The sequence below is a fragment of the Nostoc favosum CHAB5714 genome (genome assembly GCF_020829495.1).
Taxonomy (GTDB): domain Bacteria; phylum Cyanobacteriota; class Cyanobacteriia; order Cyanobacteriales; family Nostocaceae; genus Nostoc; species Nostoc favosum.
The window spans coordinates 1-41,590 of record NZ_JAIVFQ010000061.1 but is presented as its reverse complement, the minus strand read 5'-3'; the positions used below and the strand labels follow the sequence as shown (position 1 = coordinate 41,590).

General features: G+C 41.6%; 48 protein-coding genes and 1 pseudogene. 34 read left to right on the top strand and 15 right to left on the bottom strand.

The features are described 5' to 3' along the window. Window positions 1-838: 838 nt before the first annotated feature. On the bottom strand, window positions 839-1,003 hold the full coding sequence (locus LC586_RS27750; protein ID WP_229488438.1) for a hypothetical protein: 165 nt from the start codon (window positions 1,001-1,003) through the stop codon (window positions 839-841). A 289-nt stretch (window positions 1,004-1,292) separates the two neighbouring features. On the opposite strand from LC586_RS27750, the gene LC586_RS27745 reads away from it, so the two are divergent. After that, window positions 1,293-1,514, top strand: a complete 222-nt coding sequence (locus LC586_RS27745; protein ID WP_309143406.1) for a BrnT family toxin — start codon at window positions 1,293-1,295, stop codon at window positions 1,512-1,514. Continuing rightward, window positions 1,483-1,731 (top strand): CopG family antitoxin, encoded by a 249-nt coding sequence (locus LC586_RS27740; RefSeq protein ID WP_229488437.1) that lies wholly within the window; start codon window positions 1,483-1,485, stop codon window positions 1,729-1,731. Before LC586_RS27745 ends, LC586_RS27740 begins: the two co-directional genes overlap by 32 nt. Window positions 1,732-1,980: 249 nt before the next feature. On the opposite strand, the gene LC586_RS27735 is transcribed toward LC586_RS27740, so the two are convergent. Further along, window positions 1,981-2,397, bottom strand: coding sequence for a helix-turn-helix domain-containing protein (locus LC586_RS27735; RefSeq protein ID WP_229488436.1), 417 nt, complete (start codon window positions 2,395-2,397; stop codon window positions 1,981-1,983). Continuing rightward, window positions 2,378-2,680, bottom strand: coding sequence for a type II toxin-antitoxin system HigB family toxin (locus LC586_RS27730; protein WP_229488435.1), 303 nt, complete (start codon window positions 2,678-2,680; stop codon window positions 2,378-2,380). The genes LC586_RS27735 and LC586_RS27730 overlap by 20 nt, the downstream gene beginning before the upstream one ends. Window positions 2,681-3,031: 351 nt before the next feature. Here LC586_RS27730 and LC586_RS27725 point away from each other — a divergent pair, with 351 nt between their 5' ends. Further along, a complete protein-coding gene (locus LC586_RS27725) occupies window positions 3,032-3,403 on the top strand; it encodes a DUF2237 family protein (RefSeq protein WP_229488434.1) in 372 nt (123 codons plus the stop codon). 186 nt (window positions 3,404-3,589) lie between these two features. On the opposite strand, the gene LC586_RS27720 is transcribed toward LC586_RS27725, so the two are convergent. Together LC586_RS27720 and LC586_RS27715 are read right to left on the bottom strand one after the other, a co-directional pair. Continuing rightward, a complete protein-coding gene (locus tag LC586_RS27720; protein WP_229488433.1) occupies window positions 3,590-5,635 on the bottom strand; it encodes a hybrid sensor histidine kinase/response regulator in 2,046 nt (681 codons plus the stop codon). 16 nt (window positions 5,636-5,651) lie between these two features. Continuing rightward, window positions 5,652-6,212: a chemotaxis protein CheB gene (locus LC586_RS27715; RefSeq protein WP_229488441.1), complete on the bottom strand. Its 561-nt coding sequence runs from the start codon at window positions 6,210-6,212 to the stop codon at window positions 5,652-5,654. 704 nt (window positions 6,213-6,916) lie between these two features. On the opposite strand from LC586_RS27715, the gene LC586_RS27710 reads away from it, so the two are divergent. The 5 genes from LC586_RS27710 (at window position 6,917) to LC586_RS27690 (ending at window position 11,508) form a co-directional block, all read left to right on the top strand. Further along, on the top strand, window positions 6,917-7,417 hold the full coding sequence (locus LC586_RS27710; protein ID WP_229488432.1) for a DUF2231 domain-containing protein: 501 nt from the start codon (window positions 6,917-6,919) through the stop codon (window positions 7,415-7,417). Then, a complete protein-coding gene (locus LC586_RS27705; RefSeq protein ID WP_229488431.1) occupies window positions 7,414-8,031 on the top strand; it encodes a DUF2231 domain-containing protein in 618 nt (205 codons plus the stop codon). Before LC586_RS27710 ends, LC586_RS27705 begins: the two co-directional genes overlap by 4 nt. 151 nt (window positions 8,032-8,182) lie before the next feature. Then, window positions 8,183-9,109 carry a cytochrome c oxidase subunit II gene (locus tag LC586_RS27700; RefSeq protein WP_229488440.1) on the top strand — a complete coding sequence of 309 codons (927 nt, stop codon included), beginning with the start codon at window positions 8,183-8,185 and terminating at the stop codon, window positions 9,107-9,109. A 13-nt stretch (window positions 9,110-9,122) separates the two neighbouring features. Further along, window positions 9,123-10,784 (top strand): cytochrome c oxidase subunit I, encoded by a 1,662-nt coding sequence (gene ctaD, locus LC586_RS27695; RefSeq protein ID WP_229488430.1) that lies wholly within the window; start codon window positions 9,123-9,125, stop codon window positions 10,782-10,784. Between the two features lie 121 nt (window positions 10,785-10,905). Beyond that, on the top strand, window positions 10,906-11,508 hold the full coding sequence (locus LC586_RS27690) for a cytochrome c oxidase subunit 3 (protein WP_229488429.1): 603 nt from the start codon (window positions 10,906-10,908) through the stop codon (window positions 11,506-11,508). Between the two features lie 41 nt (window positions 11,509-11,549). Here the strand turns inward: LC586_RS27690 and LC586_RS27685 are convergent, their stop codons facing one another. The 4 genes and pseudogenes from LC586_RS27685 to LC586_RS27670 all read right to left on the bottom strand — a co-directional run bounded on the left by LC586_RS27685 (window position 11,550) and on the right by LC586_RS27670 (window position 15,700). Beyond that, window positions 11,550-12,329 carry a hypothetical protein gene (locus tag LC586_RS27685; protein WP_229488428.1) on the bottom strand — a complete coding sequence of 260 codons (780 nt, stop codon included), beginning with the start codon at window positions 12,327-12,329 and terminating at the stop codon, window positions 11,550-11,552. A gap of 405 nt (window positions 12,330-12,734) precedes the next feature. Continuing rightward, window positions 12,735-13,956 (bottom strand): annotated as a pseudogene (locus LC586_RS27680) (ISAs1 family transposase). Between the two features lie 143 nt (window positions 13,957-14,099). Continuing rightward, window positions 14,100-14,936 carry a CheR family methyltransferase gene (locus LC586_RS27675; protein ID WP_229488439.1) on the bottom strand — a complete coding sequence of 279 codons (837 nt, stop codon included), beginning with the start codon at window positions 14,934-14,936 and terminating at the stop codon, window positions 14,100-14,102. A 227-nt stretch (window positions 14,937-15,163) separates the two neighbouring features. Continuing rightward, the gene (locus tag LC586_RS27670; RefSeq protein WP_229488427.1) at window positions 15,164-15,700 is read right to left on the bottom strand and encodes a hypothetical protein; all 537 of its coding nucleotides are present in this window, start codon (window positions 15,698-15,700) and stop codon (window positions 15,164-15,166) included. A 670-nt stretch (window positions 15,701-16,370) separates the two neighbouring features. On the opposite strand from LC586_RS27670, the gene LC586_RS27660 reads away from it, so the two are divergent. The 5 genes from LC586_RS27660 (at window position 16,371) to LC586_RS27640 (ending at window position 19,292) form a co-directional block, all read left to right on the top strand. After that, window positions 16,371-16,946: a Uma2 family endonuclease gene (locus LC586_RS27660; RefSeq protein ID WP_229488426.1), complete on the top strand. Its 576-nt coding sequence runs from the start codon at window positions 16,371-16,373 to the stop codon at window positions 16,944-16,946. Window positions 16,947-17,254: 308 nt separating this feature from the next. Then, window positions 17,255-17,995 carry an LmeA family phospholipid-binding protein gene (locus LC586_RS27655; protein WP_229488425.1) on the top strand — a complete coding sequence of 247 codons (741 nt, stop codon included), beginning with the start codon at window positions 17,255-17,257 and terminating at the stop codon, window positions 17,993-17,995. A gap of 33 nt (window positions 17,996-18,028) precedes the next feature. Further along, on the top strand, window positions 18,029-18,580 hold the full coding sequence (locus LC586_RS27650) for a DUF2231 domain-containing protein (protein WP_229488424.1): 552 nt from the start codon (window positions 18,029-18,031) through the stop codon (window positions 18,578-18,580). Window positions 18,581-18,688: 108 nt separating this feature from the next. Next, window positions 18,689-19,105, top strand: a complete 417-nt coding sequence (locus LC586_RS27645; RefSeq protein ID WP_229488423.1) for a ribosomal maturation YjgA family protein — start codon at window positions 18,689-18,691, stop codon at window positions 19,103-19,105. Next, the gene (locus LC586_RS27640) at window positions 19,083-19,292 is read left to right on the top strand and encodes a DUF167 domain-containing protein (protein ID WP_229488422.1); all 210 of its coding nucleotides are present in this window, start codon (window positions 19,083-19,085) and stop codon (window positions 19,290-19,292) included. The genes LC586_RS27645 and LC586_RS27640 overlap by 23 nt, the downstream gene beginning before the upstream one ends. Window positions 19,293-19,434: 142 nt before the next feature. Here the strand turns inward: LC586_RS27640 and LC586_RS27635 are convergent, their stop codons facing one another. Further along, window positions 19,435-20,046 carry a glutathione S-transferase family protein gene (locus tag LC586_RS27635; RefSeq protein ID WP_229488421.1) on the bottom strand — a complete coding sequence of 204 codons (612 nt, stop codon included), beginning with the start codon at window positions 20,044-20,046 and terminating at the stop codon, window positions 19,435-19,437. Between the two features lie 197 nt (window positions 20,047-20,243). On the opposite strand from LC586_RS27635, the gene LC586_RS27630 reads away from it, so the two are divergent. The 6 genes from LC586_RS27630 to LC586_RS27605 all read left to right on the top strand — a co-directional run bounded on the left by LC586_RS27630 (window position 20,244) and on the right by LC586_RS27605 (window position 24,369). Further along, window positions 20,244-20,945, top strand: a complete 702-nt coding sequence (locus LC586_RS27630; protein ID WP_229488420.1) for an SOS response-associated peptidase — start codon at window positions 20,244-20,246, stop codon at window positions 20,943-20,945. A 3-nt stretch (window positions 20,946-20,948) separates the two neighbouring features. Continuing rightward, window positions 20,949-21,113, top strand: a complete 165-nt coding sequence (locus tag LC586_RS27625) for a histidine kinase (RefSeq protein WP_229488419.1) — start codon at window positions 20,949-20,951, stop codon at window positions 21,111-21,113. Further along, window positions 21,088-21,609, top strand: coding sequence for a photosystem I assembly protein Ycf3 (locus tag LC586_RS27620; RefSeq protein ID WP_229488418.1), 522 nt, complete (start codon window positions 21,088-21,090; stop codon window positions 21,607-21,609). Before LC586_RS27625 ends, LC586_RS27620 begins: the two co-directional genes overlap by 26 nt. A gap of 91 nt (window positions 21,610-21,700) precedes the next feature. Then, on the top strand, window positions 21,701-21,991 hold the full coding sequence (gene gatC / locus LC586_RS27615; RefSeq protein ID WP_229488417.1) for an Asp-tRNA(Asn)/Glu-tRNA(Gln) amidotransferase subunit GatC: 291 nt from the start codon (window positions 21,701-21,703) through the stop codon (window positions 21,989-21,991). A gap of 63 nt (window positions 21,992-22,054) precedes the next feature. Beyond that, window positions 22,055-23,023, top strand: a complete 969-nt coding sequence (locus LC586_RS27610; RefSeq protein WP_229488416.1) for a glutathione S-transferase family protein — start codon at window positions 22,055-22,057, stop codon at window positions 23,021-23,023. Between the two features lie 833 nt (window positions 23,024-23,856). After that, on the top strand, window positions 23,857-24,369 hold the full coding sequence (locus tag LC586_RS27605) for a hypothetical protein (RefSeq protein ID WP_100898999.1): 513 nt from the start codon (window positions 23,857-23,859) through the stop codon (window positions 24,367-24,369). Between the two features lie 122 nt (window positions 24,370-24,491). Here the strand turns inward: LC586_RS27605 and LC586_RS27600 are convergent, their stop codons facing one another. Both LC586_RS27600 and LC586_RS27595 read right to left on the bottom strand, forming a co-directional pair. Beyond that, entirely contained in the window at window positions 24,492-25,073 is a 582-nt protein-coding gene (locus LC586_RS27600) for a thioredoxin family protein (RefSeq protein ID WP_229488415.1), read from the bottom strand. Between the two features lie 142 nt (window positions 25,074-25,215). Further along, window positions 25,216-25,431, bottom strand: a complete 216-nt coding sequence (locus LC586_RS27595; RefSeq protein WP_190912609.1) for a CAB/ELIP/HLIP family chlorophyll-binding protein — start codon at window positions 25,429-25,431, stop codon at window positions 25,216-25,218. A 195-nt stretch (window positions 25,432-25,626) separates the two neighbouring features. Between LC586_RS27595 and thyX the strand changes: the two genes are divergently transcribed. From thyX to LC586_RS27560, 7 genes are all read left to right on the top strand, one after another. Next, on the top strand, window positions 25,627-26,349 hold the full coding sequence (gene thyX, locus LC586_RS27590) for an FAD-dependent thymidylate synthase (RefSeq protein WP_229488414.1): 723 nt from the start codon (window positions 25,627-25,629) through the stop codon (window positions 26,347-26,349). Window positions 26,350-26,571: 222 nt separating this feature from the next. Then, window positions 26,572-27,420, top strand: a complete 849-nt coding sequence (locus tag LC586_RS27585; RefSeq protein WP_229488413.1) for an Rpn family recombination-promoting nuclease/putative transposase — start codon at window positions 26,572-26,574, stop codon at window positions 27,418-27,420. Between the two features lie 36 nt (window positions 27,421-27,456). Then, window positions 27,457-27,708 (top strand): DUF433 domain-containing protein, encoded by a 252-nt coding sequence (locus tag LC586_RS27580; protein WP_229488412.1) that lies wholly within the window; start codon window positions 27,457-27,459, stop codon window positions 27,706-27,708. Window positions 27,709-27,875: 167 nt separating this feature from the next. Continuing rightward, the gene (locus LC586_RS27575; protein WP_229488411.1) at window positions 27,876-29,369 is read left to right on the top strand and encodes a thymidylate synthase; all 1,494 of its coding nucleotides are present in this window, start codon (window positions 27,876-27,878) and stop codon (window positions 29,367-29,369) included. 243 nt (window positions 29,370-29,612) lie between these two features. Further along, window positions 29,613-30,461 carry a dCTP deaminase/dUTPase family protein gene (locus tag LC586_RS27570; RefSeq protein WP_229488410.1) on the top strand — a complete coding sequence of 283 codons (849 nt, stop codon included), beginning with the start codon at window positions 29,613-29,615 and terminating at the stop codon, window positions 30,459-30,461. Window positions 30,462-30,585: 124 nt separating this feature from the next. After that, window positions 30,586-31,044 (top strand): TIR domain-containing protein, encoded by a 459-nt coding sequence (locus tag LC586_RS27565; RefSeq protein ID WP_229488409.1) that lies wholly within the window; start codon window positions 30,586-30,588, stop codon window positions 31,042-31,044. Window positions 31,045-31,068: 24 nt separating this feature from the next. Next, window positions 31,069-31,641: a deoxycytidylate deaminase gene (locus LC586_RS27560; protein WP_229488408.1), complete on the top strand. Its 573-nt coding sequence runs from the start codon at window positions 31,069-31,071 to the stop codon at window positions 31,639-31,641. A 53-nt stretch (window positions 31,642-31,694) separates the two neighbouring features. Here the strand turns inward: LC586_RS27560 and LC586_RS27555 are convergent, their stop codons facing one another. Beyond that, complete coding sequence (locus LC586_RS27555; protein WP_229488407.1) at window positions 31,695-32,231, bottom strand: P-loop NTPase family protein; 537 nt, start codon at window positions 32,229-32,231, stop codon at window positions 31,695-31,697. 344 nt (window positions 32,232-32,575) lie between these two features. Here LC586_RS27555 and LC586_RS27550 point away from each other — a divergent pair, with 344 nt between their 5' ends. From LC586_RS27550 to LC586_RS27515, 8 genes are all read left to right on the top strand, one after another. Continuing rightward, window positions 32,576-33,199 (top strand): adenylate kinase family protein, encoded by a 624-nt coding sequence (locus LC586_RS27550; protein WP_229488406.1) that lies wholly within the window; start codon window positions 32,576-32,578, stop codon window positions 33,197-33,199. A 160-nt stretch (window positions 33,200-33,359) separates the two neighbouring features. Next, window positions 33,360-34,103 (top strand): ribonuclease PH, encoded by a 744-nt coding sequence (gene rph / locus LC586_RS27545; protein ID WP_229488405.1) that lies wholly within the window; start codon window positions 33,360-33,362, stop codon window positions 34,101-34,103. A gap of 401 nt (window positions 34,104-34,504) precedes the next feature. Further along, the gene (gene pgl / locus LC586_RS27540; protein ID WP_229488404.1) at window positions 34,505-35,269 is read left to right on the top strand and encodes a 6-phosphogluconolactonase; all 765 of its coding nucleotides are present in this window, start codon (window positions 34,505-34,507) and stop codon (window positions 35,267-35,269) included. A 214-nt stretch (window positions 35,270-35,483) separates the two neighbouring features. Further along, on the top strand, window positions 35,484-36,362 hold the full coding sequence (locus LC586_RS27535) for a double zinc ribbon and FHA domain-containing protein (RefSeq protein ID WP_229488403.1): 879 nt from the start codon (window positions 35,484-35,486) through the stop codon (window positions 36,360-36,362). Window positions 36,363-36,439: 77 nt separating this feature from the next. Then, window positions 36,440-36,577, top strand: coding sequence for a hypothetical protein (locus tag LC586_RS27530; RefSeq protein ID WP_229488402.1), 138 nt, complete (start codon window positions 36,440-36,442; stop codon window positions 36,575-36,577). An 814-nt stretch (window positions 36,578-37,391) separates the two neighbouring features. After that, window positions 37,392-38,135: a M50 family metallopeptidase gene (locus LC586_RS27525; RefSeq protein ID WP_229488401.1), complete on the top strand. Its 744-nt coding sequence runs from the start codon at window positions 37,392-37,394 to the stop codon at window positions 38,133-38,135. Beyond that, window positions 38,135-38,320: a hypothetical protein gene (locus LC586_RS27520; RefSeq protein ID WP_229488400.1), complete on the top strand. Its 186-nt coding sequence runs from the start codon at window positions 38,135-38,137 to the stop codon at window positions 38,318-38,320. Before LC586_RS27525 ends, LC586_RS27520 begins: the two co-directional genes overlap by 1 nt. Before the next feature lie 2 nt (window positions 38,321-38,322). After that, a complete protein-coding gene (locus tag LC586_RS27515) occupies window positions 38,323-38,577 on the top strand; it encodes a hypothetical protein (RefSeq protein WP_229488399.1) in 255 nt (84 codons plus the stop codon). A 43-nt stretch (window positions 38,578-38,620) separates the two neighbouring features. Here the strand turns inward: LC586_RS27515 and LC586_RS27510 are convergent, their stop codons facing one another. Together LC586_RS27510 and LC586_RS27505 are read right to left on the bottom strand one after the other, a co-directional pair. Beyond that, a complete protein-coding gene (locus LC586_RS27510) occupies window positions 38,621-39,625 on the bottom strand; it encodes a 2-hydroxyacid dehydrogenase (protein ID WP_229488398.1) in 1,005 nt (334 codons plus the stop codon). A gap of 120 nt (window positions 39,626-39,745) precedes the next feature. Further along, window positions 39,746-40,768, bottom strand: coding sequence for a serine hydrolase (locus LC586_RS27505; protein ID WP_229488397.1), 1,023 nt, complete (start codon window positions 40,766-40,768; stop codon window positions 39,746-39,748). Window positions 40,769-41,590 lie beyond the last annotated feature (822 nt).

The following is a 41,590-nucleotide window of genomic DNA, read 5'->3' as shown; positions in this document are numbered from 1 at the left end:
GATGTAAATACGGTTGTTGGTGCTGGTGATCCATTCGCAGAATCTATCCCATACGTTGGCGCTTGAGCGCTGTTGTAAGGTTGCTGTCATGGTTTTATAAGTGCGGTTAGTTGTTTTATAATCAGGCGGTTTTGTCTTTGCCTGTGAATCTACTTTACAATGCTTTACAAAATTTAATCAAGTTTTATTACTTCAGGAAAGCTGATATAACATATTAGCTTTACTTATTCAAAGGTAAGCAACGAGGTTAGGATACGCCGAAGCTCTCTTTTGTATGACATCACAATATATATCAATATATATAGGACTTACGTACTGTACAAATGCATTCTGATGTGCATTAACGAGCTTGAGGAAGTTTTCAGGCTTTTCTTAATTATCCTGCGATCGTAAATAGACCATGCTGTAGGGGAACAGCAATGCTGTGCCCTTACGAAAGATATGGTTTTTAACCTTAGATCATATTTTGTATTTTTTGTCAATGCGTAAGTTATAATATATATGGTTGTAGAAATTCTTATTCTATTTTGGTTCTATTGCCTACTGGACTGGGAATAATAGCTTTGTAGATTACCGCTATTCCAAAAAAAATTAACCCTCGGCTTACTACTGAGGGCTTTTTTTGTTTGGCAAAATGGCATATCTCTAAATTAGACGGTTGCTATGGTATTTAAGTAGGATACATTCCATGCGAAAAGTACTGACTTGCATTACCCCTGGCTAACTACCAGGGGTTTTTATTGGATTTTCACTTTAGTAATTCTAAAAACAATTTTTGCTTCCTGAAATCTTGCAAGCTGTAGATAAGCCACACTATACGGTTTCAGGAAAGTACAACTCATCTTCCTCGCAATATCTTCCACAAACGCGGCAAGACACAAGTTTTGCCGCGTTTGTATTGCTTTGATTCTCCATTGGTCAAAATCCCAGTATTATCCCATAACAGGCGCAACCCTTGCTGTTGCCTTCTTGCTTGATACTTGCCTTCTAAAAGCAATGCCACTTAAGCTCTAATTATATATCAAAAAACCGCTTGCCTACCTAATAAGCGGCTTTCAGGCTGCATAGATTTGTTTTACTTATAGGAGGAGTTAATCAAAAACGGAAGCCTGGGTAGTATAGAAACTAAAGATGCTGCAACTTGATAGTTTTTATCGTAATCCACTAAACTATTGACAAATGTATATACATTTGTTATTTCTATGATAGAAGACCTCTCTGGCTTTGATTGGGATGAAGGAAACTCAGAAAAATGCCGACAACGAATTCCGTTAGAGGAAATTGAAAAATAAATTTTCAATACTGAGGTTCTTATTGCTCCAGATATAAAACACTCTTCGGAGGAAGTTAGATATTTTGCAATCGGTGTTTCAAACCAAAAAAGACTTATTTTAGTGGTTTTTACCTTTCGTGTAAAAGGGGAAGAAACATTTATCAGACCCATCAGCGCAAGATATATGCACCAAAAGGAGATATCCAAGTATGAAAAAGACTTTCCCAATTTTAACAAGTGATCAAGAAGCAGAAAAATTGTTGGATGAGGATTTGTCTGATTACATTCATGCTGATAATTTTAAACCCGTAAATTTTGAGTTTCAGCCGAAAGACAAAAATGTAAATATACGGCTATCAGAAAAAATGCTAGAAGCAGTTAAAACTGTTGCTAAAAAAGAAGGAATACCTTATCAACGGTATATTCGTAAAGCGATTGAAAGGTCTTTAGGCGAATAAAGTATTGAGCTAATATCTGAGAACTTTCAGCAAGATGGTCTCTTAACCCCTATTCTGTAAAGGGTTGAGAAATTGCTACATCACTAGTCCCTTCGCTACTTCTGACCCAAATAGGGCTACAACATGAATAAATTCAATGCTGTAGCCTTACGATTATCCCCAGTACCTACTCGGTGGACTAATAAAGTTGTTACCAGCTTTATTAAGTGCGCTCGTGAGGTTAAAGCATTACCCTCAACCAAAAACGAGTTATTCAAGACTATTTGGGAAGAAAGCAGCAGGTGAAATATGAAAAAATTCTGCCAGTTCTTCAATGTGTCTGGTTGTTAATTTACGCCGCTTTTTCAAGATAGCCGATATAATAGATTCTGTTTTGAAAATAGGTACTAAATCTTTTTGAAGTAGTCCATTTTCTTCTATCAAAACCTGAAGTAAATCTACTCCATAAATATCAGGCACGGCCTGCTGAGTTTGTTCAAACTCGTAAACTAAAGTGCCTAAAATATTAAGATAATCTTCTTCATCTGATGTTAGTGGGGCGCTATCTATCAGAGAATTAATAATTTTTTGGGTGGCAAATAACTCCTCTTCAGTCTTGATAGGACGAGGAGGAAATGCTTGCAGTAGCTCAATGTAGGTAGGGCGTTTATTTAAACCAAGGGTCATTTTTCCATTTGTCGGTATCGTACTTTGTATGGGTTATTATGTTACGAATAAATATTTTTTTTGTTTGATAGTCAATATAAGTAATAAGGCGATACTTGTTTCCTTGAATATTAAAAACTGTAAGTTCACCTACTGGATCGGCAGAGTTAAAAGCTTGGCGAACTTCAAGTATATTCTGCCACTTGGCTAATTTTGCAACTTTGTTCCAAGCGCGTAAACCAGACTCAGCATCAGGATACTTTTGATAAAAAAGTTTCAGTGTTGTAGTAGAAATAATATGCATAAGAAATGAATTTTCTTAGGGTAAAAATCATAACTATGTCCTTGTTTTGCGGTAATTATAAGGTATTCCTAAGTTAGCAATTTGCTAAGTCGGTGTCAAGAGCTTAATGATTAGGGTTTGTTGCTTTATCCCCAATCGCGGTAGACTTCTGTAAAAAGATACTTATTACCAGGTTTAGTAAGTGCAATGGCGTACCCGGCGTAGGCGATCGCACTTCTACCACTCAAAGCAATTTATAAGTAGTGATTGTAGAATTTCCTGCTTAATAAGGGATAGCGATTTTTATTCAAGTAGGGAAGTGTCAATATAGGCTTATATCAAAGCCAAAAAATCAAGTACAACGAATTAACAATGACAGAAGCTAAAAACGTAATCGGTGGAAACCTAGAAGCCTGCTGCACTTCTCCCATAACTGGGTTTTACCGCGACGGTTTTTGTCGCACAGGTGGTCAGGATTTCGGCTCGCACGTCGTATGTGCCGAAGTGACATCAGAATTCCTGGAGTTCACCAAATCCCAGGGGAACGATCTAAGCACACCTGTTCCTGATTCTAATTTCCCTGGACTGAAGCCTGGCGATCGCTGGTGTTTGTGTGCTTCTCGCTGGCAAGAAGCTCTCGATGCTGGCGTTGCTCCACCCGTCATCCTTTCTGCAACCCATGCTAGAGCTTTGGAAATGGTTTCCCTAGACGAATTGAAAAAACATGCCTTAACTTCGTCTTGATTTGAAATTGGGCATTGGGAATGGGGCATTGGGCATGGGGCATTGGGCATGGGGCATTGGGCATTGGGAAAGAGAAGGCAGGATAGCGCAGCGTTAGCGAGTCCGCGAGCGTCGGCAGAAGTTCTTTAATTTTGAATTTTGAATTTTGAATTTTGAATTGATTTCTCCCCATTCCCCAATTCCAAATCAACCCACTGGAATTTCTACAGGTAGCTTTAATACATTGACAACCATAGCAATCAATTTAGTGGGGTCTATTGGCTTAGATAAATGCTGCTGAAACCCTGCTCTTAGCGCTTCTAAGCGGTCTTCCTCTCGCGTATAGGCTGTTAAAGCGATCGCCGGGATACGTCCGCCTTTTTCTGGTTCTAAAGAGCGCAGTTTCCGAATCAGCGTATAACCATCTTGCTCTGACATGCCGATGTCGCTAATTAGGATATCTGGTTTTGCTTGTTCAAGTACTGCCAACGCTTCATCAACTGATCCTACGGCAGTGGCGATCGCCCCATACTCCTCAAACATAAAACTGAGAAAGTTACGGGTATCTGCTTCATCATCTACAACTAAAACTTTTAATCCAGCAAGGGGGGTTGATGCCACAGGGGAGGAAATTTCTCCTGTGGCTTCTCTACTCGCCCTGCTACCCCTATTGTCTTGTAGCAGTGGCAATTTCACAGTAAAGGTTGCTCCTTGTCCAGTGCCTAAACTTTGGGCAAATATTGTACCCTTGTGCAGTTCCACTAGATGACGAACGATCGCTAGTCCTAGTCCTAATCCATTGTGCGATCGCGTTGTGGTGCTGTCTGCTTGCCGGAAACGCTCAAATACTTTGGGCAAAAACTCGGAACTGATGCCAATCCCTGTATCGATAACTTGAATTTGGGCGTATTTGTGAGTTGTTTCTTGTTCTTCACCACAGACTACTGACAGATTCACATCTACTCTGCCACCTTTAGGGGTAAACTTAATGGCATTAGTTAGTAGGTTCCAGACAACTTGCTGTAATCGGGCTGGATCGCCATAAACTGACCCGACCGAAGTATCCAGAACAGTATTTAACTTAATATCTTTTGGTTCTGCTAGGGGACGCACTGCCTCTAAGGCTGCCTCCGTTACCGTGATCAGATTCACCGCAGATACATTTAACCGCAACTGACCACGGATAATCCGTGATACATCTAAAATATCCTCAATTAGTTGCATCTGAGATATAGCGTTGCGTTCAATCGCCTCTAGGGCGCGGGAAGTGGCTTTTTCGTCAAGTTTCTTAGAGCGGAGGATCTTTGACCAGCCCAGCATTGAGGTTAAGGGTGTGCGGAGTTCGTGGGAGAGAACAGCGAGAAACTCATCTTTCATCCGATTTGCTGCTTCTGCTTCGGCTCTTGCTGTCTGTTCTCGAATCACTTGAGCGCGGACTTCTTCTGCTTGTTTGCGTTCAGTAATATCTTCGAGGGTGCCTACATATCCCAGCAATTCTCCTTGACCGGAAAGCATGGGTGATGAGCGAACTTGAACCCAACGGACGATGCCATGAGCAGTTTGAAAGCGAAATTCTTCAGAGTAATCACGACCTTCACGAATGTAGTCAGACCAACTGGCGATTGCTCGTTCTCTATCTTCTGGATGAACAGATTCTAGCCATCTTTTTTCTAAACTCTCTGCCGCTCTCAAGCCACAAATTATCTGATAGCGGGGATTAGTATACCTACATCCTCCTTCAGTATCAATTTCAAAAATGCCAACAGGTGAACAGGTACTCAGCGATCGCAATCGTTCTTCACTTTGCCTGAGTTCCGCATTGACTGCTACCAGTTGCGCTGCTTGTTGCTTGACGGCTTCTGTTTTCTTAAATAGTTCTACGAATACTGTTACCTTAGAAGTCAAAATATTGGGATCTAATGGTTTGAGCAAATAATCAACTGCACCCAAGGCATAGCCTTTAAACAGCATTTGGTCGCTGGTGCTAAAGGCGGTGAGAAAGATAATTGGAGTGTGACGCGATCGCCCCCGATTGCGAATCAAGGTTGCAGTTTCAAAGCCATCCATCCCTGGCATTTGCACATCTAGCAAAATCACTGCAAAGTCTTGATGTAGCAGACACCTCAAAGCTTCTTCCCCAGAAGTAGCTCTTACCAGATTCTCTCCCAGTTTTTCTAGGATTGCTTCTAGTGCTAGCAAATTTTCTAGTTTATCATCCACTAGGAGGATGTTTACTTTGGGTTCCATCTGCATGGGTTTATTTCCGTAATTAATGACAAAGCTTGACCATTTGGGAAGCAATGTTTGAGAGTGTCAAAATCCAGTCTACTGCAACAGCAGAAATTGCTGCTTCTGGCATAACATCGCTCTGGGCTGTGGTAGGTTCTTGTACGATAGTAAGTCCTCCCCGCGCTTTTATTTTCTTTAGACCTTGCATACCATCTTGGTTTGCTCCTGTCAATATTACACCAATAACTTGCTCACTATAGACATCGGCTGCTGACTCAAATAGCACATCGATAGATGGCCTGGCATAAGAAACAGGCTCATCAGTCGAAAGAGCAAAGTGACCTGGTTCAACCAATAAGTGATAATCTGCTGGAGCTATGTAGATATGTCCTAGTAATATTTCGTCTTTGTCTTCCACTTCTCGAATCGGCAACGAAGTATATTCTTGTAATAACTCCTGGAGTGTGTTGTTAGACTCCTTGTGACGGTGTTGCACGATTGCGATCGGCACTAGAAAGTCTGCTGGTAAATTACCCAAGAGAATTTTTAAGGCTGATAATCCGCCCAAAGAAGTACCAATGACCACAATTTCAAATGCCACTTGTTTTGTCCTCACACCTGTTAGTGTGACTTGATGGCTCATCAAATCCTTTCAGCATTCTCCAGTTCCACCACAGCTACTAACTTACCTTGACTTGCTTTTATACCCACTAACCAAAATTATATATTTTTGTCATCTACATTACAATTAAAGATTTTATCATTGTGAAATACTTTACATAAAAAATATGATATTTATGGTTTTTTTGAATTTTAGTTACTGCCAGAATAGATACATTATAGAAATATATTTTTGCTAAATAACTAACTTTTCAAAGTTTAATTATTATTGTTTTGACAATTCATAAAAATTTACTTAAGCTAAAAGATAGGTTAAGCAAATCAACAAACGACAGCGATTTGGTTTAGCTACATCAAAAATTGCTGTTGCAGGCTATTGGCATGAGGAAATTAAGCACAACAAAAGTCGTTCCCTAAAGGCAAATTTACTAAATTTGTCTACAAAAAGCGAAGACATGATTAAGCATATTGCACCGCGCACATATTGAACAGATTCCGGTCAATTATGGATAGATACTTGTAGTGATGTTAGCGAGTATCCATCAATCATTGAAGTTTGACTAGCGATTTTGGATTAAGGTCTTCTGGTTTATATCTCGTTCGGGACGGAATAAATCTAAAATCCAAAATTGGCAATCCAAAATTGATTGACCAAAGTGCGGTAGATATGTCCAGGAGAATACAATGCTTGAGTATTTTACATCATTGAACGACCACAATTTACCCTATCCAGATACGATTCACCCCATCGTTGTCCACTTCGTAATTGCGATGGTGTTGTTTTCCTTTTTCTGCGATGTAGTTGGCTATTTTACTGGTAAATCCAGTCTTTTTGAAGTGAGTTGGTGGAACATGTTAGTTGCCACGATCGCCATCTTCGTTGCGATCATTTTTGGTCAGTTTGAAGCGGGTTTAGCACAGCCTTACAGCCTAGCTAAATCGGTGCTGAATTTGCATACGCTGATTGGTTGGTCGCTTTCGGGAATCATCACGGCAATTACAGCTTGGCGCTATGTAATTCGTGCCCGCAACCCGCAAAAAATATCAATTTATTATTTGGGAGCCGGGTTAATTCTGACCCTGATAGTTGGGTTGCAGGTATATCTCGGAGATGAACTTGTTTGGGTGTATGGATTGCATACAGTGCCAGTTGTGGAAGCAGTAAAGGATGGTCTGTTGCGATGAACTCAGAATTAATTGACCAATTGAGCGGCTCTCTAGGCGCAAACGGATTACCTTACACAATTCCCATTCATCCCAACTTAGTCCATCTGACAATAGGTTTGTTCATCATTGCGATGACCTTTGATATTGTCGGTGTTCTATTCCCCTTTGAAAAATGGGTCTTCAAATTTTTAGCAATTACTGTGGAACGTGACAACCTATTTGATGTTGGCTGGTATAACATGCTAGCTGCCAGCATCATCACATTTTTCACAGTGGGAGCAGGCTTTTACGAAATGCTGTTGGCAACACCACCAGCTGATATGAAAAGTGCCTGGGGATTGCAGGCAATGGAAACCATGATTTGGCATGGTGTAGGTGGTGTGTTCTTATTAGCGCTGATTGTTGGCATGACCATCTGGAGAGGATGGCAGCGCTTCGTTTGGGGCAAACAAGAATATAAACAGACAGATAGAGAAGTGCAATGGATCTATCTGTTGGCAGGCATAGCAATCATGTTCATTCTGTACGTCCACGGAACACTAGGGGCGCAAATGGCTACCGAGTTTGGCATACACAATACAGCAGATAATTTGCTGCGATCGCACCAAGACCTCAACACAACACTCAAGTAAGTCATTTGTCAATTGTCCTTTGTCCTACCCTGCGGGAAGCCGCTAGCGCGTCTATGTCATTTGTTTAAAGTTACTAACCATCGACCAATGACCACTGACCAATGACCAATGACTAATGACCAATGACCAATGACCAATGACTAATGTGACCATGAAAATCCAGAAGATTTTAAATATTTTGACGCTGCTTACAGGCGCGATCGCAGTGACTGTTACGAGTCTCTGGATCGGGAAGCAGGCTTACTCCTGGCTTCCCCCCCAAGCAGCAGCCGAATCCCTACTAATTGATGATTTGATTAGCTTCTTAGTAACCCTCGGTTCCTTCATCTTCTTAGGAGTAACAAGTACTTTAATGTATTCTGTGATCTTCCATCGGGCCATCAAAGATGACTTCACCGACGGCCCTCCAATTGAAGGTAATATCACCTTAGAAGTTGTCTGGACAGCAATTCCAATTCTGTTAGTGTTGTGGATTGCGGGCTACAGCTACCAAGTTTACGAACAAATGGGGATTCAAGGTCCATCGGAATTAGTTCACCTGCATAATCCGCTAGCAATGCAATCGGCTCATGCAGAAGCAAAAGATGTACCAGCTAACGCCTTAACTGAACCTGTAGAAAAAATCGACGTACTAGCTAAACAGTGGGCGTGGGTTTTTCATTACCCCGAAAAAGATATTACCAGTACCGAATTGCATTTACCTAGCGATCGCCGGGTACGTTTAGCGCTGCAATCACAAGACGTTCTCCACGGCTTCTATATACCTGCATTTCGCCTCAAGCAGGATATTATTCCCAACCATGCGATCGACTTTGAATTTACTCCCATCCGTCCCGGCAAATACCGATTGACCGATTCTCAATATAGCGGTACATACTTTGCGACGATGCAGGCGAATGTGGTTGTCGAATCTCCTGAAGATTATCAGCAATGGCTGGCACAAGCTGCAACCCAAAAGCCATCCCTAGCAAAAAATCAGGCAGCTTCTGAGTATGCCCAAACATCCAATCAATCAGTCCAAACTGGTTGGGTTACAGTTCCACCTGCTGCACCTCCTCTAGTCAATTCACCTGGTTGAAAGGAAAGTAACCATGACTAATGTTCCTATTGAAGGTATTCTTCTCCCGAATGAGAAGCCTAACCATGAATCTTCGAGTAATTGGAAAGAATACTTCAGCTTTAGTACTGACCACAAGGTAATTGGTATCCAGTATCTCGTTACCTCCTTCTTCTTCTTTCTCGTCGGCGGTATCTTTGCGATGGTGATGCGGGGAGAACTGATGACACCCGAATCAGATTTAGTAGATCGCACTGTCTACAACGGTATGTTCACCATGCACGGCACTGTGATGCTGTTTTTGTGGACATTTCCCTCACTAGTTGGTTTTGCTAACTATTTAGTGCCACTGATGATTGGGGCGCGAGATATGGCATTTCCCCGCCTCAACGCCGTCGCCTTTTGGATGGTGCCAGTAGTCGGAATTCTCATGATGGGTAGCTTCTTCGTCCCTGGTGGCCCAGCCCAAGCCGGTTGGTGGTCTTACCCGCCAGTCAGTCTCCAGAATCCCACAGGTAACTTGATTAATGGTCAAGTTATCTGGCTCTTAGCGGTGGCAATATCCGGCGTATCCTCAATTATGGGGGCAGTGAACTTTGTCACCACAATCGTGAAGATGCGGGCCCCAGGAATGGGCTTCTTTCGGATGCCCTTGTTTGTCTGGGGAGTGTTTAGCGCCCAGATTATCCAACTATTCGGATTACCTGCGCTGACAGCAGGCGCAGTGATGTTGCTACTCGACCTCACAGTTGGCACGAGCTTTTTTGACCCCAGCAAGGGCGGGAATCCAGTCATGTTCCAGCATTACTTCTGGTTCTACTCCCACCCCGCCGTTTACGTGATTATTTTGCCTGTATTTGCGATTTTCTCAGAAATCTTTCCAGTTTATTCACGTAAACCTCTATTTGGTTACAAAGTAGTCGCTATTTCATCCATCTTGATTGCAGGAGTGAGCGGCATTGTTTGGGTACACCACATGTACGTCAGTGGTACATCAGGCTGGATGCGGTTGATTTTCATGCTGACAACGATGTGCGTGTCTGTACCCACAGGAATTAAAGTATTTGCCTGGGTAGCAACTATTTGGGGCGGTAAACTGCGGCTAAATACCCCCATGCTGTTTGCCTTGGGCGGATTAATCATGTTTGTCTTCGCCGGAATCACAGGCATCATGCTTTCCTCCGTGCCGGTTGATGTCCACGTTAACAATACCTACTTTGTAGTGGGACACTTCCACTACGTCCTCTACGGCACAGTGACGATGGGCTTATTTGCGGCAATCTATCACTGGTTCCCCAAAATGACTGGGCGGATGTACTCTGAAAGCTGGGGTAAAATCCACTTCTGGTTAGCCTTCATCGGCACCAACCTCAACTTTTTGCCCATGCATCCCTTGGGATTGCAAGGAATGTTACGCCGAGTTGCTTCCTACGCCCCAGAGTATCAATTCTGGAATGTCATCGCTAGCCTGGGCGGATTTCTCTTAGGAATGTCCACCTTACCCTTCATATTCAACATGGTGATTTCTTGGATGCAAGGCGAGAAAGCACCCGCTAACCCTTGGCGAGCAATCGGACTAGAGTGGTTAGTTTTTTCACCCCCCCCAGTAGAAAACTTTGAAGAAATCCCCATCATCATCTCCGAACCCTACGGCTACGGCAAATCAGAACCCTTAACAGCCAACCTCCCAGAATAAACGCAAACTATCGGGAAGACGCAAAAACCCTCCGCGTCCCTCTGCGCTTCCCTCCGCGTTCCTACCCTACGGGAAGGCAAAGTGCCTATGCGTTTCAAATTCCCCTCAAACTAACAGCAAAATGGACACTTATATCAATTCCCACGAATTACACCACACAGCCGCAGAACATACCCACGACGAAGAAGGCAACAAGATGTTTGGCTTCATTGTCTTCCTACTGTCTGAAAGCGTCATTTTCTTGAGTTTTTTCGCCGGATATGCCATCTACAAAACAACAACCCCTAACTGGCTACCAGCTGGTGTTTCCGGGCTAGAAGTAAAAGAACCGACAATCAACACAGTAATTCTTGTCGCCAGTAGCTTTGTAATTTACTTAGCAGAACGCGCCCTTCAACGCCACGATTTAGTGAAATTCCGCCTATTTCTCTTGACAACAATGGCGATGGGAACTTACTTTTTGGTTGGACAGGCTATTGAATGGAACAGCCTCGCTTTTGGCTTCACATCAGGGGTATTTGGTGGGACGTTTTACCTACTAACAGGTTTCCACGGTTTGCACGTTTTCACCGGCATTCTGTTGCAGTCAATAATTTTGGTACGTTCTTTCATCCCTGGCAACTACGACACAGGCCACTTCGGGGTCAACGCAACTTCGTTATTCTGGCACTTCGTCGATGTTATCTGGATTATTTTGTTTATCCTAATCTACGTTTGGCAGTAAATAAGAATGAGGGAGAAATTACTCCCTCTGCTCATTTCCCTTTAAACTAAATAACTCGTATTTGGCACGATCGCAAAAAAGGCATACTCATACCAAGCAGTCCAGATAAAACTGCGAATCCATCGCTGGCGCTTTTCGGGACTCAATTCATATTCAAATGCGCCACGAGATACATCAATGGAAGATAGGTGAGAGTTACAACCACAGCCGTGTTGATAAGTAAAACCGTATTTAGAAGCAATACTTTGCACCTTCATCTGAATCGCAAACACTTTACCTGCATGGAGTATGGCATCCCAAGCACGTTTGTGTTCGATATCGCGCTGATCAAATCTTAAGGCGCGTTCTTCAAAAACATGATCGCGGTAAATTGGTGCTAGATGCACATGATAGAAACTGGCAGGCAATTCATAACCAAACTCGTTGAATAAATCTATGCCAATGCGAGCGACTTTTACTTCATTAGCATACTCTGTCCCTTTTGACTCCACATCACGGAGAATTTCTCCAAAGTTTGGATAGCTGTGTTTGAGAAAGTCTTGCCCAAAAAAGTCAAGGGTTTCCCATGCCAGTTGTGCAAATAGCTGGGAAAATGATGGTATCAAGTGAGCTAGTTGGGGGCGATCGCTAAACAAGTCAACATCACCATGCTCTAATTTATATAAGAACAACTGTGCCATCTCAACATAGCTTTGGGGATGAGAAAGTCCGATACTCGTGGTTCCTCTAGCAATGTCTTGCCATGTAGAAGGTAGTTGAGAAACGTGAACCGCATTTTCTCCAGCAATGACTGCAACACGAGGACATTCGAGAAGCTGCATCGACAATCTCCTTTAAGACTTTAATGTATAATTTACCTTAAGCGATCGCTAAGTCTATCTTCTGAACACAATTAAAAATGTTTGACAGACTGTCTTTTGACAGCGATCGGAACTTTACTCATAATATTTTTTTTAGAAAATACTTAGTGCTAATTAGAATACACTTTTAATTATATTCTCTCTACCTTTACGGTTAAATTTACCTAAATCAACGTGAGTTCGACACGTCACAAAGACCTCTCCCTGCTTTTACTACGCAAAACCTGTCCCTCTCCGACTCGGAGAGGGACAGACTTGAACTTTAGTTTAAGTCAGGGAGAGGTTTGTCGAACTCACGTTAAATCACGTTTATCTAGTGGTTCAAACGGCAGGGTTAGCGCGTCTCAAACCCTATTGACAGGGGGATTATGGCAGAGGTACTGAGTTTGAGAGAGCCGCAGCCAACACAGAAAGCATATAGCGATCGTTCATAGCTGCTCTGCGTGATTTTTGGCGAATACTGCGATGAAAAGATGATTCTCGCTCTAATGCATTCAGGGCAATACGACGTAGTAAAGCAAAGTTTTGTGGGCTGTGCAGAGAACGAATTCGGGACTCATCCTCATGAAAGGTAACATCTAATGTCCAATGAACAGAATTTTCCCTTACACAATGCTGGCGAATTGCACTAGCAATTTTGTTTGCATCACTGACGAGACTAGTAATGTAAAATTGCACCTCTTGTGTTGTTTTATTCCAATGCTGAATCGAACGTACTACCATCACAATTGTTTTTAGCCCTACCCATAAATCTAGTTGATAAAGTCCAGGAATCTGGGACACAGGTACAGTGTAAACTGTACGCTTTTCAATGCGATTATGCCCTTTCTCAATACGCTGACTAATGCTGATATCGATACCTTTAAATCCAATGGATTGTGCTGCCCCAAACCAGTTTTTGACTTGTTTATGCAGTGTGGGATGATTCTCTTTCAGACTCAGAATATAATCCGCTTTACTCTGCAATAATTTTCTCGGCAATCAATTTCTGTGTACCCATCGCATCAATGGTAATGATGCAGCCAGAGATGTCTAACATATCCAATAGTGCTGGGATTGCAGTGATTTCATTTGATTTAGAACTGACCTTTGTTTGTCCCAAAACTAAACGATGTTCACTCGACCACGCACTAACTGTGTGCAAGGCTTTTAGTTTTGATTCTCGGTCATACGAGCCTCTATGAGTTTTGCCATCTATGGCTACTACTTCTACTCCCAGTTTCTCAACCAATGATTGAACCCACTGCCGAAAACATTGCTCAAATTCTTTGGGGTTAATTCTTTCAAACACTCTTCTAAAAGTATCTGGGCTGGGTATTCCCAATGGTAGTTTAAGGAATGTCTCCAACCACTCTTTTTTATTTAGCCCATACTCTTCAATATCTTCCCAGCCCTCTGCTCCTGCTATTACCGCTAAAATCGCTATGGTGATGATATCAGTGAGTAAGTGCCATCTAGTTCTTTCCGCTCTTGGATCTTTTACTTGTGTAAAATATTCCTGAAATTTAGTGGTAATGTCTTTGCTATCTATGCTGGGTGCAAAAGATGCTTTGTTTTTGCTTTTCTTGTTCTCAAATCCGATTGACATTACTCGAACCTTGCACCTAGATGGATTAAATCTTACCCTAGCTCGGATTGTGCCACTTTGTTTCCAACCTGATTGCTGATCAGGCAAGTCCGCTTGTCAATAGCGTTTGAGACGCGCTAACCCTGGTTCAAACGGTCTAGATTTTAAGCACCAGCTATTTTCTTGTATAGTTTTTCACCTTTGACTATCTCTTCATAGTACTGTTCATAAGGGGTGAACCTGATAGATTCTTGTCTTCCTAAACCCAAAATACCAAAGGTGCAAAGGCTATTATAAAACAGTTCGTGTACCCGCTTTTGAAGTACCTGATTGAAATATATCAGGACGTTACGACAAAGGATAACATTAAACTCATTAAAAGAGCTATCAGTTGCTAAATTATGCTGGGCGAAAACAACATTTTCTCTTAGAGATGCTCGAAATATAGCGTTATCATAAGCTGCTGTATAATATTCTGAGAAAGACTTCTTGCCGCCTGCTTTCAGATAAAGTTGAGTATATTCCTGCATCAGTTTCAGGGAGAAAATCCCACTTTTGGCACTTTGTAATACCTTCTCATTAGTATCAGTGGCATATATGCGGCAACGGTGGTAAAGCCCTTCTTCTTGTAGTAAAATTGCCATTGAATAGACTTCTTCACCAGTGGAGCATCCAGCGTGCCAGATGCGAATAAACGGATAGGTTTGCAAGAAGGGGATAACTTGATTTCTGAAGGTGTGATAAAAGCTGGGATCACGAAACATTGATGTTACATTCACGGTCAGAGTAAGCAAAAATCGTTCCAAATAAGCACGGTTGTGGAGTAACCGTTCTTGCAATGCAGAAACATTGGCTAACCCCTCTAATTCCATGAAGCTCTGAATGCGGCGCTTGAGTGAGGAAAGAGCATAATTGCGAAAGTCATAACCATAGTACTGATACACCCCTTCTAAGAGCAGATGTATTTCTATATCCTCCAAGGAAGGCTTGGGCAAAGTCATAGTACGAATTAGCATATATGTTGAGCCAGTTCCAGTTATTTAAATGTGCTGGCAATACAACGAGTTAAGCTGCTTGGAGTTAGCAAAAGAAATATTTCCCAAAACACCTGATGCAGAAAAAATTATTCACATTTTAGAGTGGTAGGATTTTTATAACCCAAGTGAATCTTACGCCGAAAAGAGCTTGCTGGATCTATTAAATTTGATAACGGTGCTTCTTATAGGTTTTAGTTTAACCTAGCGGCTGTTATTCCTAAAACAGCGATCGCTATTATTGAAATCCCAACTAGCCATCTCACTTGATAGCGCAGATTTTTAATCTCTTGGCTTAGATTTTCTCTCTGTGGTATGGGATATGGTTGAAGTTCTGCAACTTCAACAGCTACTTGTTGGGGTCTATTTTGGATACTTCCAAAAGTCACCTGTGTATGTAGCCAATTAGTAATCAGTTGAGGACAGTTTTTCTTAAACCAATTTAAAGCCAAAGTTCTAAAAACTGGTTTAGACATTCGCGCGATTAATTTCATCACCCTGTTTAGAGGTTTCAGGCGAAGCTTTTGGTTGATCAGATTGACTGATCCAACATCATACAGACAATCCAGAATTAGTTTAACAGTGGCTTCTTCACTGTTAATCAAGTTTTGCAGTAAAAGCAGAACATCGTGCATACGCTCTGCTTCAATAACTTTTTCTGCCAAGGTTTCTGGAGAACTTAATGAAGGACTTACGGTTGTATTTAGGGCGTTTCGTCTTACTATCGTCATATTAGTAACATAGCAGTCATAATAATGTAAGTACACCTGTCTACCGGGAGAAAGATTTTTTATCTAAAGAAAGAACCTAAAAGCCAAAATTTTTTCGTGAGACACATGATTATATAGTGTGTGTAAAAAAATTATTTGTCTAGTTTCCATGAAACTTTTATCTACTTCTGAATAATTGAACTAGAACTGCGAAGTAGAACCTGCTACATTCAATGGGAGCATCCGTTTTAGAAAACATATCTTCATTTTTGATTTAGATGCTAATACCTCAATTTGTGCAACGATCCGTTCTAATTCGTCAAGAATTACAGTGGTTCCAGTCTTTCTGAAAGCATCTACAAGCGCCCGATAATACCAAATAGTACCTTCTTTACGGCCGTGAAAGCAATACTGGCGACACCTAATAAATGGGCAACGTAGGGAACGCCTGAACCTTTACAACTTGGTTGGCGTGCAGTTGGATGGTGTAGGTAAGAGCTGTGGTAAAGCGTTCTAAGAGCATTGTTTTGAAAGAAGAAGACAGCTTGTAGTCAGATATTGCCCTGGTATTAATGTCAATTTTATAACAAACTACTCCAGACACAGAGAACGCAGAACGGGAAAAGGGTACAGAAGTAATTGAATCTCAATCTAAAATTGAGATATCTATCAGGCTTGCGATGGGATCATCATGACCAGCGAAAAAATAACGGTGCAGTCTTTGTATACTGTCACTGATGAAGAATTAATGCTGATGAGTTCGCAAAACCCAGAACTGCGGTTTGAACGCAATGCTAATGGCACGTTAGAAACTATGCCTCCAACTGGTGGAATTTCTGGTAATCGAGAAATAAAAGCAGGAGCCTATTTGTTGAATTGGGTAGAAAGTCAGGATTTAGGTGAAGTTTTTAGTTCAAGTACAGGTTTTAGATTAGCAAATACTGCTGTCAGATCACCTGATGCTGCTTTTGTCGCTAAAGGACGTTTGCCAGAAGGTTGGGATGAAGAAGAAGACAAATTTATTAATTTAGCACCCGACTTTGTAATTGAAATTCGTTCTAAAAACGATAGCTTGGCAAAACTTAAAGCCAAGATGGAAGAATATATTAGTAATGGTGTTCAATTAGGATGGTTAATTGATAGTAAAAATCAGCAAGCTTTAGTTTATCGCCGGGATGGTTCAATTACTCAATATCCAGCTACGGCAGTATTAAGCGGTGAAGATGTTGTGCCTGGTTTTACCTTGCCTTTAAGAAAATTATTATAAAATTGAGTTATATTTTATATCAATTTAAACGGATTTTGGTGCAGCATTCATTATAAAAAGTAGCATAACGGCTAAATTATCAAGATACTATCTTTCTTTGGAACGATATTTGACGGCAAGCCGCTCTACGTCTGCACCTGAAAACTTCTGGGTAGAAAAGCAAAAGTTTTTATTAGATAAAATTATGTAATTCTACTTTTAGATAGACAATATTTAAATCTATATTCCATCGCCAGATAGATAAGATTTTGATGATAATTTACTTAGATTATCTAAAGGATATGCTATTTATAGGAGTTAATTTAATAATGCCAGACAGTCCTGGATTAGGAGAGCAGGCGCTCAATAAAGCCGCAGAAATAGGATTATCTAGCCAATTAGATGAAGTAGAAAGTTTAGATGTAGACATCAAAACAGACCCGTTGAAACTGGTTCAAGGGCAGGTGGATTCAGTCACGATTGAAGGTGAAGGTATGGTTATGCAGAAAGACCTCCGCATGGAGGAATTTGACATGCAAATGACTAATGTTGCCATTAATCCTCTGAGTGTGGCTTTCGGCAAAATTGAACTCACTAAACCTACTGAAGCTAATGCACAGGTTGTGTTAACCGAAGCTGATATTAATCGCGCCTTTAACTCAGAATATGTGCGATCGCAATTGCAAAGTCAAAAAATCAATGTTAACGGCCAAGTGACGACTATTGAGCCTCAACATGTAGAATTTCGACTACCAGGTGATGGAAAAGTAGCACTAAATGCCACCATGAAAATAGTAGAAACAGGTGAAAATCAGCAAGTTGCTTTTTCCGCAGTCCCCAAGATCAGCGCCAATGGAAAAACTGTTACCTTGGAAAATGTTGAGTATGGCGAAAGTGAGGAAATATCGCCAGAGTTGACAAAAGCTTTGATAGATCAAACTAGCGAAATTTTGAATTTGAGTAACTTTGATTTAGAAGGAATAAGCTTGCAAGTTAACCAACTAAAAGTAGAAGTAGGCAAACTAACCCTACAAGCTGAAGCTTATGTTGAACAGATTCCTGCTGCTTAAAAATAGGACGCTAATAAATTCAGGATACTAATAATGGAAACTACAGACACAACGCAAACAAGTTCAACACCTTTTCCCAATATTCCACCAGTTATTGAAAGTAACGATAGTGAATATCGTGATACCGGCGTACCTAGTACAGTAGCGATCGCAGGACATCCCCTACATCCCCTGAGTGTAATCTTTCCCATCGCCTTTTTAGCCGCCGCTTTGGGAAGTGACATCGGCTACTGGTTAACTCATGATTTCTTTTGGGCTAGGGCTTCGCTATGGTTAATCGGACTTGGATTAGCTGGAGGCTTACTCGCTTCTGCGATCGGTCTGAGCGACTTTTTGAAAATTGAACGAGTTCGCAAGCGCACCGCCGGTTGGGCACATTTGATACTTAACGTTTCTATCCTGGTTTTATCACTCGTCAACTTTCTCCTGCGCTTGGGCGACGCTGAGTCCCGAATAGTACCTTGGGGACTGTTAATCTCGCTCGTTGTTGGTACACTGACTAGCGTTTCCGGCTGGTTCGGTGCTGAACTTTCCTATCGCCATAAAATCGGTGTAGTGGGCGCTGGTAGCAGAAGATATCCATAAGAAAATAATTCGTAATTCGTAATTCGTAATTAACAATTCAATATTACGAATTATTGAGAAACGACTATCAGAGGCTAAAATTTTGCTTAGTCTCTAAGCTTTTAGAAAATGCGCCGAAACCGTAACCAAACAATATTTATTATTCTTTCTCTGCTCATCGTTGTACCGATGGGCTTTTTGTTTAAGTACTACACTGGGCCTGCCCATCAGTGGTTTAATGACTACGGAGCAGCTATATTTTACGAAATATTTTGGTGTCTGTTTGCATTTTGGTTTTTCAGAAGTCGGGCGGCAATAATCCAAATTCCTATATGGGTTTTTGTCATCACCTGTATACTAGAATTCTTGCAACTTTGGCATCCGCCGCTATTAGAGGAGATTCGCGCCACCTTGATAGGCAAATTGTTACTTGGTACTACCTTTGTTTGGTGGGATTTTCCTCATTATGTATTGGGTTGTGTTTTAGGTTGGTTGTGGCTGCGACAATTACAGAAAATAGGTTATGCTAAAAAAAGTCAAGGTTAAACCTAATTCAAAACAGCAAAAAATTGAAGAACAACCTGATGGCAGTTTGACTGTGTATTTAAAATCGCCTCCAGTTGATGGTAAGGCTAATGAAGAATTAATTAAACTATTAGCAAATAAATTTGATGTAGCCAAATCTGATATCAGAATAAAATCAGGTTTGTCTTCTCTGCAAAAGCTGATATAAATTGATACAGACTAATAGTTGCTGCTTAGTAATAACCATATTGGAAGACTCTGCCTCCTGCTGAATGTGAGGCATGTCCCACCCAATACATACTCTAGCAAAGCCAAGAAACGAGAGACACAAAAAAAGCAAAATCGACTTTCTATGCTTGTGTAATACTGATATACCTTGGTTGAGCTTTGACTCTTTCTATCCAAGCTTGGATAGCAGGAAATTCTGTTAAATCGAACCCACCTTCATTAGCTACATGAGTGTAAGCGAACAAGGCAATATCAGCAATCGTGTAACGCTCTCCTACAAAAAAAGTGTGAGAAGTTAAGTGTTTTTCCATCAAGCTAAGTGCTGCATAACCTGGTTCACGTTTTTGCTTTATAGCTTCACTATATTCTTCAGTTTTACCTAAAATAGAAATCCAAAATCTTGATGTAGCGATAAAAGGCTCATGGCTATACTGTTCAAAACATAACCATTGCAGCACCTGCGCTCGTAAAAAGCGGTCGTATGGTAAAAATTCTGTACCTTCACTCAAATATACTAATATGGCATTTGATTCTGCCAAGTATTTCCCTGGCTCGATTTCAATAATAGGTATCTTTCCATTGGGATTTTTACTTAAAAATTCTGGTGTTCGAGTCTCGCCTTTCAAAATGTTAAGCTCTACCCTCTCAAAAGGCATACCTAGTTGTGTCAATAAAAGACGTATCTTATAACCATTCCCAGAAGGTAAAAAATCGTACAGACGCAGTAGTTCCATGCTAAAATGCAGTTAAGAATATGTTGAGAAGTAGAGGTTCAAAATACAATATTTTACCAAAATATTTTCCGTAAAACCGGATGATTTTTTTGAAGATTTAGCTTAGAAGTACTAAAGAAAATTATTTGAAAAAATAAAAAACATTATTCATTTCTAGATTGAGATATTTAATTTAGTCAGTGGTCGAGAATAAAAGTATGTGTGGAAGATTTACTTTAAATCAGTCAGCAGAAGCTTTAGCTCAAGTTTTCCATGTCGAGGCAGTTCTGGATTTAGCAGCCAGATATAACATTGCACCTACTCAAATGGTGGCAACAGTGTTAGAAAATCCCGAAAGCGAAAAGCGTGAATTTAAGCAATTGTATTGGGGATTAATTCCGTCATGGGCGAAAGATCGAGGGATGGGGGCAAAGCTGATTAACGCTAGGGCTGAAACTGTTGCCGAAAAACCTGCTTTTCGTTCGGCTTTTAAGCATCGACGCTGTTTAGTGATAGCTGATGGCTTTTATGAGTGGCAACGGCAACAAGGCAAAAAGCAGCCATTTTATTTTCGCCTTCAAGATGGGCAACCCTTCGGTTTTGCAGGTTTGTGGGAGAAATGGCGATCGCCTGCTAACGAAGAAATAATCTCTTGTACAATTTTGACAACGGCAGCTAACGAATTACTTCAACCTATCCACGAGCGGATGCCAGTGATTCTAGAGCCAGAAGATTACGATTTATGGCTAGATTCCCAAGTGCAAACGCCCCAAACCCTACAGCAGTTATTGCGTCCCTATCTGGCGCCAGCCATGACTGCGTATCCAGTTAGCACCTTGGTAAACAACTCTCGGCATAATAGTCCAGAGTGCATCATCCCACTCAGTGAGAAGAATGCCCCCACAAATCAGTTAAATTAGCTATTGAGTGGACTAGGGGATTGGGGAGATGAGGGAGATGAGGGAGCAGGGGAAGAAAAATTATTGATTAATACCCCATGCCCAATGCCCCATGCCCAATGCCCCATGCCCAATGCCCCATGCCCAATACCCAGAGACTACTATGCCAAGAACACAAAAGAACGATAATTTTGTTGACAAATCCTTTACAGTGATGGCGGATATCATCCTGAAGATCCTGCCAACCAACAAAAAAGCTAAAGAAGCGTTTGTTTATTATCGAGATGGCATGTCAGCCCAAGCAGAAGGGGAATATGCTGAAGCATTGGAATATTATGAAGAAGCTCTAACACTAGAGGAAGATACCAACGATCGCGGCTATATTCTCTACAATATGGGGCTAATCTATGCCAGCAACGGCGACCACAACAAAGCTTTAGAACTCTATCACCAGGCAATTGAGTTAAACCCACGTATGCCCCAGGCTTTGAACAACATTGCCGTGATTTATCACTACCAAGGCGAAAAAGAGAAAGAAGCTGGAGATAACGAGGCTGGCGAAGCACTCTTTGACCAAGCAGCAGACTATTGGATTCGAGCTATTCGCATGGCTCCCAATAACTACATTGAAGCTCAAAACTGGCTGAAAACCACCGGGCGATCGCAAATTGACGTATTCTTCTAAAAGTGATGAGTTAGGAATTATGAATCATTCACTCCTAACTCTTGTACAGACGCGATTAATCGCGTCTCTCCTAACTCCTAACTAAAAAAATATGATTGACCAAGAACAAGTTCATAAAGTAGCTAATCTTGCTCGTTTAGAATTAACTCCCGAAGAAGAAGAACAATTCACTACTCAGTTAGGAAGTATTCTGGATTATATTCAACAGTTGGATGAACTTGATGTTAGCAATGTGCCCCCAACAACGCGGGCAATTGATGTCAGCAACATCACACGAGAGGATGAATTGCAACCCTATCCTGACCGAGAAAGCATCCTCAATAGTGCGCCTGAACAGGAAGGCGAATTTTTCAAAGTACCAAAAATCCTCAACGCTGAATAGTCAAAAGTCAAAAGTCAAAAGTTTTAGATTTTTGCCTGTTGACTAATAACTAAGGAGATAATTATGGGTTTGGGAATTCTTAAGGATGGTCAATGGATATCTCAAAGAGATCAAGAAGACTCAAAAGGTAAATTTATCCGTCCATCAACTACTTTCCGCAACCACATTACAGCTGATGGTTCTAGTGGGTTGAAAGCTGAAGCGGGGCGTTATCATTTGTATATTTCTTGGGCTTGCCCTTGGGCGTGTCGCACCGCCATTATCCGCCAATTGAAAGGACTCCAAGATGTCATTGGGTTATCAGTCGTTGCAGCAGAAATCGATCAAAATAGCTGGGAATTTGGTGATGAACCGGGGTGCATTCCCGATACAGTCAACGGTACTCAGTATCTTTGGCAACTTTATCTAAAAGCTGACCCTAACTATAGCGGCCGGGTGACAGTTCCAGTTTTATGGGATATCCAAAATGGGACAATTGTCAATAATGAATCCCGCGAAATTATTCGGATGCTTGATACAGAATTCAATGCTTTCGCTAAACAAAATATCAACTTTTATCCAGAACATTTACAAAAAGTAATTGACGAGACGATTGATACAATTTATCAACCAATAAATAATGGTGTCTACCGGGCGGGATTTGCTACTACTCAGTCGGCTTATGATGAAGCAGTAACGGAATTATTCACCGCTCTCGACTACTGGGAAAAAGTATTGGGAAATCAACGCTATCTTTGCGGAAATCAAATTACTGAGGCGGACTGGTGTATGTTCACTACTCTGTTTCGTTTCGATGTAGTTTATTATGTGCATTTCAAATGCAACTTAGGCAGAATTGTAGATTATCCGAATCTGTGGAATTATCTCAAAGAACTTTACCAACAGCCGGGAGTCAAAGAGACTTGCAATCTTGACCACATCAAACGGCATTATTACAGAAGCCATCCTCAAGTTAACCCAACTCGCATCGTCCCAAAAGGCCCACTGATTGATTTTGATGCACCCCATAACCGGGATAAAATATTTGCTTGATTAAGACTGCTGACCAATAAATGTTTTGTTGGCTTGTCGCGTCATCGCTTCATGAGTATTACATGTAGCCCAGAACTTAGTGCCATTCATCTGGGGTAAAAAATTTCAAAGCGTTAATTTTTGCAAAATATACGTGATCCAGTACAAATACTCATAATCACAGTAATTTGATAAGGTTTAGAGGATATTTGAAAAATCCTTTTGTCGAGCTTGAAAACAACTAGCAGTGCTGCGGGGTTCTTCTTTTAAAAGAAGTTACAAAATTTCGGTTAAAGTGCCCAATATTAGAGGATGGTGAAGATCGTCAACCACCCGGATGTGACCCCGTAAAGGTAGCCAAAAGGGGGCCGTTGAATAATTAACTTGTGAGAAAGGTCTTCGTGAGTTTCTACGGTTATAACAGAAGGCGACATTAGGATACACTGGCTTTTGAATACACCGGAAGTTCAGCAGCAACAAACAAAATCGCTGCTGGTGACTTCCTGCCTAGTATCCTATTGCTTTTTGCTGTATGAAACTTACTCAAATCTACGGCAAGTCTCTCTCAAGAAGGTTTCTTAGCATCTAAAAAGACTCCCACTGTTTTGAGGCTATAGTCTTAGAATATTTACAAGCTTTGCTTACGAATTAGCTCTCTCTAAAGAAAGAAAGTACCGTATTTACTGTCTAAGCTGACATTCTACCTGTTTCTATTGGTATCTGTGTAGCTTAATAAATCAGCGGATTCATTAATATTAAGCCTGTTTTACTATTTAGTTTCTTACCCTGACCTATTAGACTGCCTAGTGTGTTCATTTCACTTTGTTCAATAGCTTTTAGCCCTTATCGCTCCCATGCTGACCCATCACCGCAAGCCCGTGTGCTTATCACTTATTTCCACTGACCTACCGATTTGGTCTGTTGTCGAAACTGCCGCGACATTGTATCAAAAAGATACTGATAGATTCCATTTGCTGCTGACCGCACCGCCCCTAATTAGCTGTGAAGTAGAGAGTGTCGTAAGTCCAGAGGACACACTTCCCCAAAGTAAGAGCAAAGCTTACGCCCCTAACAGTCCCAGAATTTTGTGGCTAGAGATTTCCCCTTACCGAGTCATCATGACTATGCAAGGTAACGCTCAAGTGAGTTACCGTCACTTTTGGGAACGGGGCGTTTATGGCATTAGTCGCTATTGGTTGCCAACTGAGTCGTTGCAACCTAACAATCCTATTCGTTTACGAAATTTTACTAGTAGCCTAATTCTCAACGGACATCCCTTGCCAGAACATTTGCGTCTGGAATATGAATTGTGGGCAGAAAAAGTCCAACTAGGATGCTACATACTGAATTTGGAAATTAAACATTGATAGTTATGGGGAGTAGGGAGTAGGGAGTAGGGAGTGGGGGAAAGTTTTCCCAATACTCAATGCCCCATGCTCCATGCCCCATGCCCAATGCCCAATGCCCAATTCCCTATTCCCAATCTTTTTTAACCAAAATAACTGGGTTGGTTTCCAGGCTTCCATTTAATATTGCAACCAACACTCGGCTTTTGCTCGCTTGTAACAGGTTTACCTGCTAGCACTGCTTCAATGGCTGCGCGTAAATCTGCGCCTGTTACGGGTTTACCATTACTGGGGCGGCTATCATCTAATTGTCCGCGATAAACAAGTTGGCGATCGCTATCAAATACAAAAAAATCAGGTGTGCAAGCTGCGGTGTAAGCCTTTGCCGTTTCCTGACTCTCGTCGTAGCATAAGGTAAAATTAAACCCTTGTTCTGTTGCAAATGCTTGCAACGACTCTGGCGCATCATCTGGGTAATTTTTTGCATCGTTAGCACTGATGGCAACGATCGCTAAATCACTTGTAAAATAATCTTTTCCTAACTGCACTAATTCTTGTTGAACGTGCTTTACAAAGGGGCAATGCCGACAAATAAACATTACCAACAGCGCTTTTTTATCTGCGAAGGTGGAAAGTGAAGTTACCTTTCCAGATACTACTTCCGGTAGATGAAAATCTGGTGCTTTTGTGCCTAATGGCAACATAGTTGAAGCAGTTAAAGCCATAGTTCACCCAATATTTTTACGCTGATAACGGCTTTTGCTATCAGTATATTTTTACTCTAGCACTAAGTTTTCCATAAATATAAGAGACGGTAAATTTACCGTCTCTTATATTTGTTGAGAGTTAAGTTATAGAAATTAGTTTTTATAGACTTGCCAAAACACCAATGATGCCGTGTCCTGTGAATACTTCTAATGCTATCAGAGAGACAAAACCAATCATTGCTAAACGGCCGTTGAGCATTTCTGCATAGGGAGTGAAACCAGTGCGATCGCCTTGCTCATCTATATAAACCTTTGGCTCGATCGCAAAGTTGTTCAGTTTGCCTTGGTCGTCAATTATAGCAGTGTTTGTACGCATGGATTTTTCCCTGTCTTCTCTTTATGTAAATAACTGTAACAAAGTTATTAATTTTTGTAAAGTATTTTAATCTGCTCAAGTAGAAGTCCCAACCAGAGATATGATCGTGGATCGAGTTAAAAGCTATGTATAACAAACAGGCTCCGCTCCTTCTGCGTAAGCAATCTCAGTCACCAATCCATTCCCTAAAAACTAATGCATCGATTTCGAGTAGAGGTTATTGCCAAAACGCCAAACCCGCAGCAGGTGATTTATGCCGCGATGCACCAAGACTATACCGATGGGTTCGTGTTTGATGAGCGCGACTCTTGGCCCTCGGAGTCACAAAGCGGCGAAGTTATTGTTAAGCGACTTTTAGCGGGTGAGAGAGGACATTATGGGCCTCTAGAGCATCCCCAGATTGTTTTTAACTGTGGCTACTTTCCTCACAGTGTGATGCAGCAGGCTCGTACTCATCGTGTATCAGTATCATTTGATGTACAATCTTTTAGGTACACAGGCAACCAATTTATTGACGTAGTAGAAGGGAAAAAAGACATAGAAGATGTTTTTTATCTACGTCCCGTTGGTTATTACACTGATAGACAAGGCAAAAAATACCATTATTCACCAGAGCAACGAGCAGCAGATTTGCAATGGTGTCTAGAAGCAGCTAAACGATATAAAGCCGATTTTGAGGCTGGCATGTCTGAAGAACATGCAAGAGGTAAAGTACCTTTTGATTATCGCCAGCATTTTGTAGTTAGTTTCAATTTAAGGTCTTTCTTGCATTTTTGTGACCTGAGAAATAAGAAAGATGCTCAACTTGAAATTCAAAAGTTGTGTGAAATGATGTGGCCTCATTTTGAAGATTGGGCACCTGCGATCGCACAATGGTATGAAAAGCAGCGTTTAGGTAAGGCAAGATTAGCACCATAATCATATTTTGGGGCAATTCATACTGAATTCTGAACGAAAAAGCGGATGAATAAGTGGGTTTAAAACCCCCACCAAATTTTCTTGTTTTGTGGTGCAACAATGAGCGTGGGGGTCTGAATCCCCCACTGATTGCATTCTGACGCCTCGGCGGAGCTTTCCTTGCTCCGCTCCTGAATTCTAACTCCTGAATTCTTCTTCAAAAAAAATTTGTAAAATGCTTTCATGCGTCGAGATTCAATATTTTACAAACTGTTTCAACAGTCTCCCACTTTGCTGTTTGAACTAGTGGCAAATCCTCCAACGAATGCAGATAGTTATCGTTTTGATTCAGTCGCCGTCAAAGAACCAAAATTTGAAATTGACGGAGTATTTCTACCACCTGAAAGTGATGGTACTGGAATTGTATATTTTTGCGAGGTGCAGTTCCAGAAAGATGAACAACTTTATGAGAGAGTATGGGCTGAATCTTCGTTATATTTTTACCGCAACCGTTCCAGATTTAGCGACTGGCAAGCAGTGATAATTTACCCGTCGCGCAGTATCGAACAAAGCGATATTCATCCTCATCGCTCATTGCTAAACGGCGGACAAGTACATCGGGTGTATTTAGATGAATTAGGGGATATTCGTCAATTACCTATATGGGTGGCGCTGATGGTATTAACTACAGTGGATGAAGAACAAGCACCAGAAGAAGCAAGGTATTTGTTAACAAGAACCACTCAAGAAATGCTATCACCATCGAGTCGCGCCATAATTGAATTAATAACGACGATCATGGTGTACAGATTTGAACAATTAACTCAAGCGGAGGTAGAGTCTATGTTAGGAATCACGCTTAAGGAAACGCGAGTTTACCGAGAAATTAAGGAAGAAGGACGTGAGGAAGGACGGGAGGAAGCAACAGCTAATCTTATTCTCCGGCAATTGACTAAGCGATTTGGGGAACTTTCTGAGGAAATACGCTCCTCAATTTCAGGTTTACCTTTGCCTGTTCTGGAAGATTTGAGTGAAGCACTGTTAGATTTTACTACTTTGGTCGATTTACAGGTTTGGCTAGAAGCGCGATGAAGGTTTAGACTATCTCATATAAACATTTGCAGGACGATGGATATTCAAAAAGTTCTGTGCGATCGCCGAATTATTTCCTCTGATCCAGACATTATGAGTGGTACTCCTGTGTTTGTTGGAACGCGAGTTCCATTGCAAACGTTTTTCGACTATCTAGAAGGCGAAGCAGGTTTAACCGAATTCTTAGAAGATTTTCCACATTTGCAAACTCAGGTGTTGCAAGTTTTGGAGGTGATTGCAAAAGCAATGCTGAATCAGGAGCAAATTACTTATGCTCATTCTGCTTGATGAAAATCTCCTGAGTAAGAAGTTGAAGAAGCCGTTCATAGATACAGGACATATAGTGCAAAATTAGTACATTGAACTTGTAAGAATCCTCATCAGACAAAGAACCTAGTACCAATTTAGATTTAGTGATACAATAAAAGATTGTTAATTTTTTATTGTAGCCAATCATGACAGCAACGGGTAAGGCAACCCAATTCGAGTACAAAGCACTGCACAAGCCCAACCAGCTTATTTATGGTCTAGGTCAAACGGCAGTGATTACAGGATGGACAGTAAAGCAGGCGATCGCTAAACACTTGCAACCCGAAGATTATGCTGTAATTGGGCAACTATACTCGCCCACAAGAGGGATAAACTTACTGATTCGCAATTTGCTGTTTAATCCCCACGTCCGCTTTTTGGTTGTTCTCAATGCCACAAGGGAAGATAATAACGCGGGTGCTGGAGAGTGCTTGCTGGACTTTTTCCGTAATGGCTTTAAAGAAGGTGTTTGTGATACTGGGAAGAGTAGCTGGGTAATTCGCTCCCCTATCCCTGGATATATTGATCTTGAAGTGGAAGCTAGTGATTTAGAACACCTGCGGCATTCTGTAGATTGCAAAGAAGTCAAATCAATTGTTGAGGCAGTTAGTCTAGTTAAATCTTATGCCCAATTAGAAGCACTTTCTCCTTGGGGTTCGCGGTTAGAATTTCCCATGTCTATTGTTGAACCAAGTGTTTTACCAGGGCCACGCTACGGGCATCGAATAGAAGGTAAAACTATAGCCGAAACTTGGGTAAAAATCATTCATAGGATTAAGACAACAGGAACAATTAGACCAACTGGCTATGATGGGCAATGGCAAGAATTAATTGATTTAATGGCAATTGTTACTGATGAACCTCCTAAATTCTACTTTCCTGAGCCTAATTATTTGCCAGTTGACCCTCCTTTTCTTGAAGAATATACTTCACAGATTTTAGATGATGCACCCTATCGAGAAGGGTTGAAATATACGTATGGTCAACGTTTGCGTTCCTGGTTTAAGGATGATCAAATTGACCAGGTAATTAAGAAGTTAATTGGAGAAATTGATGCCGCTAGTGCAGTTATGAATTTATGGGATGTAAAAGATCATGAAAAAGGTGGTAGCCCTTGTCTAAATCATATTTGGTTGAGAGTGGTTGATAATGAATTATCCCTAACTGCAACTTTTAGAAGTAATGATATGTTTGCCGCCTGGCCTGCAAATGCAATGGGATTGAGGGCTTTGCAACAACATATTAGGGATGAAATTGCTCAACGTTCTGAGTATGACTTGAAAATGGGGCCACTCATAACTATTAGTCAGTCTGCTCATATATATGATGATACTTGGGACAATGCAGAGAGGCTAATTGCAAATCAATACGCTGCAATTTTTAATCAGCGTAGCTATTATGACCCCTCCGGCAATTTCCTAATTGAGGTTGATGGCAAAGAGATATTCGTTACCCACACAACTCCTGGTAGTGGTGAGGTGATTAAGTCTTATCGTGGGAAAAAGCCCCTTAGCTTATTAAGAGAGATTTGTGCTACCTCTCCAGCAATTCAGCCTGAACATACTGGTTATTTAGGTATCGAACTGCAAAAGGCTAGTAACTGTATTAAAAGTGGCAAGACTTATATTCAGGATCAGTAAATTAAAAAACTGTAATTCATATAAATAACTAGCAATGCTAGTGTGGATATCGCCGTGCTAAATGTATAAATTAATTTGCAACACGCCAGAATATAACTTAAAATACGTGTGATAAAAGTAGTCTTTTCATCAAGACAGTCAGAGCGTCCTATTTAGCTACTGACACGATGTGCTTGACTTTATAACTACATCGGATGCCTTTGTGGAAAATTCTGGTGGTCTGTGGAATTAGGGAGTATTTAGATGTCAGTCTTGAGCGATCGGGATATTATTAGGGAACTTGGTAGAGGTATACTTTTTCATCCTCTTAAACCAGGTAGTATAAAAGCTTGTGATTTATGTCTAACTGCTAGCGAGTATGCTTATGCCATTGGGCAGCAAAAACGTTTAAGTATTGAAACGGAATCTAACCAAGACCAGCCGGGTAAGGAAAAGAAGTTTTTCTACATACCACCCAGAGATACAGCCCTTGTGTGGACTGATGAATCAGTTTGGCTCAGTAATCGATTTCGAGGCCCGCTTTATTCTGTAGTTGAACCAGTATCAGAGGGTTTAGGACACATTGGAACCAGAGTCAATCCTTGTTGGTCAGCTGTTCTTTGTGTAGCGCTTCATAATGTTTCAGATGAGCCAATACGAATTAATGTGAGAGATGTTAAGCGACCAATTGCTTATTTAGCTATTGAAAAATTAAGTTCTAAGTCTTCAAGTAATGGCAATTCTGATAGCTCTGCAAGACTTGATCTTCTTCGTGGACGACCGAATCGTCACGAAATCGATGATTTTTTTAATCAAAAAGAACTTCGTTGGATGAAAGGTGATACGGATTTACTAAAAAAACTTATGCTAGAGTCAGATGAGTATAAAAACCTTAAAAGAGGTATTCAAGACACATTATTAAATCTTTTAGGTTCAGATGAACAGGTTAGATGGACAGCAATAAACGCAATAGTAGCCTTATTAGCAGTAATTATTGCAGGTATTGCGTTGTTTAAATCTTCCCCTTCATCTACCCCAAGCCCGACTAAGACTCCTATTCCTCAGATACAAGTAAACCCGAATAAAACAGTAAATCCAACCTTAGATAAGTAAGAAAATCTATTTGGATTGGATGAGATATTTGTATCTATAACTAATGTCTTGTATGAGAAAATGAATTGTTGGGGTATTCAATATTCAAGTAAATGTAAATTATAGTTTAAGCTCGCTATTAAAAATGCCCAATATATATATCTCTGGTGCGTTAACTGATGTAATAAATCCGGTAGAATGCAAAGCACTTTATGAAAAAATTGGCTTACTTTGTGAAGAAATTGGTCTTCAAGCCTATGTTCCACACAAACAAACTGATCCAGTAAATAATCCTGATATTAGTCCGCGTGAGGTTTTCGATCAAGATAAATATCAGGTCAGCATTTCAGACTTAGTTATTGCTTACCTTGGTTCACTATCTTTTGGTGTTGGAATGGAGTTAGCTTTTGCAGAGACAAACAAAATTCCTATCATTCTTCTATATGAAACAGGTAAAAGAATATCAAGATTTCCACGCGGCATTCCTACTGTTATTGCTGAAATACAGTTTCACGATCATGAAGATGCTTTAAATCAGCTTAAAAATATTTTGGCTAAATGGAAACCAGAGCATCCACAATTTCCCTTGTCAGCAAGGCAGTAGAATAAAGTTTGAAATTGACAGATTATGCAAGATATTTCTCCAATCGATGAACGCCATCAAAGACCAACATGGGATGAATACTTTCTGATGTTGGCTAAACTTGCAGCCACTCGCTCAACGTGTTTAGCCTTTCCAGTGGGTGCTGTGATTGTGAAAAACAAGCAGGTGGTGGCAACAGGTTACAATGGCTCACCATCGGGTTCGGCACATTGTATGACTCAGGGCTACTGTTATCCAGGATTGAGTAGCTGTGATGCTAGTAAAACTTTACCATCAAGGGCTGTACACGCGGAAGCAAATGCGATCGCACAAGCAGCAAAGCATGGGACTTCTACAGATGGTGCAAGTATTTATGTCACTTTAGAACCTTGTCTGTCTTGTTTAAAGTTAATTATCTCCGCAGGAATTAAGGAAGTGTTTTATGAAACTTCTTTCAATAGCGGCGATAAAGCATTAGTGAGAGATTCTTTTGTGAATGAAGGTCTAGTCACCCTTAAACAGATTCAGTTATCTCAAGTAACGGCACAACAAGCTTCTCAATTTCTCCTCAATCCCACATCTGTAGCTAGAACAGTAAGGTGTGTTCATGAACTTTAACACACCCTCTTCTTGAAGATTATTAAATCCAAAATCTCAAAGCCTGAGATTATTTAAGGGCGATAACTCCGGCGGATTTCTGTAATTTGATCTGCCACATCCAAGAGAGATTTAGGCATCTCTGGCCCTGTGAGAATGATATCGACGTGGGGAGGGCGTTTTGCCAGAAACGCTAAAACTTCCGTTTCAGGAATTAAACCAAAGTTAATCGCTAAACTTAACTCATCTAAGACAACGAGAGAATACTTACTCTCACACACTACCTGCTGTGTATACTGCCACAGCTTTTGTAAGGCTTGATTCTCTGTATCGTCTAAGTGTGGTGTATCAATACAACGAGGCAAATCACAGCGAATCCAATCTAAATTTTGTCCTAGTTGTATAGGTCGATCCTGCCCTTGACGAATACCTCCTTTGAGGAACTGCACTATTAATACTGGCGTTCCTTGTCCAGCTATTCTCAGTGCTTGCGCTATAACGCTCGTAAAAAAGTTGCGATGGGAGCTAGTGAAAACTTGCACTAGTCCTTCCACTGGATATGGTAAGGTAAGGGGTGAATTTATACTTGGAGTTTCTAGCTGGGCAACCATAGGGTAAAGTTCAAAAAATTACAATAAATTAAATGTTTGGGCTGGCGGTACTTATTATAAGTCTGCCTGTATAATCTATCTGTTTTTCCCAAGTGTGGTGAATTTGGCAAATTGCATTCTTAGTCAAACACTAGGTTTGTACTGAAGTCAAGAGTTATGTTGATTTAAATTTTCGTCTTTTCTCGGAAAGGAGTTGTAAAAATGAAAACATTAGAGTTACAGTTCCAATTATTTAAAAAAGCTAGGCATAACGTCTGAAAATCGCTAAATGTTAGATTTATCGGGTGTTTGGGCTAAACAGACTTAGCAAGTAGTGAATTTGACAGGATGAGGAGTAAATTGTTGTGAGATTGGTGATTCTGGGAGGTTCAGGATCGGGTAAAAGCACTCAAGCACAAAGGCTTTGCAGATACTTTGATATTCCGATGATTTCTACAGGTGAGATTTTACGGGAAGCAATATCTGGCGATAAGCTCCTCCCGGAGTTGCAATGGTCGGAAGCTGACCCCCGGACTTCTCTTTCGGTTTACGCTAGCCTGAGTGAACTAGGTTACCACGCACGACCCTACATGCAAAAAGGGGAGTTAGTTCCAGATGAAATGATCGTTGAATTGATCCGAATTCGCCTCAGACAAGCAGATATTAACTGCGATTGGGTCTTAGAGGGCTATCCCCGTACTGCTTTTCAAGCTGAAGAATTAGATTTTTTATTGGATAATTTAGAGCAAAAGCTAGATTGGGCAATTTATCTACAAGTGTCGGAAGCAGTCATGGTTAGCCGATCCTTGGGGCGATCGCTACCAGATGACCAACCAGAAATCGTGCAACGCCGTGTAGAATTATTCTACGATCGCACCATTCCCATCCTAGAATATTACGACCGTCGTCGCTGCTTGTTGACTATCAACGGCGATCAGTCACCAGATATGGTGCAGCAAAATATTTTGACTCTGCTTTCTGTTCCTTAGAAGGGGGCAGGGGGCAGGGGGAGATGAGGGAGATGAGGGAGATGAGGGAGATGAGGGAGAAGAATTAATAACCAATGCCCAATGCCCAATGCCCAATGCCCAATGCCCAATAACACTAAGGTAATCTTAAGGCAGTATTCTAAAACTTGAGGCAACTCCAATGGCTTGGCAGCGTCCTGACGATCGTCTTCCTTACGAACTACGTCCGATCAGCTTTCACCCCAGTTTCACCCGCTTTGCCCCCGGTTCTGTTCTCGCAAGATGCGGTGATACTCAAGTACTTTGTACTGTTAGCGTTAATAAGGGAGTTCCCAAGTTTCTCGAAGGAACTGGTAAAGGCTGGTTAACTGCTGAGTACCGGATGCTACCATCTGCTACCCAAAAACGGCAAGAAAGGGAATTATTGAAATTATCTGGACGGACGCAAGAAATTCAACGTCTAATTGGCCGCAGCTTACGCGCAGCAGTGGATTTTGAGGCGCTGGGAGAACACACCCTGACTGTGGATGCTGATGTGTTGCAAGCAGACGCTGGAACTCGGACAACAGCCATTACAGGCTCGTTTGTGGCGTTGGCTCATGGGATTTCTAAATTGTTGCAAGAGGGGGCGTTGGAGCGATCGCCTCTGTGTGGACAGGTAGCAGCAGTTTCCGTAGGATTACTGGATGGAGAGCCATTTTTGGATCTGAATTATATCGAAGATGTGGCTGCAACAGTAGATTTTAATGTGGTGATGAATCAACATTTGGGAATCATTGAAGTTCAAGGAACAGCCGAAGAAGGCAGCTTTAGCCGCACTCAGTTGGATCAACTGCTAGATGTCGCCCAAAAAGGAATTCAGGAATTGTTAATCGCCCAACGTGAAGCGATCGCAGACTGGGAAGCGCTGTTTTTGATTAATTAGTTTTATTAATTTTTAATAAGAATTAATAAATGTATCCTCTGTGGCGTTAATCAACAAAGTATCAAGTAACTGGGTGTAAATAAAAATAATCATGAGAGTGGTTCCAAATCATACGGGGATTCGATCCCGGATGATTTGCTCCTCCTGCCTCCTGCCTCCTGCCTCCTTTAACGGGGGGTTGGGGGGATCGACTCAAAACCTACGCAGTATTGGCGTAAGTCCTAATGTTAACCGAACCGTATTGACTTACTACTGACAACTTACCGTTCAAGGTGATAAGGAGCGTATACGTTTTTCCAGCCTACCTAATCCATGATGTTAAATGTTTCAAAAGTTAAAAAGGAGGATTGTAATAAGTTCGGTATTGTATTGCCAGAAGCCAGCAATATGATGATGAAGCCATGAACAAAACCGTTGAAGTTCTACCGGATCAGCCGGCGCTGGTTGCACGAGCGCTAGAATTAATTCTGTCGAAGTTAGAAACTGCCATTGAGCAACGGGGGCGGTTTACCATCGCCTTATCTGGCGGCAGTACACCTAAACCGTTATACGAAGCGATGTCTTCTCTACGAGAGGCAACGCCAACGGCTGGCTACGCCTACGCTAATCAAAAACTCCCTTGGGATAAAATTCATATATTCTGGGGGGATGAGCGTTACGTACCACCAGATCACCCCGATAGCAATGAACTGATGACGCGTCGGGCGTGGCTAGATCATGTTGATATCCCAGCAGCTAACATTCACCCCGTACCAACCTTGGAAGCCAATCCAGAACTGGCTGCTGCTAAGTATGAACAACAGCTTAAAGAATTTTTCAATTCTTCTGGCGTCGAGTTTCCCTCGTTGGATGTAGTATTGTTAGGAATGGGTGATGACGCACATACCGCATCTTTGTTTCCGCACACAGAGGCTCTCAAAGTACGCGATCGCCTAGTTACCGTGGGTAACAAAGACGGAAACCCCAGGATAAGTTTCACATATCCCTTCATCAACTCTGCTCGCAGCGTGATTTTTCTGGTTGCTGGTGCTAATAAACGACCAGCTTTGGCGCAAGTCTTTGCACCTGTAGCCGACGACTTCACTTACCCATCCCGTTTAATTCGGCCCCAAGGAGAACTTTGGTGGCTGCTGGATGCGGCAGCAGGTTTGGAACTTCAACATTAAACTTGGGAATTGGGCATGGGGCATAGGAGAGAGGGGAGAGGGGAGTAAATTCTCCCTCATCCCCCCATCCCCCTGATCTCTCCTGCTCCTCCCTTTCCCCGTGTCCAATTAATGGTTCCATCAGCAGTAATTGCTAGAATCTAAAGCTAGGGCCGCCCTCTGCTTGCCAGTCCTACCTATATTTATGATGATCTTGAACAAAGGCTAAATATCGATGATCGTCTGCCCTAATTGCAATCATCCCAACCCTGACGGCGCTGTCCAGTGTGAAGCTTGCTATACACCCTTACCCGCGACTACTAACTGTCCCAGTTGTGGGGCAACTGTGCAGGCAGATGCTGCATTCTGCGGTCAGTGTGGCTATAACCTTCACTCCGCAGGAGTTCCACACGTTCATAATCCGGCAGTTGTAACAGTTACTCCCGATGTTCCTGTGGAAGTTCCGCCGTTAGTTCCACCCGATCCCCTATTAGAACTTTTACAACCAGATGCTTTGGGAATAAGTGGTTCTACTAACTCCCATCCCCCCGTCTCATCTTTACCAGCAACAGAGGTAGCAGCTCCCCCAGTCGCTCCGCCAGAAGTACCTGTGGCAAAAAGCAGGCCTCCAGAACCAGCGCCAATGATCGCAGCTCAACCTGTAGTCTCTATACAAAGTATTCCTACTCCACCACCGTTGGAACCAGCGCCAGCCCCCCAAGCCGAAGTACAGGAGCCAGCCGCACCAGCACCAACTGCAACTGTTGCCAGAACACAATTGCAGCAAGTTACAGCGCGGTTAATCCACGTTCAAAGCGATCGGTTAATTGAATTGCCACAAAATCTCTCTGTGATTCATATCGGCAAACCCAATGACCGGATTCCCCCAGATATAGATGTTTCAGGATTTCCCAATTCAGAAATTGTCTCGCGGATTCATGCAGATATTCGCGTTGAGGGAGATGCTCATTATGTAGAGGATGTAGGAAGTTCCAATGGCACTTATATTAATAATTTGCCACTTTTACCAGGAAATCGTCATCGCTTGCGACCAGGCGATCGCATCAGCTTGGGTAAAGGAGACTTAATGACATTCCTCTTTCAACTTGCTTAACTGATTCTCGATCAATTGTGACATCAGTCTAAGCATTTTCTGCCCATCCTCCGGCATCCCTTTTGGAGGAGAAACAAATGAACCGCATCAAACAAGCGACGGATAACTATGTTGTTCTTGATAGCGCCATAGTTTACAGCCGTCGCTTTGATGTGCGAATTGTTGCATTCATTAGCAACTCCATTACCTTAATACAGCGTTTTGCAACTACATGAGGTACACCCCTCCCCTTAGAAAGGCTACAGTGTACACACAAGTATGACCAGCATAGGTTTCAACTCTTCTAGTAGTTTCGTAGTAGCGCGTATTGGCTAAAATAGTGCATTAGGTGTAGGTTGGGTTTCCTTACGTCAACCCAACCTACAATTTTTTTGCAACATTTTAGTCTAGACACGCCAGTAGGGTGCGTTATGGACACGCCAAAATAACAAATGAGTTCGCCGAAATAACAAATGCGTACGCCGAAATAACAAATGCGTACGCCGAAATAACAAATGCGTACGCCGAAATAACAAATGAGTTCGCCGAAATAACAAATGAGTTCGCCGAAATAACAAATGAGTTCGCCGAAATAACAAATGAGTTCGCCGAAATAACAAATGAGTTCGCCGAAATAACAAATGAGTTCGCCAAAATAACAAATGAGTTCGCCAAAATAACAAATGAGTTCGCCAAAATAACAAATGAGTTCGCCATGATTGCAACAATTTAGCTTTGTCACGCCAGCGTAACGCACCCTTCTCCTATCGGAGACGCTACGCGAACGGGTTCAGCAGTCGCCTGCGGAGGGAAACCCTCCCGCAGCGCTGCTTCACCGCAAATCTTTGGTGGATGAAGTTTTTCCGACTTGTGTGTACACCGTAGCCTTAGAAAGGGGAGGGTGCGCGATAGCGCGGGTGGGGTATTGTTGTACCTCACGCCTGTTGAAATCTGCTGTAATTACACTAGGATGGATGAAAATACACTGCCAATTTTAGATTTTGAATTGAAGGGAAAATCTAAAATCTAAAATCCAAAATTGAATGACCTATGAAAGAACCAAGCAAAAATTTTGAACCCTTGCTTACCAGAGAAGCCCCGTCAGTTGTTGAACGCATGGGGCTAACGTGGCTAATTGCAGCAGCGATCGCAACTGCTTTACTGTGGCAAGTACCAGGAGGTGACTATATCTTATACCCATTTACGATCCTGGCAACTTGGTTTCATGAAATGGGTCACGGCTTAATGGCACTCCTCTTAGGGGGACAGTTTCAGAAATTGCAGATTTTTAGCAATGGTTCTGGTATCGCAACCTATGGCATCCAGCCGACATTGGGGCCAATTGGCCCGGCAATAGTCGCAGCCGCAGGCCCAATGGGGCCGCCTCTTGCCGGTGCAGCTTTGATTCTGGCTTCCCGCAGTTTTAGAGCAGCAACTCTGAGTTTGAAAATTTTAGGGAGTTTTTTGCTGTTTTCCACATTAATTTGGGTACGTTCCTGGTTTGGATTGGTGGCAATTCCCTTGCTGGGTTTAATAATCTTGGGTATCGCCCTGAAAGCACCTCGCTGGGCACAAGGGTTTGTCATTCAATTTCTGGGTGTACAAGCTTGTGTGAGTACGTACCATCAACTTGATTATCTATTTAGTAGTTCTGCTGGCCCCCTTGGACTTTCGGATACAGCGCAAATGCAGCGATATTTGCTTTTACCTTACTGGTTTTGGGGCGGGTTAATGGCGATCGCATCTCTGGTGATTTTAGTCCAAAGTCTCCGCGTTGCCTATCGTTCGGAGTAATGAGTAAGAAGCACCATCAAAAGGCAATTGAATCTTTAGCTCAAAGAATTACTGAACATCAAGAAAAGATTAGACTGGAATCAGAAAAGAGTTTTCCTGACGAAGGTTTGATTAAGCATTGGGAAAAAGAGATTCGTGCTTTTGACAAGGCAATCCAACAAGCGCGTAAAAGATTAGGACAATAAAAATGCAGATTAGCGATCGCCCTCTTGCAGTCACGAATTCAACCCTCAGTATTTTGATTGCTGAATTAAGTACAGAGTGCCTAAAAGTACAAGCCTTAGTTAACCAGTTACAGTTACCTAGTTTAACTGTTAACCAACAAGCTGAAATTCTCGCAGAACTTTTAGCTGCTGCGGTTCATCTGCATAATCATTGTGACGAAGATTTTCAGACGCTAATTATTGAGGAAATGGAAAATTTGCCTGATGATCAAGATTGACTAGTGATTTTAGTCCAAAGTCATTGCGATCGCCAACCATTACCTAAGCTGAGACTTGAGCGCGAATTTCATTGGCACAAGAACGGCCCTGTTCAACATCAGCAATATTAGCAAAAGTCGTTTCTGCAATATTGTGGAGAGCTTCTGCTGTAAAAAAGGCTTGATGTCCGGTAATGAGTACATTGGGGAACGTCGTCAGACGTTGGAAAATATCATCTTGAATAATTGCACCAGACAAATCCTCAAAGAACAATTCCGATTCTTGTTCGTAGACATCCACACCGAGATAGCCAATCTTGCCAGACTTCAACCCCTCAATCACTGCTTGGGTATCAATCAGCGCTCCTCGGCTAGTATTAATTAGCATCACGCCTGGCTTAATCTGTTCTATAGCCTCAGCGTTAATCAAGTGATGCGTTTCGGGAATCAGGGGGCAATGTAGGGAGATAATATCCGAGTTGGCAAATAGCTCAGGTAGTTCTACATACTTTCCACCTAGCGCCTCCAATTCTGGATTACGATAAACGTCATAGGCGACTATGTGACAGCCAAACCCCTTCATAATCTGTGCTAAAATCAGACCGATTTTGCCCGTGCCGACAATCCCCACTGTGCGCTCATGCAAATTAAATCCCAACAGTCCATCTAAAGAAAAATTGCCTTCTCGGACACGGTTATAGGCCCGATGAATTTTGCGATTCAAGCTTAAAATCAATCCCACAGCATGTTCTGCTACCCCGTAGGGTGAATAGGCGGGAACACGCACAACGGTAATTCCTAAATCTGCTGCGGCTTGTAAGTCTACGTTGTTAAACCCTGCACAACGGAGGACAACCAGCCGAGTTCCCCGTGAGGCGAGAAGTTCTAAAGTTGGCGCGTCAACCTGATCATGCACAAATACGCAAACCGCCGGGAATCCGGCGGCGAGAATAGCTGTATCCCGATTTAAACGAGGTTCAAAAAACACTAATTCGTGTTGGGTGGGAGAATTTGCATCTGACAAAAACTTGCGATCGTAGACTTTTGTACTGAAGACTGCTACTTTCATGCAAAACCTCAAATTGTATGCTGCACAATGTTCGACTACATGATAACCTTGGCAGTTAGGGAAGCGATGTCTACGATGGGCTATTCGGCAGCTTTGAACAAAAAAGAATTCAGGATTGCTTCAAGGTAGATGACTGACTTTTGGCTGCTCGAAGTAGCCATACATCACCCGAGAAACTTGACGAATAAAATCTCTAGCTCTAATGTCATTATTCGGTCTTCGCACGAAAATTCCTGCTAAATAACGCTTACCTGATGGCGTTTCAATAATACCCGCATCGCCTAGTACAAACCGTAGAGTACCTGTTTTATGGGCAATATTTGCACCAGAACCTAAACCAGATGGTAGCAATGCTCTATTGTGACAACGAATCATAATACCTAAAACTTGGGATTGACTTGTATCAGAAATTAACTGATTATTTGTAATCAAAGCTGACAGTCGTACCAAGTCTTTTGCACTAGTTTTATTAGTTCCTTTAAAATCTCCTAACATATTGCGAATCACAGTGCTTTGCAATCCCCAACGGCGAAACTTTTGATTTAATTTAGATACACCACCTAAGCGGTCGATAATCATATTTGTAGCAGTATTATCGCTAATAGTCATCATCTTGGTTGCAGTTTGCAAGAGACTAAGCTTAGTTCCCACTCGTTGATACTGCATATTTCCAGAACCGCCAGTGACATGCTTCCGTCGCATCACCAAAGTTTCGCCTAGTTTGATTCTCCCTGCATCTACTTCCTGAAATAAAGCAACCAAAATCGGATACTTAATTGTGCTAGCGGCGGAAAAAGCTTTATCACCATTAACACTAAAATAATCCCCTGTTTCTAAGTCCATAAAAAAGATTCCGGGAGTGAGGAATCTATAGCGAGCCATTAATGCTTTAATAGGAGTTTTTAGTTCTGATATCTCACGTCCTAGAGGAACTACACCAGTGAATTTAGAAGTATTTATTGGGTTGACAGGATCGCTTAGAGGAACCGGAGCAATAAATTTAAGTTTTGGTAGTTGTAAATCAGATTGATTTGCACTCCAGTCATTTGCGTTGCCAACTTGATTCGTATTGGGATTCGCTTTTACTGGGGATGATAATAAAAGAATACTTGTAAGGCTCAGTAAGAACCAGCGTAGTTTCATGTAGTGCTGTGAGGATAGTGTTGGATTTATTTACAGAGATTTTCCGAATAAGTTAATCAAATCCGGATTGATTGACATAGTAATTACTAAGATATCCGATGTCAAGAGATATTAATAAGAGATTTTCTGGAATATTGTAAATAAGGATTTTGATAAAAAAGTACAAGGTAGAATATAGAAAATATGTTTATATTCAATAAAATAATTATGTAATTATACAAATACTAAGAGATTATGATTGCGGCTTTAATTTTGCTAGCAATGATTTATACATAGCAATCGGGATAAAAAAGCACGCGCAGTCGAACCAATTAAAAAGTAGAAACTGAAGACTACAAAACGACTAATAGTCATTGGCTATTGAGGATTTTCTAACTGTTCTAAAATTTATACAGAAGATTTCCCTGCATCAGGTTAGGCAGGGCAAACGCATCTAAATATTGACGAGCCACCCTAAGAGTGAAATGAACCAAGACCGCTATCAGATATGACTTTCAGGAAATTGAATGTTCGCTTTTTCGTAATGATAATCATTATAACAGGGGAGTTTAGAGGCAACGGTCGGTTGTAAGTCACCTTAAGGTGACTTTTGCCGCGATCTTTTTCTCAAAGAGCGATCGCTTACGATGTCCCTATACCTTAGCTGGATTTCTCGTAGCCCATTATCATTAAATATAAATTGTTGAGAATTCATCGGAGCTTAAAACCCTTACTATTTCTATGATTCCAGACATCATGGGAAAATCAGGTCAAATAAGGTGGTATTCTCACACAGCAGAATGCAGATTATGTAATTACGTTAAAAAAGAATCAAGTAAATCT

Coding starts and splice junctions, on each gene's coding strand:
- LC586_RS27740 (WP_229488437.1), top strand. CDS start 1,483: ATGAAAAAGACTTTCCCAATTTTAACAAGTGATCAAGAAGCAGAAAAA.
- LC586_RS27735 (WP_229488436.1), bottom strand. CDS start 2,397: ATGACCCTTGGTTTAAATAAACGCCCTACCTACATTGAGCTACTGCAA.
- LC586_RS27730 (WP_229488435.1), bottom strand. CDS start 2,680: ATGCATATTATTTCTACTACAACACTGAAACTTTTTTATCAAAAGTAT.
- LC586_RS27725 (WP_229488434.1), top strand. CDS start 3,032: ATGACAGAAGCTAAAAACGTAATCGGTGGAAACCTAGAAGCCTGCTGC.
- LC586_RS27720 (WP_229488433.1), bottom strand. CDS start 5,635: ATGCAGATGGAACCCAAAGTAAACATCCTCCTAGTGGATGATAAACTA.
- LC586_RS27710 (WP_229488432.1), top strand. CDS start 6,917: ATGCTTGAGTATTTTACATCATTGAACGACCACAATTTACCCTATCCA.
- LC586_RS27705 (WP_229488431.1), top strand. CDS start 7,414: ATGAACTCAGAATTAATTGACCAATTGAGCGGCTCTCTAGGCGCAAAC.
- LC586_RS27700 (WP_229488440.1), top strand. CDS start 8,183: ATGAAAATCCAGAAGATTTTAAATATTTTGACGCTGCTTACAGGCGCG.
- ctaD (WP_229488430.1), top strand. CDS start 9,123: ATGACTAATGTTCCTATTGAAGGTATTCTTCTCCCGAATGAGAAGCCT.
- LC586_RS27690 (WP_229488429.1), top strand. CDS start 10,906: ATGGACACTTATATCAATTCCCACGAATTACACCACACAGCCGCAGAA.
- LC586_RS27685 (WP_229488428.1), bottom strand. CDS start 12,329: ATGCAGCTTCTCGAATGTCCTCGTGTTGCAGTCATTGCTGGAGAAAAT.
- LC586_RS27675 (WP_229488439.1), bottom strand. CDS start 14,936: ATGACTTTGCCCAAGCCTTCCTTGGAGGATATAGAAATACATCTGCTC.
- LC586_RS27670 (WP_229488427.1), bottom strand. CDS start 15,700: ATGACGATAGTAAGACGAAACGCCCTAAATACAACCGTAAGTCCTTCA.
- LC586_RS27660 (WP_229488426.1), top strand. CDS start 16,371: ATGACCAGCGAAAAAATAACGGTGCAGTCTTTGTATACTGTCACTGAT.
- LC586_RS27655 (WP_229488425.1), top strand. CDS start 17,255: ATGCCAGACAGTCCTGGATTAGGAGAGCAGGCGCTCAATAAAGCCGCA.
- LC586_RS27650 (WP_229488424.1), top strand. CDS start 18,029: ATGGAAACTACAGACACAACGCAAACAAGTTCAACACCTTTTCCCAAT.
- LC586_RS27645 (WP_229488423.1), top strand. CDS start 18,689: ATGCGCCGAAACCGTAACCAAACAATATTTATTATTCTTTCTCTGCTC.
- LC586_RS27640 (WP_229488422.1), top strand. CDS start 19,083: ATGCTAAAAAAAGTCAAGGTTAAACCTAATTCAAAACAGCAAAAAATT.
- LC586_RS27635 (WP_229488421.1), bottom strand. CDS start 20,046: ATGGAACTACTGCGTCTGTACGATTTTTTACCTTCTGGGAATGGTTAT.
- LC586_RS27630 (WP_229488420.1), top strand. CDS start 20,244: ATGTGTGGAAGATTTACTTTAAATCAGTCAGCAGAAGCTTTAGCTCAA.
- LC586_RS27620 (WP_229488418.1), top strand. CDS start 21,088: ATGCCAAGAACACAAAAGAACGATAATTTTGTTGACAAATCCTTTACA.
- gatC (WP_229488417.1), top strand. CDS start 21,701: ATGATTGACCAAGAACAAGTTCATAAAGTAGCTAATCTTGCTCGTTTA.
- LC586_RS27610 (WP_229488416.1), top strand. CDS start 22,055: ATGGGTTTGGGAATTCTTAAGGATGGTCAATGGATATCTCAAAGAGAT.
- LC586_RS27605 (WP_100898999.1), top strand. CDS start 23,857: ATGCTGACCCATCACCGCAAGCCCGTGTGCTTATCACTTATTTCCACT.
- LC586_RS27600 (WP_229488415.1), bottom strand. CDS start 25,073: ATGGCTTTAACTGCTTCAACTATGTTGCCATTAGGCACAAAAGCACCA.
- LC586_RS27595 (WP_190912609.1), bottom strand. CDS start 25,431: ATGCGTACAAACACTGCTATAATTGACGACCAAGGCAAACTGAACAAC.
- thyX (WP_229488414.1), top strand. CDS start 25,627: ATGCATCGATTTCGAGTAGAGGTTATTGCCAAAACGCCAAACCCGCAG.
- LC586_RS27585 (WP_229488413.1), top strand. CDS start 26,572: ATGCGTCGAGATTCAATATTTTACAAACTGTTTCAACAGTCTCCCACT.
- LC586_RS27580 (WP_229488412.1), top strand. CDS start 27,457: ATGGATATTCAAAAAGTTCTGTGCGATCGCCGAATTATTTCCTCTGAT.
- LC586_RS27575 (WP_229488411.1), top strand. CDS start 27,876: ATGACAGCAACGGGTAAGGCAACCCAATTCGAGTACAAAGCACTGCAC.
- LC586_RS27570 (WP_229488410.1), top strand. CDS start 29,613: ATGTCAGTCTTGAGCGATCGGGATATTATTAGGGAACTTGGTAGAGGT.
- LC586_RS27565 (WP_229488409.1), top strand. CDS start 30,586: ATGCCCAATATATATATCTCTGGTGCGTTAACTGATGTAATAAATCCG.
- LC586_RS27560 (WP_229488408.1), top strand. CDS start 31,069: ATGCAAGATATTTCTCCAATCGATGAACGCCATCAAAGACCAACATGG.
- LC586_RS27555 (WP_229488407.1), bottom strand. CDS start 32,231: ATGGTTGCCCAGCTAGAAACTCCAAGTATAAATTCACCCCTTACCTTA.
- rph (WP_229488405.1), top strand. CDS start 33,360: ATGGCTTGGCAGCGTCCTGACGATCGTCTTCCTTACGAACTACGTCCG.
- pgl (WP_229488404.1), top strand. CDS start 34,505: ATGAACAAAACCGTTGAAGTTCTACCGGATCAGCCGGCGCTGGTTGCA.
- LC586_RS27535 (WP_229488403.1), top strand. CDS start 35,484: ATGATCGTCTGCCCTAATTGCAATCATCCCAACCCTGACGGCGCTGTC.
- LC586_RS27530 (WP_229488402.1), top strand. CDS start 36,440: ATGAACCGCATCAAACAAGCGACGGATAACTATGTTGTTCTTGATAGC.
- LC586_RS27525 (WP_229488401.1), top strand. CDS start 37,392: ATGAAAGAACCAAGCAAAAATTTTGAACCCTTGCTTACCAGAGAAGCC.
- LC586_RS27520 (WP_229488400.1), top strand. CDS start 38,135: ATGAGTAAGAAGCACCATCAAAAGGCAATTGAATCTTTAGCTCAAAGA.
- LC586_RS27515 (WP_229488399.1), top strand. CDS start 38,323: ATGCAGATTAGCGATCGCCCTCTTGCAGTCACGAATTCAACCCTCAGT.
- LC586_RS27510 (WP_229488398.1), bottom strand. CDS start 39,625: ATGAAAGTAGCAGTCTTCAGTACAAAAGTCTACGATCGCAAGTTTTTG.
- LC586_RS27505 (WP_229488397.1), bottom strand. CDS start 40,768: ATGAAACTACGCTGGTTCTTACTGAGCCTTACAAGTATTCTTTTATTA.